Below are 54,765 nucleotides of genomic sequence, written 5' to 3'. Positions count from 1 at the left end.
GCCGGAGGTCATCAGGGGCCGCCGAGGCGGTCACCGAGCACAATTGCGGCGGTCAGCTCGTGTGGCTGGACTCGACGACCGGCATCGCCGATGGGGTGACCCGCGCGCTCGGCCGACGGGACACGGCAGCTGAGTTCGAACAGCCGACCAGCAGGATCCGCCGGTCGGCCCACTCGTGAGTCACCGGGCGGGCCGGCGGCCCCCGCACAATGAGCCGCCGCCCGCCGCCCGCCGCCCGCCGCCCGCCGCCGCTGCCCGCCGGCCGTCAGCCGGTCCCTTCGGCCGCCGCCCGCTTCCAGGCCGCGTCCCGCAGCAGGCGCAGCCCGTTCAGGCCGACGAGGACCGTGGAGCCCTCGTGACCCGCGACGCCGAGCGGCAGCGGCAGGGTGCCGAGCAGGTCCCAGGTGACGAGGCCGGCGATGAACACCCCGGCGATGACGAGGTTCTGCACGACCAGTTTCCGGGCACGGCGGGAGAGGGCGACGGTGGCGGGGACGGCGGCGAGTTCGTCGCGGACGATCACCGCGTCGGCGGTCTCCAGGGCCAGGTCCGAGCCGACGCGGCCCATGGCGACGCCGATGTGGGCGGCGGCCAGGGCGGGTGCGTCGTTGACGCCGTCCCCGACGACCAGCACCTTGCGGCCCGCGCCCTCCAGCTCCTTGACCGCGGCCATCTTGTCCTGCGGCAGCAGCCCCGCGCGCACGTCCTCGATGCCGGCCTCGGCGGCCAGACGGGCGGCGGCCCGGGGGTTGTCGCCGGTGAGCAGGACCGGGACGGTGCCGGTGAGCGCGGTCAGGGAGGCGACGGTGGCCGCGGCGTCGGCGCGCAGCCGGTCGGCGATGCCCAGCGCTCCGGCGGGGATGCCGTCGACGGCCACGAGGACGGCGGTACGGCCGGACGCCTCCAGTTCCCCGGCCAGGGTCACGACCGTCGTGTCAGCGCCGTCGAGCAGGCGGGCCGGGGCGCCCACCTCGACCGTACGGCCGCGCACGACGGCCTTGACCCCGACGCCGGGCGCGGACGTGAACTCCTGCGCGGTGGGCAGGTGGAGGCGCCGGTCGCGCGCGGCGTCCACGACCGCCCGGGCCAGCGGGTGCTCGCTGGGGTGCTCGGCCGCGGCGGCGAGCGTCAGCAACTCGTCCGCGTCGAGCCCGGATCCGGGCAGCGGTCGTACGTCGACGACGCGCGGTGTGCCCTCGGTGAGCGTGCCGGTCTTGTCCAGGGCGACGGCGTCGACCTGTCCGAGGCGTTCCATCACCACCGCCGACTTCACCAGCACGCCGTGCCGGCCGGCGTTGGCGATGGCCGACAGCAGAGGCGGCATGGTGGCCAGGACGACCGCGCACGGCGAGGCGACGATCATGAAGGTCATGGCGCGCAGCAGCGCCTCGGAGAACTCCTCGCCGAACGCGAGCGGGACACCGAACACGGCGAGCGTGGCGGCCACCATGCCCAGCGAGTAGCGCTGTTCGACCTTCTCGATGAAGAGCTGGGTGGGCGCCTTGGTCTCGGAGGCTTCCTCCACCATCCGTACGATCCGGGCGATCACGGAGTCGGAGGCGTCGCGTTCCACCCGGACGCGCAGCGCGCCGGTGCCGTTGAGGGTGCCGGCGAACACCTCGTCTCCCGGCACCTTCGCCGCGGGAAGCGGCTCTCCCGTGATGCTCGCCTGGTCGACGTCGCCGGCTCCGTCCAGCACCCGGCCGTCGGCTCCGACCCGCTCGCCCGGCCGTACGAGGATGATGTCCCCTACCACCAACTCTTCGACGGCGACGGCACGTTCGCTGCCGTCGGGTGCGATCCGGGTGGCCGTCGCGGGGGCCAGGTCGAGCAGGCCGCGCACCGAGTCGGCGGTGCGGGCGGTCGCCAGGGCCTCCAGGGCGCCCGAGGTCGCGAAGATGACGATGAGCAGGGCGCCGTCCATGACCTGCCCGATGGAGGCGGCGCCGAGCGCGGCGACGACCATCAGCAGATCGACGTCGAGGGTCTTGTCCTTGAGCGCCTTGAGCCCTTCCCAACCCGGCTCCCAGCCGCCCGTGGCGTACGACAGCGCGTACAGCGGGCCCCAGGTCCAGGCGGATGCTCCGGCGAGCTGGAGGGGCAGCGCGAGCAGGAACAGTGCCGTGGCCGCGACGGCCCAGCGGACCTCCGGCAGCGCGAGGAGCCGGGTGCGCCGCCGGGGCACGCGCGCAGCCGCGGCGTGGTCGACCGAGGGTGGGGTGAGCGTGGCAGTCATGCCCCCACCATAGAGGAACGAATGAAGACCCGTTCATGTCTTCATGTCAGGGGCCCGGGTTCGGAGGCCGCCGACCCGCCTGCACACCAGATAGATCCCGAACGAGATCGTGGTGACGTACGGGCTGATGGGGATGGAGCTGCCCAAGGCCAGCAGGATGCCGCCCTCGATGGAAGCCACCGCGAACACCACGCTCAGCACGGGAAGCAGCACGGGCGAGGCGGTGACCCGGGCCGCGGCCGCCGCGGGCGTGACCACGAGAGTGAGCACCAGCAGGGCGCCGACGATCTGCACGGACAGCGCGACCGCGAGACCCAGCACGATCATGAAGGCGAACGACAGTCCGCGCACCGGCACGCCCCGCGCCTCGGCCACCTCGGGGTCGGCGCTGGCGAACACGAGCGGTCGCCAGATGACCGCTAGCGCCACCAGGACCACGGCCGACGCGCCGAGCAGCCAGGACATCTGCGGGGTGTCGACGGCGACGATCTGCCCCGTCAGCAGGCCGAACTTGTTCGCGGCGCGGCCCTTGTACAGCGCGAGGAACAGCACACCGAGCCCGAGCCCGAACGGCATGATCACGCCGATCACGGAGTTCCGGTCCCGGGCCCGCGCACCGAGCACCCCGATCGCCCCCGCCGCGACGAGCGAACCGACGATCGATCCGGCCACGATGTTCACGCCCAGCAGCAGCGCGGCCGAGGCGCCGGCGAACGACAACTCGCTGATCCCGTGCACCGCGAACGGCAGGTCCCGCATGATCACGAACACCCCCACCAGACCGCCGACCAGGCCGAGCGCGGCGCCGGCGACGAGGGAGTTGCGGACCAGGGCGAGCAGTTCGCCGTAGTTGTCGAAGTTGAAGATCTGCTGCCAGATCCCCTCGGCGATGGTCATGGCCGTACTCCGTGCGGTGGTTCGGGGTGGTGCGGCGGCTGCGCGACCTCGTCGGGTGCGCCCACGACCACAATCCGACCCCGGACGCGGAGGACGTCGACCTGTGTGCCGTACAGCTGCGACAGCGCCTTGGAGGTGAGCACCTCGTCGGGGGTGCCGGCCCGGAAGCCGCCGCGGGCGAAGTACAGCACGCGGTCGACCAGTCCCAGCACGGGGTTGATCTCGTGGGTGACGAACACGACGGCCGTGCCGTGGGAGCGGCGCCGGGCGTCCACCAGTTCGGTCACTGCTCGCTGGTGGTGCAGGTCGAGGGAGAGCAGTGGTTCGTCGCAGAGCAGGATCCGCGGGTCGGTCGCCAGGGCCTGCCCGATGCGCACGCGTTGGCGTTCGCCGCCGGAGAGCAGGCCGACGGGCACGTCCGCGTAGGCGGCGGCCCCGACCGAGGCGAGGACCTCGTCCACGCGTCGGCGTACGGCGCGCGTGCGCAGGCGGGGGCCGAAGCCGTGGCCGTCGATACCGAAGCGGACCAGGTCCCGGGCGCGCAGCATCGCGTGCGTGGACAGGCTTCCCTGCTGCGGGACGTAGCCGATGCGCCGGCTGCCACGCCGGGGCGGGTGGCCCAGGACCGTCAACGTCCCGGCGGAGAGCCGCCGTTGGCCGAGCAGGGCGCGTACGAGGCTGGTCTTGCCCGAGCCGTTCGGGCCGAGCACGGCCAGGAACTCGCCCGGCCGTACATCGAGATCGAGGTCCTGCCACAGCACGCGGTCGCCGTAGGAGAGGGCCGCGCCGCGCAGGCTCATCACGGCCTCGGTGGACGGACTCACTTGGCCAGCGCGCTCGCGAGCGCGTCGACGTTGGCGGTCATCCAGCCGAGGTAGTCCTTGCCCTTGGGGAGGGTTTCCGTGACGGGGACGACCGGGATGTCGGCAGCCTTCGCCGCCTGCTCGGCCTTCTCGGTCTGCGGTCCGGACGTCTGCTCGTTGTAAACGAGCGCCTTGACCTTCTTGCCGGTGAACAGCGCCAGGGTCTCCTGCAGGGTCCTTGGCGAGACGTCGTCGCCTTCCTCGATGGCCTCGCTGAACGCCTCGGGCGTCGCGTTCTTCAGCCCGCTCGCCTCGATCATGTACAGCGGTACGGGCTCCGTGATGGCCACCGCCTCGCCGCCGTGGTCGGCCTCGATCCGGGCTTCCTTCTCCTCCAGCGGCTTCAGCTTCTCCTTGAAGTCCTCGGCCTTGGCGGTGAAGGTGGCGGCGTCGTCCGGGTCGGCCTCGGCCAGGGCGGCGGCGATGCGGTCGGCGAGCTTGGCGGCCGTCGGGAAGTCGTACCAGACATGTTCGTTGAGCTCCCCGCCCGCCGGAGCTGTCTTGCCGGAGACCTTGACCGCGTTGACCACGTCGGCGGACGAGTTGTCGCTGCTCTTGAGCATGCGGTCGATGAAGTCGTCGTAACCGCCGCCGTTCTCGATGACGACCTTCGCCTTGGACAGGGCCAACTGGTTCTGTGTGTTGGCCTCGTAGGAGTGCGGGTCCTGGTCCGGGTCAGCGATGACCGAGGTGACCGCGACCTTCCCGCCGCCTATCCGCTCGGCCATGTCTCCGTAGACGTTCGTCGACGCCACGACCGGAATGGCGGAGGCCGCGGCGGGGCTCTGCGCGGCGTCGGCGCCACTCCCGTTGCCCGAATTCGACGAACTGCCGCAGCCCGCAAGGAAGATCAGGCAGGTACCGGTTATGAGCGGCGCGAGACGTCGCGACGAGGACGCGGGCATGGATCCCTCCGGGGGCAAGACGAATGGTCCGCCGAGCTCGAGCGGTCCCGGCTTCGGATCCACGCTAAATGAAAATGGATGTCACAAGCGTCTCTCGGGCATTCTCTGGTTCAACCCTTACCCAGAACTCACTTTCCGTGGTCAGGTGACGGGACCTCGTCCAGCAGCTGGGGGCCGTTGTTGCGGACGCTGTTGACGGCGGGCGACACGGGCCGGGCGTCCAGATGGCCGCCAGCCGGTGGGGTGAGCAGGTCGCGCAGGTCGTCGGTGGACTGGTGATGGGGGTCGAGCCAGGCGTCGTAGTGGTCGGGGGTGAGCGCCAGGGGCATGCGGGGGTGGATGCGGCCGGCGGCGTCGGTGGCCTCGGTGGTGATGATGGTGCACGTCATCAGCCAGGCGGCGGGGTCGTCGTCGTCCTTGATCTCCGGGTCGCGCCAGTACTCGTACAGGCCGGCGAGGGCCATCACCTGCCCGTCCTCCGGGTGGATGTAGTACGGCTGCTTGCGCACCTTGCCCGACTTGTTGTCCTTGACCTGGTCCCACTCGTAGAAGCCGTCGGCCGGCAGCAGACAGCGGCGTTTGACGAAGGCGCGGCGGAAGGCGGGCTTATCGTGCACGGTCTCCACGCGCGCGTTGATCAACCTCGCGCCGATCTTCACGTCCTTCGCCCAGGAGGGCACCAGGCCCCAGCGCAGGGGCCGCAGCCGGCGCCGGGCCGGCGCGTCCTCGTCGGCGCCGCGCGGGGTGCGCTCCAGGACGGCGTACACCTCGTCGGTCGGGGCCACGTTCCAGCTCGGCGCCAGGGTTTCCTCCGGATGCCACTCGGACACCTGGAACAGCTGGGCGAGGTCCTCGGGGCTGCGGGTGGAGGTATAGCGGCCGCACATACGGCCACTGTGCCACGGCTCGGTGAGCCGGTCCTCACAAGCTGGTCAGCACCTGGGGCGACAGGTTCTTGATCATGGTGTTGGTCCAGCGCAGCTGCCGCAGGGTCTGCGGATGGCACTCGGCGACCAGGGCGAGGAGCTTGTCGTCCTTGGTGGCCTGTGCGGCCTGGGCGGCCTGGGCGAGCATCTCCCAGTACAGGGAGTTCCCGGCGGCGTCGAGATGCAGCCGACGAAGGTCGCGCAGCAGGAGGAGGCCCGGTTCCGGGCGGTGCCCCACTGCTTCGGCCGCCTTCTCCCTGAGCGTCGACAGCAGGCCGGCAGCGTCGGCGTCGGACGGGTCGCCCAGGTGCAGGCCTTGGTCTCGGCCGGCCTCGGCCAGGCGTCGGACATGGTCGCGGGACCAGTGGGCGAGGTCGGTGGCGACGTGGTGGATCTCGTGCTCCGTGCGGTGGCGGTCCGCCACGGCCGTCAGCTCCTTCGCCAGGTGCTGTTCGCCGTGGTGGAGCGCACGGAGGGTGAGTGTGATGCCGTTCACCGGGCGTTCTCCTCACGGCTGTCCCCGACGCCACAGTTGTCCCCGACGGCACGGCTGTCACCGCCAGGGCCTACCGACTCGCTGACGAGGGCCGACGGACCGCCGGTCGTTTCCGGTACGGCGTCGGCGCGGGCGGGCGCGGATGCCGTGGTCGTCGGCGCGGGAGCGGTGTCGCCGTCGGCTCGTTCGACGCGACGGAGCGCGGCCGCGGCGGTCTTGAACAGCGGCTGCTTGGAGACCGGGTCCCAGTCGGTGACGGTCGTCTCGTTCGCGGCGCGCCCCGGTGTCTCGCCGTCCGGTGCGTGCCCGGCCTTGGTGTCCCAGTAGCCGTAGTGGAAGGGGATGAACAGCATCCCCGGCCGGATGTCCGTCACCCGCAGCCGCCCGCGCACCGCGCCGCGCGGGGTGGTGACCTCCACCAGGTCGCCTTCGTCGATGCCGAGCGCGGACGCGTCGGAGGCGGACGCCTCCACCCATACGTCCGGGGCGGCTCGGTTGAGCTGGGGTGCGCGCCCGGTCTTCGTACGGGTGTGGAAGTGGTAGATGGTGCGGCCGGTGGTCAGCTGGAACGGGTGGGTGTCATCGGGCGCTTCGTGGGGCGGCAGATACTCGGCAGCCTTGATCACGGCCTTGCCGTCGGGGTTGAGCGACCGGTACTCCACGTCGTCGTTCGTCGCGCCGGTCAGCAGGTCCTTGCCGTAGGACTCGCAGACGTCGGGGTGTGCCCAGCTGATGCCGTCGGTGTAGAGGCGGTCCGTACCGTGCGGGGACTGCTCGTCGCACGGCCACTGGATGCCGGTGCCGCCGCGCAGTCGGTCGTAGCTGAGGCCGGTGTAGTCGCACGGGCGGCCGGCACTGCACCGTTTCCACGCCTCGAAAGCGGACTGCGGATCGTGCCAGGTGAGGAGCGGGCCGCCGTCCTTGTCGCGGAAGTCCATGCGGACGGCGTAGTCGAGGAAGATGTCGAGATCCGCTTTCGCCTCGCCGGGCGGGTCGACGGCCTGGTCGGACAGGTGCACGGTGCGGTCGGCGTTGGTGAACGTGCCGGTCTTCTCCCCCCACGTCGCCGCGGGCAGCACCACGTCCGCCAACTGGGCGGTCTCGGTGAGGAAAAGGTCCTGCACCACCACGAAGAGGCGGTCCTGCTCCAGGATCGAGCGGATCCGGGACAGCTCGGGAAGCGACACCGCGGGGTTGGTGCCGGTGATCCACAGCATGCGCAGCGAGCCCTGCTCGGCGTAGCGGAACATCTGCATCGCGTGGGTGGGCGGGGCGTAGTGCGGGATCGTCCTCGGTTCGACGTTCCATACGGCGGCGAGCTCTTCGACGTGTGCGTCGTTCTGCCAGTTGCGGAAGCCGGGCAGGTCGCCGTCGGCGCCGCACTCGCGGGTGTTCTGGGCGGTGGGCTGCCCGTTCATCTGCAGGACGCCGGCGCCGGGGCGTCCGAGCATCCCGCGGATCAGGTGCAGGTTGTTGATCTGTACGGCGGCCGCGGTGGCCTGGTGGGACTGGTAGACGCCCTGCAGCACCGTGGACAGCAGCCGGTCGGCCGTGCCGAGGAGTTCGGCGGCCTCACCGATGCGGGCGGCGGGTACGTCGCAGATCCCGGCGGCCCACTCGGGGGTGCAGTCCTTCACCCGGGACGCCAGCTCGTCGAAGCCGACGGTGTGGGCCTCGACGTAGCCGTGGTCGACGCGGTCGGTACGGATGATCTCGTGCAGCAGCGCGTTGAGCAGCGCCACGTTCGTGCCGGCGCGCGGCGCCAGATGCACGGTGGCCTGGCGGGCCACAGGTGTGCGGCGTGGGTCGACGCACACCAGGCGGGGCGGGTCGGCGCCCTCCAGCCGGTCCAGGATCCGCATCCACTGCACGGGCTGGGTCTCGGCGATGTTGTGCCCGAACAGGGCGATGACGTCTGCGTGGTCGATGTCGTCGTAGCTGCCGGGCTGCCCGTCGCAGCCGAAGGACTCCTTCAGCGCCTCGGCGGCGGTGGAGGTGCACAGCCGGGTGTTGCCGTCCAGATGGTTGGTGCCGATCCCGGCGCGGGCCAGCACGGCGAGCGTGTAGTACTCCTCCAGGAACAGCTGCCCGGTGGTGTAGAAGCCGATCGATCCGGGGCCGCGATCCTCCAGCAGTTCCCGGGAGCGGGCCACTATCCGGTCCATCGCCGTCGCCCAGTCGCACTCCACCAGGTGCCCGTCCCGGCGTACCAGCGGCTTCGTGAGCCGGTCGGTGGAGGCGTTGGCCCGCCAGGCGAACAGGTCCTTCGGCTCCAGGCGCCCCCGGTTGACGCGGTCCTGCGCCCGGCCGCGCACACCCACCATGCGCCCGTCCAGGACCGCGATGTCCATCGCGTCCCCGTCGGAGTGCAGCACCGACGCGGTCTGCACCCACCGCTGCACGCTGCCCGCCTCGACGCCCTCCTCCAGGCAGGTGTCCACCCGCTCGGGCCACGCCTGGTGCCGACCGTACGGTGTACGGCTGCCCCACGGCAGCGCTATCCGGTCCACCGAAGCGTCCACGGCCACCTCCCTGACGACCGGTGACGACGCGCGACGCGCCGTGGGTCACCCGGTACCCGTTGCCGCGGCTGCGTAACGACTCCCTGCGTGCTCCGCAGGTGACCCGGTGCTGCCGCTCTGCGCGTGTCAGCCTTCGACGCCGGTCGCGGTGTGGGCGGAGCCGACCGGTTTGGACTCGGGGGAACCGCGCTGGCGCAGGTAGATCGACAGGACGACCATCGAGGCGACCGCCAGCAGCTCGGACTGCCAGTTCTGGAGGGTGCGGTTCCAGAAATCGGCCGAGGTGAGGTACTGCCCCCAGCTGATGGGGGCCTGGAGGTTGCGCAACTGCTGTTCGTTGTGGGCGGCGGTACCGGCGACGGACTGGGCCAACCAGGACAGCAGGAACAGGCCGCCCATCACCAGGCCGAGGGACCGGGAGTACACCGCCTGGCGCCAGCCCCGAGCACGCGCCCAGCGGGGTGCGTCGGCGGGGGCGTGCTCGCCCACGAGCTGGTCCTCGTCGGACTCGCGGCCTGCCTTGTGCAGTTCCTTGGACTCCGGCGAGCCGCGCTGCAGCAGCCAGACGGTGACGAAGACGTAGAGGAAGAACTGCAGGTACTCGGACTGCCAGTTCTCCGTGACGTCGACGGCGAAGTCCGACGAGGTCAGGTAGGGGCCGAGGTCGATCGGCTCCATTCCGTCACTGACCAGACGGTTGTTGAAGTCGGCGTGGCCTGCGACCGCCTGTCCGGCCAGGGACAGCAGGAAGCCGATCCCGAACGCCAGGCTGAGGCTGTTCTCGCGCAGAAAACGGCGCATGCCGGTGCCCCGCCCTGTCATCGGTGCATCAGCCCCAACGTCATGAAGTAGGCCAGGCCGCCGATCACGAGTACCAGGCACAGGGTGAACATGGTCCGCATCGGTGCCTCACCCGCCCTTCACCCTGCAGTCGTACGGCTGCTCGGGGCGGGGCGTGCAGCCGGCGGCCGTCACCTTCCAGCCGGTCGGGAAATGGGCCAGGAACAGGGTGTCGTCGGTGAGGACGACCCGGGCCTGGTTGCCGTACACGTCCACTTTCCGTACCGAGTCACCGGCCGGGAGCTGTTCTTGGGTGACCGCTTGATCGCATGCCGTCTGTTCGGACTTCTCCAGCTCTTCGAGCGTGTTCGGGGCCAGCAGAGCGCAGGCCTGCCTGCCGTTCCCCTGTCGCAACGCGTCCGTGAAGCCGGTCGCGGCAGCGGAAGCGCCCTCGGTGCGCTCGCCCGGAGCACCACAGCCGGTCGTCACGGCGAGGGCGGCCACCAGGGCGCCGCCGCACCATCTGCTGATCGACATCGCGCTTCGCTTCCGCTCGCGTCGTCACTTCTGTGACGTGGAGGACCAGGATCCGCGACGCTGTGACGGGCCGCACGGTGACGGGCCCCGGGTGGGTGACGGGGCTCTGGATCGAGCGGACGGCCCGTGCGGTACGGGGGTGATGGTCGGTACGACGGTGACGCCGAGGTGGACCGGCCGCTGCGCGGGCTCTCCCGGCGCCTCGTCGTCCGCCGTCGGGGTCATGCTGCCGGGATGCCGAGTTCGGCGAACAGGGCGCGTACGCGCTGTTCGATGTCGTCACACGCCCACCCGGCCGACCTGGCGCGTCCTTGCTCTCGAGGCCGACGAGAAGGTGGCGAATCACTCGAAGGTCAAGCCTCGCAAGCGGGCTTACGCCTCATCGACGGGCGAGTTCCGCGGCGCCGAAGGAGACGTCGAAGCGGTCGCACCAGATGCTGACGCTGCTGTACCGGGCCGGATCGACGTCTGCGGGCACGGTGTAGTTCTGGCTGCCCTTGTTGCCCTTGAGCTTGCCGAGACCGACATGGTCCCCGTCGTCGAACACGTGCCAGCCGTCCCGGCCTTCCTCGACCGGTGCGTCGGTCAGCAGGACGCGCAGGTCGGGGCCGTTACTGGTGTCGAGGTTCTCCAGCCGTACGACGTGGGAGCCATCGGCCAGCCGCACGAGCTTCACCGTGCCGGACGTCGCGTGTTCGTGGCTGATCAGCTCTCCCGTGGCCACCGTCACCGGTCCGGCCGGAGCCGGCGCGGTGGAAGCCCCGGAGGACGGCGCCCCGGCAGGCGCCCTGGAGGCGTCCACGGTCACGGGCAACGCCTCCTGCACCGTCTTGTCCTGCCACAGCTTCCACGGCTGGAACCAGTACAAGCCGAAGCCGGCCCCGGCGGCCACCACCACCAGTACGCCGGCCATCCACAGCCTGATCCGAGTGCGTCGTCCCCGCCCCATACGGCCCACCTCCTGTGAGTCACTGGTCTCACCCCCATTCAACGGGTGGAGCGGCCGTCCTGGGCCGCGCAGCCGATGACGAAACCCTTACGTCCGCCGGGGACCGGACCGGGTCAGCGGTGCTCCGGGTTGTCCGCACCCGGGCGGCAGCCGGCGTCCCACTCCGAACGCTGGTTGCCGTAAGCGGGGATGCCTCCGGAGCGCTTCAGCAGGGCGGCGATGTGCATCAGGTTCCAGGTCATGAAGGAGGTGTTGCGGTTGGTGAAGTCGTTCTCCGGGCCGCCCGAACCCGGGTCCAGATACGACGGCCCGGGGCCGGCCGCGCCGATCCAGCCGGCGTCCGCCTGGGGCGGGATCGTGTAGCCGAGGTGCTGGAGGCTGTAGAGGACGTTCATCGCGCAGTGCTTCACGCCGTCCTCGTTGCCGGTGATCAGACAGCCGCCGACTCGGCCGTAGTAGGCGTACTGCCCCTGGGAGTTGAGCAGCGAGGAGCAGGCGTAGAGGCGCTCGATGACCTGCTTGGTGATGGAGCTGTTGTCGCCAAGCCAGATCGGGCCGGCGAGCACCAGGATGTCGGCGGCCATCACCTTCTCGTACAACCCCGGCCAGGCGTCGGTGGCGAAGCCGTGCTCGGTCATGTCGGGGTAGACGCCGGGTGCGATGTCGTGGTCCACGGCGCGGATCACGTCCGTGGCCACGCCGGCGGAGTCCATGATGGCCCGGCTCTTGTGGATCAGGCCCTGGGTGTGGCTCAGCTGCGGGGTCGGTTTGAGGGTGCAGTTGATGTAGAGGGCGCTCAGGTCGTCGAAGCGGTACGGGGTGCCGGTGGGGGGTGAGGTCGCCATGGGGGCAGCGTCTCGCGTGACTTCCGCTTTGTCCCGGTCCGACGCACCCTCGCATGCCTCCTTCCTCAACCGGCACCTGCGCTGAGCCGTTGGGCCGGTCGGCCGGGTCAGCGGGCGACGTATCCGCCGTCGACGGGACGGGCGACGCCGATCACGAATCCGGCTCCGGGGCTGCACAGCCAGAGCACGGCCCGGACGATCTCCTAGGCGGTGCCGAGCCGGTTGATGGGCTGGTCGGCCTCGGCATCGGCCCCGGCCTCGCTCAACGGTGTGACGAGGCCGGGGCCGATTCCTCGTGTCGCGCATGGGTGGGGGTGGCGTGCTGGGCCACGATGCGGGAGACGCGCGGGGTGCTGACGGCGAGCGCGATCAGCGGGAGCAGGGTGAGCGCGGCGATGATGGTGCCGAGAGGGGCGGGCCGGTCACCCCGAGAGCGGAGTCCAGGGCCGTTCCCGCGATCCAGGACCCGGTGGCGGCGCCGGCGTTGAAGGCCGAGGTGCTCATCGCGGAGGCGAGAGGGGGAGCGTCTCCGGCGAAACGGACGGCGAGCGCGGTGACGACGGGGTTCACCGTGAACCCGGTCAGGCCCATGAGGAAGACCAGGACGGTGACCGTCAGCGCGTTGGTGGACAGCGGGATCAGCAGGAGCAGCACCAGGGCGGTGGCGGCCGCCGCGGTGATGGTGGTGGCCATCGGGCGCCGGTCACCCAGGCGGCCGCCGGTGGTGCTGCCGGCCAGGGCGCCGATGCCGAACGAGATGAGGACGAGCGGTACGGCACTCTCCGGGATGCCGGCGGGGTCGGTCAGCAGCGGTGTGATGCAGCTGTACACCGCCGGCACGCCGCCCGTGATCAGCATGGCGGCGGTGAGCGCCAGCCACAGCCCGCCCTGACGCAACGCGCCGAGCTCGGCGCGCAGGGAGACGGCCGTGCGCTGTTCCCGGGCGGGGATGAAGCGACCGATGAAGACGGCGGCGAGAGCGGAGAGGGCGGCCGGCGCCCAGAACGGGCCGCGCCAGCCGGCGTAGTGGCCGACGAAGGAGCCGATGGGCACGCCGACGACATTGGCTCGCCCCGGCAATCCGCATCGCCGACCCGTCTCCGCGGGCAGGCCCGCGTCGCCTCGGAAATGGCGAACTCGTGGTGGGGCGCGGCAGCGGCGGCGGCTTCGTCGGCATGCCGGACCGGATCGGCCGGCTTACACCGCTTGCCGGTCATCTCGATGATGCTGATGGGGGAACGCAACAGACCGTTCAGAAGGGCGTAGACACCCCGGTGGCGTCGTGGTCCGGCGGCGTGGAGGTCCGGGTGCGGAGGCTCCGCGCCAGGGTGGGGATCATCACCGTCGCGGGGACGAGGTGCAGCCCGACGAGGGCGGTGGTGGTGGCGGTGTTTGCACCGGAGAGGAGGGGCGGGATCAACGAGATCGCGGTCAGCGACACTGCCGTCCACAGGAATCGCTTGGCGGGGCGAGCGCTCCAACGGAGAAGAGCGACGGCGATGACGATGCCCACGACCGAGAAGAAACCGGTCACCACGGCAAACCCGGGCAACGGAATCGTCTCGCCACCATTGGGGACCTCGAAATCGACGCCACCTGCCTGGGCAAGCGCCGCGGCGAGGGTGGTGGCCCCCATCGCTGCGAGCGTGGCGATGAAGCCGGTGACGGCGAGCCCGCGGAGTCGGTGGGTGTGGCTGGTCCGGCCCGATCCCGGGCCTGCGACGAGCCTGGCGTCATTCATGCTGGTCATGTCGTTCCTCCATCCTTCGGCAACTGACCCGGCGTCGCGTCCGAGGACCGGCCCGGGCTCGCTACTCCGTGCCGTCCGCCGGCAGGCGCTCCGGCAGTCCGAGCCGCGGGAACTGGTCGTCGTGGAACGTGACGATCTCGGTGATCGCCCCGCCGGTGATGCGCAGGACGTCGATCGTCAGCGGCAGGTACGCGCCCTCGCGCTGCTGCCAGAGGTAGAAGGCGACGGCGGGCTGCCGGTTCACGGAGGTGGGGACGGCACGCAGGCCCTTCATGCCCTCGAAGCCGCTCTCGACCCAGTCGTTCACCACCGCGTCGCGGCCGACGTGCAAACCCGGCGTGGGCGGCATCGAGCACCGGACGTCGTCCCGCAGCATCGCGGCGAGCGCCGGGACGTCCGTGGCCACGCTGGCGTCGGTGTAGCGGCGTACCAGCTCGCGCGTGCCGGCGTCCTCCTCGCCGCCGGTCCAGTCCTGCCGCTCGGCGGGCAGGTGCTCCCGCATGCCGGCGCGAGCCCGCTGCAGCGCGCTGTTCACGGAGTTGACGGAGACCCCGAGAATCTCCGCGACGTCCTTCGCCGGCCAGCCGAGCACGTCCCGCAGGATCAGCACGGCCCGCGGGCGCGGCGCGAGGTGCTGGACTGCCACCAGGTACGCCAGCTCGATCGTCTCCCGCGCGACGGCGACGGACTCCGGCCCGTCCGCGTCACCCGCGGGCAGCTCGTCGAGCAGCCGGTCCGGGTAGGGCTGCAGCCACAGCACCTCGCCGCCGGTCGCCGGCTCCGGGCGGCACTTGGCGAGCAGGTCCAGGCAGGCGTTGGTGGCGATCCGGTACAGCCAGGCCCGGAAGGTCGACCGCCCCTCGAAGGTCTCCCGCCGCCTCCAGGCACGCAGGAAGGTCTCCTGTACGGCGTCTTCTGCGTCCTCGAACGACCCGAGCATCCGGTAGCAGTGCACGTGCAGCTCCCGCCGGTGCCGCTCCGCCAGCCCCGAGAACGCCTGCTCGTCGACCTCACCCAGCCCGCTCACGCCCAGCTCCTCCAGCCGCGTGTCCGCACTCATCACGTCATCCTTCCGCCTCGTCGTGTCCGGTCGTAGGTGTGACGGGTGCGGGCGCGAAAACTCATCACCAGGGTCGGTCGGGCTGATCGAGTAAGCCTTTGCCGATCTCAGTGTGAGCAGCTGAGGTGGAGCGTCAGCACGGCCCGGACTCACTTCAGGTGTCGGTCCAAGAACCGGCACCCGTCGTCCAGCTCGAACCACGGCGTGCCGGTGTGCCCGCCCATATTGGCGTGCAGTGTCTTCTCCTTGCTGCCGAAGGCGTGGAACAGGTCCAGGGCCCGTTGCCGGGGGTTCCCTTCGTCGTCCCACTGCAGCAGGAACAGCAGCGGAATGGTGACGTGCCGGGCCTCCTCGCGCTGGGCGCGGGGCACGTATCCTCCGGCGAAGAAGCCCGCGGCCGCGATGCGCGGCTCGACCACCGCCAGCCGGATGCCGAGGGCGGCCCACCCCCCGGAGTACCCGACCGGGCCGCCGATCTCGGGCAGCTCGAGGAGGGCGTCCAGAGTGGCCCGCCATTCCGAGACCGCTTCTTCGACCAGCGGGCCGACGAAGGACTCCAAGATCTCGTCGACCGGCTCGCCTACCCGCATCGCCCGCCGGAGGTCGGCACGAGCCTGCTCGTCGGCGGCGGAACGGGGACGGCCACCGCACCCGGCGGCGTCGATGGTGGCCACCGCGTAGCCGCGCGCCGCGGTGTACCGGGCCCGGGCCACCAGCCGGGGATCCGCCTTGGGCAGGCCGTTGTTGTGGGCCATCAGGACCAGCGGGGCCGGTGCGGATCCAGGTGTCCACAGGGTGCCGGGGATCTCGCCGAGGGTGAACTCGCGCTCCAGGACACCGTCGTCGAGGCGCTGCTCAGAAGTGAATTGCACGGTCGTGCCTTTCGGGAGGGCTCTTGAACGGCGCTCCCGGACGACCTATCGCCTGACCGTGACCCCGGAGGGGAGCACCCACGTCGATACTGCGTTCACGGGTACCACCTCCTCGTTCTCTCGCACGGCCGCAGGGAGATTAGCAACGGTCGCCGTGGGCCGCCAACGGGTTTTGCGGAGGATTCGTGGCCTGATGCCGCCTCACCACGTAGGACACGGTCCTGGACCAAGAGGCCGTAGCACGGCCGGCCTCGCCCGGCGCCCCCGTCACCGCCTCAGCTTTCGATCGATTCGTAGTCGAACCAGTCGAAGTGCACAGTGCCTGCCGAGGCGAACATCCCGATGACCCGGCCGGTGAAGCCGCCTGCGACCTCCGTGGACAGGTACCGGCCGTCGAGCGAGGCGAGTCGGACGAATGCGCCGTCCGGTTCCTCCACGCCGATGGAGACGGTGTCGGGTCCGGTGCGGGCGTCGTTCAGTTCCTGTACGGCGGCCACCTCGATGCGGAGGACCACGGGTCCTGCGGGTGTCGGCCGGGATGCGACGACGGAGTCCAGGGGGCCGATGCGGGCCCGCACACGCACCTCGCCGGACACCGCCTCGATCTCGTAATGATGCTGCTCGTCGAGGCGGACGGCGAGGCCGCCACGTCCTTGCGCCGGGTCGATCAGGGCGCGTACCCGGCAGGACGGATGCTGCTGCCGGCGGCCGACGAAGGTGACGTCGGTTTCGTCGAGCGATCCGCCGCGTGCGCGCAGGGTCAGCCAGCCCGGCCGTTCCTTCGTCGTGCAGTCCTCCGGGAGGCGGCGACGCGGCGAGACCCAGCGTGGAGCGAGCTCGCTGAGGTCGAAGTCGTCCCGGACCGGCTCGGCGGGACCGGGCCGCAGCGGCCAAGGGGGTGCGGCCATGACGGGCATCAGCTCGCCGACGACCGGCCATCCGTCGACCCAGTCGACCGGCACCAGGAACGTCTCCCGGCCCAGTACGTGCCAGCCGGGGCTGCCGCCGCCCGGCCGTACGCCGAGCAGGACCATCCACCACGAGCCGTCGGGCGCCTCCACCAGGTCCGCGTGGCCGGTGTTCTGGATGGGGTGGTCGGTGCCACGGTGGGTCAGGATCGGGTTGGCCGGGCACGGTTCGAAGGGGCCGTCGGGCGTGCGGCCGCGGGCGATCGAGACGCCGTGGCAGCGCTCGGTGCCGCCCTCGGCGATGAGCAGGTACCAGTAGTCGCCGATGCGGTAGAGGTGCGGCGCCTCCGGAGCCTTGGCACCGGGAGTGCCGGACCACAGGCGCCGCGGCTCACCGAGTGTCTGTCCGGTGTGCGGGTCGATGCGAATCTGGCTGACTCCCGCGACCGTGCACCAGCAGTTTCCCTCGTCGTCCCAGGCGAGATCCGGGTCGATGCCGTGCACTCCGGGCAGCCGGATCGGATCGGACCAGGGGCCGGCCGGGTCGGTGGCCGTGAACAGCAGATTGCCGTCGCCGCTCACGTTGGTGACGATCAGCCAGAAACGTCCGTCGTGGTGGCGCAGGGTGGGTGCGTAGAGGCCGCCCGAGGAAGGCGAGTCGGGCGGCAGCCTCAGCTGACTCGGCCGGTCGAGCGCGTTGCCGATCTGCGTCCAGTGCACCAGGTCCCGGCTGTGGAAGAGGGGAATGCCCGGGAAGTACTCGAAGCTGGAACAGGCCAGGTAGTAGTCCTCGCCCGCCCGGCAGATGCTCGGATCCGGGTGGAAGCCGGGGAGCACAGGGTTGTTGATGGTGTTGCCCGTCCGGGGAGTGCCCGACACCCTCATCGAGTCCCTTCTCCGTGGTGGAGTGAGAAAGTTTCGTCGGCTGTGTCAGATAGTTTCCCGCGGAGGCTAGCGACAGCCATTACGTGGGTCAATGCCTCGCACCCGCCTCCGGAGGTCAACTCGCGGGCGGAGCCGTACTCTCCCGGACGGTCAGAGTCGTCGCGAGCTCCAGCCTCGCCTGGGGCGCCTCCTCGCCACGACCCAGCGTGAGCGCCAGCTCGGTCGCGGCCACTGCCATCTCCGTCAAGGGCTGGTGGACGGTGGTCAGGGGCGGGTCCACCCAGGCGACGACCGGCAGGTCGTCGAATCCGACGACGCTCAGGTCGTCGGGGATGCGCAGGCCGGCCTCGCGTGCCGCCTGGTACACGCCGAGCGCCTGCAGGTCGTTGGCGGCGAAGATCGCTGTCGGGCGTTCGGGCAGAGCCAGCAGGGCACGGGCCGCCATGCAGCCGTCCTCCCGGGTGAGCGGGGCGTGGACGACCAGCTCCGGATGGACCGGCAGGCCGGCGGCCTGCATCGCGGAACGGTAGCCGTCCAGCCGGGCGGTGCAGCAGAGCAGGTCCTCGGGCCCGCTGATCATCGCGATGCGGCGGTGCCCCAGCTCGGTGAGGTGGCGGGTCGCGGCCCGGCCGCCGGACCAGTTCGTGGCACCCACGAACGGGACGTCGTCCGGCAGCTCCGTGGTCGGGTCGAAGACGACGAACGGGATGCCCTTCGCCTTGAGTTGTTCACGCTCGGCCTCGGAGAGCTGGGCCACGGACAGCACGCAGTTCGGACGCCGGGAGACGGTGTCGTCCCAGCTGGGCGTGGCGGTGTCATGCAGACCGAACTCGGAGACCATGACTCCGACGCGATGCCGACGGGCCACACGCTCCACGCCCCGGATGATCTCCACCGCCCACATGTCCTTGAGCTCGCGGAACACCAGCTCCACGACGTTGCTCCGGCCCGCCCCGGAGGGCTTGCGGTAGCCGTACTGGTTGACCAGCGCCTCGACCCGGGCGCGGGTGTCCGCGGACACGCCCGACTTGCCGTTGATCACTTTGGACACGGTCGGGACCGAAACCCCCGCCGACTCGGCGATGTACGCGATGGTGACCGGCCGGGGCGTGTCGCTCTGCCCGCCGTCCCGGTCCCCCGGGCCTTCGGCTGCGTAGTCGGCCAACGTCGCCTTCCCGATCATCGAACCGCTCGCGCCCGGCGGTGGCCCGACGCGAAAGCGGCTTGAACAGCACCGACATGAATGTGCGCCGCCATTCTGGCACCTCTCACCGACGAGCCTGCGGCCTCACAGAACCCCCACTTTTAATTCTCCGCCGCCGCACACCGAAAGTTTCTCTCTTCGGGCGACACATGCCCGGTCCCGCGGCGGCGAGATCACCTCTGGCGGCGCGACGGACCACCGTTGCGCCGCCACAGCGGTCCGGAGCGTTCAACCGATCGGTTGAACCAAGGTTCCACCGCCGGCACGGCCCACCGCTCCGTCCGGGCGACGCGAAGTCCCGCTCCACCACGCAAGGATGGCCATCGCCCATGGCGCCAGGGTCTTGCACTCCTCCTCCCCCCGACAGAGAGGTCTCCTCAGCGTGTCCAGCTTCCTCAGCAGACGACGTGTCCTCGCCACCGGAGCAGGTGCCGCACTCGGTCTCGGCGCGATGGACGCCGGCGCGACCTCCGCCTCGGCCTCCCCGGCCACAGCCGCACGGCGCGGTGCCGGGCCCGAGGAGACGCGCACGCTCGACGAGCTGTACCAGGCTGCCCTCAAGGAGGGCGGGAAGCTCGTCGTCTACAGCGGTGGGGACACCCCGACCCAGCAGGACGGCACCAGGGCGGCCTTCAAGGCCCGCTTCCCCGACATCGACCTGACGATCGTCGTCGACTACAGCAAGTACCACGACGTCCGCCTCGACAACCAGTTCGCCACCGGCACCGTCGTCCCCGACGTCGTACAGCTGCAGACCCTTCAGGACTTCGTCCGCTGGAAGCAGCAGGGCCGGCTGCTGCACTACAAGCCCGCCGGATTCTCGAAGCTGTACGACGGGTTCAAGGACCCGCAGGGCGCCTGGGTCGCCGTGGCCGCGATCGCCTTCAGCTTCCTGTACGGCACCGCGGCCGTGGGCTCGGACGCGCCCCGCAGCCCACTCGACCTGATCGACCCGAAGTGGAAGGGAAAGATCGCCTCGTCGTACCCGCACGACGACGACGCCGTCCTTTACCTCTACGCGCTGTACGCCCGCACCTACGGCTGGGACTGGGTGGCCGGGCTCGCCGCCCAGGACGTGCGGTTCTCGCGCGGCAGCAACACCCCGGGCGAGGCCGTCTTCTCCGGGCAGAAGGCGATCGGCATCGGCACCGCGGGCTCGGCGGTCCCCTCGTCCTCCTCCCCCGCGAGGTTCGTGATCGCCGACGGGCACCCGTTCATGGCCTGGGGGCAGCGCGCGGCGATCCTCAAGCAGGCCGAGAACACCACGGCCGCCAAGCTGTACCTCAACTGGCAGCTGTCCGCCGAGACACAGAGGAACTCCTTCAACGGCTGGTCGGTGCGCACCGACATCACGCCCCCGGCCGGGCTGAAGCCGATCTGGGAGTACCCCGACGCCCACCTGGACGGCTTCCCGAAGTTCATGGCCGACCGCGCCGAGGTCGAGCGCTGGAAGCAGACCTTCGCCCTCTACTTCGGCGAGGTCAAGGGCGACCCCACACCCGGCTGGCTCGGACTGCGCCCCGGAGCCTGACCCCGCCCACCGCTCTTCACATCACTCATACAGGCGGTGGATAGACTCGGGCCCCTGTCCCGATGGATCTTTCGTCCAGGGGGTTCGTCGTGTCCGACCACCGCCCCGCCCGCACTCCCGCACCGGCCAGGGGCGAGTCATTCGCCCTGCGGCACGTCCCGCATCTGGTGTTCTTCGTCGTCGTCGGCGCTGCGTTGGTCCGGCTCGCCTCGCTGAACATCGCGCTGTGCTGGGAGATCGTGGCCGTCAGCGGGCTGCTCGCCACGACGTACGCGGCAGGGCTGGTGCTGTGGCGGAGACTGGGTCCGCCGGCCCGGCACATCTGGGTCGCGGCCCTGCTGGTGCTGTGGGCGGTGCTCGTGTTCCGCACTCCGCCGTTCCTGACCAACGCCTACGTCTGGTGTGCCGTACCGCTGGCGTGTGCGGCCCTGCGTGCACTCGGCCGGCGGACGGCCGGGGTCGCGGTGGCCGCCATCACGCTTGTGCTGGTGGGTCAACTCACCCGCACCGTCGGCGGGTTCGACCCGGAGCTGGTGCTGATCCCGGTGGCGGCCGTCTGGGGCACCGTGGCCCTGTACCGGGGGCAGCAGCGTGAGGCCGCGGAACGTCAGCGCCTGGTCGAGGAGTTGCGCGGCACGCGTGACGTGCTGGCCCGGGAACAGCGCCGGGCCGGCGTACTGGCGGAACGCGAGCGCATCGCCCGGGATCTGCACGACACGCTCGCCCAGGACCTGTCCGCCAGCGTGATGCTGCTGCAGGCCGCCCAGCGGGACTGGGAGGAGCGCCCGGACATGGCGCGTACGCGGGTGCGCGCGGTGACCGACGGCCTGGACGCCGGTCTCGCCGAGACCCGTCGGATCATCCGGGACCTCACCCCGTCCACGGTCGCCGAGGCCGGACTGGAGGGCTCCCTGCGCCTGCTGTGCGCCCGCGCGCAGGAGGACGGAACGGCACAGCGTGTGCAGTTCCGCTCGGTCGGAACCCGGCGCACCGACCTGGACGAGCAGGCCGCCGCCGCTCTGTTCCGCCTGGCGCAGAGCATGCTGGCCAACGTCCGCGAACACGCACGGGCCACCCATCTGCTGGTGACCCTGCGCCGGCACCCGGACCGCGTCGAACTCGACGTGTGCGACAACGGTGTCGGCTTCCGACCCGATCCCACCGACGGCACGCGCCTCTCCGGTCGGGGCTACGGCCTCCCGACGGCGCGGGCGCGACTTCGCGAATACGGCGGTGACCTCGATGTCGACAGCGCTCCCGGCCGGGGCACCCGGATCCGGGCCACCGTCCCCACGCGGCCACGGACCGGCTCGGTCGCGCCCCTGGCCGAGGCGGTCCGATGACGACCTCGGAGCTGCGCCGGCTGCGGCTGCTGATCGCCGACGACCACATCGTCGTACGGGCCGGGTTGCGGGCCGTACTCGACGGTGAGGCGGATCTGGAGGTGATCGCCGAGGCGGGCAGCGGTGAGGAGGCCGTACGCCTCGCTCTCGACCTGGCGCCCGACGTCGTGCTGATGGACCTCCGGTTCGCAAGCGGCGACCACGGCATCGACGGCGTCGAAGCGGTACGCCGGCTCGCCGCCGAAGCTCCGGGGACACCGGTGGTGATGCTGACCAGCTACGCCGGAGTCGCCGACGTCGTACGCGCGCTGGAGGCCGGCGCGCGCGGCTATGCGCTCAAGGCGGGGCCGCCCGACGACCTCTTCCGGGCCGTACGCGGCGCAGCGGCGGGCGGTATGGGGCTCGCACCGGCGATCGTGGGCGACCTCGTCGGTCAAGTGGTGAGCCCGGCACCGGACCTGACCGTGCGCGAGCGGCAGGTCGTCCGGCTGATGGCCGACGGGCACAGCAACCGTTCCATCGCCGAGTCGCTGTTCCTCACCGAGGCGACCGTCAAGACCCACCTGGTGCGCATCTACCGGAAACTCGGCGTCGACAACAGGGCAGCGGCGGTCTCCGAAGCGGTCCGGCGCGGTCTGCTGGAACTCACGTAGCAGTGACGAGCAGAAGCGACTGCCTGGATTGAAGTCAGCCGGGTCCTCCCCGAGTCGGCGGCTCCGGTGGTTTCCGGGCCGCCGACTCCCGTGAGGGCGGGCAAGGGCCGTCACTTCTTCGCCATGAGGTCCTTGAGCGCGATGTTGAGTTCCAGGACGTTCACCCGGGGCTCGCCGATGAAGCCGAGGGTGCGGCCCTCGGTATGCGTGTCGACGAGCTGTCGTACCTCGGCGACGGGCAGGTGGTTCCGGTAGGCGACCCGGTGCACCTGAAGGCCGGCGTACTGCGGGGAGATGTCCGGGTCCAGACCGGAGCCGGACGAGGTGACCGCGTCGGCGGGGATTTTGGAGGGCTTCACCGTGTAGCCGGGCACGGAGTTGTCCCTGATGACTTTCGCCTTCGCCTCCTTCACCCACTTGATGAGTTCGGGGTTGTCGGCGGAGCGGTTCGTGGCGCCGGAAAGGATCAGCTTGTACTGGGTGTTGACCGAGTTCTCACCGAGCCCGTTGGCGGGGCGCGGCTGGAAGTAGTCCAGGCTGTATCCCTGTTGGCCGATGAGCGAGGAGCCGACGACCTTGCCGTCCGCCTTGATCTCGGAGCCGTTCGCCTTGTTGTGGAACAGGCCCTGTGCGATGCCGATGACGATCAGTGGGTAGATGACGCCGGTCACCAGCGTCAGCACGAGGAGGGCACGCAGGCCCGCCCCGAGCAGCCGGGCGGTGTTCATGACGGAGTTGTTCATGGCGATCAGCCGATTCCGGGGATGAGGGAGATGAGCAGGTCGATGAGCTTGATGCCGATGAACGGAGCGACCAGGCCTCCGAGGCCGTAGATCGTCAGGTTCCGGCGCAGCATCCTGTCGGCGCTGACCGGCCGGTACCGCACGCCCTTCAGCGACAGCGGCACCAGCGCGATGATGATCAGCGCGTTGAAGACGACCGCGGACAGGATCGCGGAGTCGGGCGAGGACAGGTCCATGATGTTGAGCTTGTCCAGGCCCGGGTAGACGGCCGCGAACAGCGCCGGGATGATCGCGAAGTACTTGGCGACGTCGTTGGCGATGGAGAACGTCGTCAACGCACCCCGGGTGATGAGGAGTTGCTTGCCGATCTCGACGATCTCGATGAGCTTGGTCGGGTTGGAGTCGAGGTCGACCATGTTGCCGGCCTCCTTGGCGGCCGACGTGCCGGTGTTCATCGCCACGCCGACGTCCGCCTGCGCCAGCGCGGGCGCGTCGTTCGTACCGTCGCCGGTCATCGCGACCAGCTTGCCGCCGGCCTGCTCCCGCTTGATCAGCGCCATCTTGTCCTCGGGAGTGGCCTCCGCGAGGAAGTCGTCGACGCCGGCCTCCTCCGCGATCGCCTTGGCCGTCAGCGAGTTGTCACCCGTGATCATGACGGTCTTGATGCCCATGCGGCGCAGTTCCTCGAACCGCTCCCGCATGCCGCCCTTGACGACGTCCTTGAGGTGAATCACGCCGAGGATCCGGGCGCCCCGCGCGTCGTCCACCGCGACCAGCAGCGGCGTGCCGCCGGCCTCGGAGATGCGGTTGGCGATCCGGTCCGCGTCGTCGGCGACCGTGCCGCCCTGCTCCCGCACCCAGGCGATGACCGAAGCGGCCGCACCCTTGCGGACCCTGCGACCGTCCCCGTCCACGCCCGACATGCGGGTCTGGGCGGTGAAGGTGATCCATTCGGCGTGGGCCAACTCGCCCTGGTGCCGCTCCCGCAGCCCGTACTTCTCCTTCGCCAGTACGACTACGGAGCGGCCCTCGGGCGTCTCGTCGGCCAGCGAGGACAACTGGGCGGCGTCGGCGACCTCGGCCTCCGTCGTACCGCTCACCGGCAGGAACTCGGCGGCCTGTCGGTTGCCGAGGGTGATGGTGCCGGTCTTGTCGAGCAGCAGCGTGGAGACGTCGCCGGCGGCCTCGACTGCCCTGCCCGACATGGCGAGTACGTTGCGCTGGACCAGGCGGTCCATGCCCGCGATGCCGATCGCGGAGAGCAGGGCGCCGATCGTCGTGGGGATGAGGCAGACGAGGAGCGCGACCAGCACGACCATCGTCAGATGCGTACCGGCGTAGTCCGCGAACGGCGGCAGGGTCGCCACCGCCAGCAGGAACACGATCGTCAGCGAGGCGAGCAGGATGTTCAACGCGATCTCGTTCGGCGTCTTCTGCCGCGCCGCGCCTTCGACCAGATTGATCATCCGGTCGATGAAGGTCTCGCCCGGCCTCGTCGTGATCTTGATGACGATGCGGTCCGAGAGGACCTTCGTACCGCCGGTCACGGCGCTCCGGTCGCCGCCGGACTCACGGATGACCGGGGCCGACTCCCCGGTGATCGCCGACTCGTCGACGCTTGCCACGCCCTCGACGACGTCACCGTCACCGGGGATGACGTCACCGGCCTCGCAGACGACGAGGTCGCCGATCCTCAACTCGGTTCCGGATACCCGCTCTTCCGACCCGTCGATGAGCAGTCGGCGGGCCACCGTGTCCGTCTTGGCTTTACGCAGCGTGTCGGCCTGCGCCTTGCCGCGCCCCTCGGCGACCGCCTCCGCCAGATTGGCGAAGACCACCGTCAGCCACAGCCACGCGCTGATAACCCAGCCGAACCAGTCACCCGGGTCCTTGAACGAGAAGACCGTGGTCAGCACCGACCCGATCCACACCACGAACATCACGGGCGACTTCACCATCACCCGGGGATCGAGCTTGCGGAAGGCGTCCGGCAGCGACTTGACCAGCTGCTTCGGATCGAAGAGACCCGCACCGACACGGCCCTCGGGGGCCTTGTGCCCCGTGGGTGCGTCCTGGTGAGGCGCAAGGGTGGGAGTGGCCATCGAGTCCTGCTTCTTCACGTCGGTGGTCATGAGGCCAGCCCCTCGGCCAGCGGACCCAGCGCCAGTGCCGGGAAATAGGTCAGACCGGTGATGATGAGAATCGCGCCCACCAACAACCCGGTGAACAGCGGCCTTTCCGTGCGCAGGGTGCCCGCGGTGGCCGGCACCGGCGTCTGCTCGGCGAGCGAACCGGCCAGCGCCAGCACGAACACCATCGGCACGAAGCGGCCGAGCAGCATGCACAGGCCCAGCGTGGTGTTGAACCACTGGGTGTCCGCGTTCAGACCGGCGAAGGCCGAGCCGTTGTTGTTGGAGGCGGACGTGTAGGCGTAGAGGATCTCGGAGAATCCGTGCGCGCCGGAGTTGGTCATGGAGTGCGCCGGGGTCGGCAGCGCCATCGCCGCGGCCGTGAACACGAGGACGAGCGCCGGGGTGACGAGGATGTAGCAGGCCGCCAGCTTGATCTCGCGGGTGCCGATCTTCCTGCCCAGGTATTCGGGCGTACGGCCGACCATCAACCCGGCGATGAACACCGCGATGACCGCCATGATCAGCATGCCGTAGAGGCCGGAGCCCACACCGCCGGGCGCGATCTCGCCCAGCATCATGCCGAGCATGGTGATGCCGCCGCCGAGGCCGGTGAAGGAGGAGTGGAAGGAGTCCACCGCACCGGTGGAGGTGAGCGTGGTCGACGTCGCGAAGATGGACGAGGCGCCGACGCCGAAGCGTACCTCCTTGCCCTCGTACGCCCCGCCCGCGATCTCGAACGCCGGGCCGTGGTGGGCGAACTCGGTCCACATCATCAGGGCGACGAAGCCCAGCCAGATGGTGCCCATCGTCGCGAGGATCGCGTAGCCCTGCTTCACGCTGCCGACCATCAGACCGAAGGTGCGGGTCAGCGCGAACGGGACGACCAGGATCAGGAAGATCTCGAAGAGGTTCGAGAACGGGGTCGGGTTCTCGAACGGATGCGCGGAGTTGGCGTTGAAATAGCCGCCACCGTTGGTGCCGATCTCCTTGATGGCCTCCTGCGAAGCGACCGCACCGCCGTTCCACTGCTGCTGCCCGCCCATGAACTGGCCGACCTCGTGGATGCCGGAGAAGTTCTGGATCACGCCGCAGGCCACCAGCACGACCGCGGCGACGGCCGCCAGCGGCACGAGAATGCGGACGACACCCCGCACCAGGTCCGACCAGAAGTTGCCCAGCTCACCACTGCGCGAGCGCGCGAACCCGCGCACCAACGCCACCGCGACGGCCATGCCGACCGCCGCGGAGACGAAGTTCTGCACGGCCAGCCCGGCGGTCTGCACGACGTGGCCCATGGTCTGCTCGCCGTAGTACGACTGCCAGTTGGTGTTGGTCACGAAGGACACGGCGGTGTTGAACGCCTGGTCCGGATCGACCGACGCGAAGCCGAGCGAGCCGGGCAGGACACCCTGGAGCCGCTGCAGCAAGTAGAGGAAGAGGACACCGACGGCCGAGAAGGCGAGGACGCCACGCAGGTACGCGGGCCAGGTCATCTCGATGTCGGGGTTGGCACCGATGCCCTGGTAGATCCATCTCTCGACGCGCAGGTGCTTCGTCGAGGAGTAGACCTTGGCCATGAAATTACCGAGGGGAAGGTAAACGAGCGCCAGAGCGCCTATGAGGGCCAGCAGTTGGAGCACGCCGGCCAGTACGGGACCCATGTCTGCTCTCAGAACCTCTCCGGGAAGATCAGGGCGAGGACGAGATAACCCAGCAGGGCGACGGCCACGACCAGGCCGACGACGTTCTCGACGGTCACAGCTTCGTCACCCCCTTGGCGACGAGAGCCACCACCGCGAAACCCGCAATGGTGGTGAGGACGAAGGCCAGATCGGCCATCGCGTACTCCTGGAGTGAGGTTCGGCGAAATCGGACGCTTAGAGGAAAACGCCTCCTTGGCCGGATCACGTCACCCATTGACGGCTCTCTTACGGCCGCACGTACGGCTTTGACGAGACTCTTACGCCCCTGACCAGGACCGGCGAGGAGACCGCCGTGCCGGTCGGCGCCGGGCCCAGTGGCGCTGCCAGGGGCTTCGCACTGAGCTCAATTCGTCTTGTCCTCGGCACGGTCCAGGAGCCTGTCGCGTCGGATGCCCAGAGCGCTCAGCGAGTCCTTGGCGAGGTCCGCCAGGGCGGCCGGGCACAGCAGGTGGTCCAACGGCGCCTTGTGCGCGCGGTTCCGTTCGTAGAGGGCACGTCCTCCGGAGCTGCTCAGCTTGAGGCCGAGTGCGGCGGCGTCCGGGCTGCTGGGCAGTGCCGGGTGCCGGTCGTGCGCGCACGTCGCGCCTGCATAGTGCGGCAGCGTCATCTCCAGCGCCGCGATCAGTTCATCGAGTACGGAGACGTTCCGTACGAAGTCGGAGGCGGCGTACCAAGCGACCGCTATGGCGACCAGCAGGCGGCCGGGACGATCCGCCGGGCTGGCCGACCGCAGCTCCCCCGCCTGAATGAAGATCTCCTCGTCGATGTCGGTCCCCGGGTCCGGGTAGCCGTGCAACATGGCGGACAGCGTGTCGATGGTGTCCTGTACCCCCACCGGGAGGCGGGGCGGGACATCCGCGGCCGAGCCGGGCTCGATGATGTCCAGGGCGATCCGCGCGAGTCCGGCGACATTGCGTGGGCAGAGCCACTGCTCACGGGGGTGGTTTTCCTCCCATGCGCCGTTCGGGTCGGAGAGGTTGCACACCTGCCCGGCGAGGTCTTCGTCGAACTCGGCTTCATGCTCCCGGTAGGGGTGGGTCTCGTGCTCGCAGGGCCGGTCGCGCAGGGCGCCGTCGGCCGCCTCCAGGGCAGCTCTGGCCTCCGGCACGACGCCGTCGCCCGGCGCCCAGGCGAGATAGGGCGCCATCATCAGCAAACCGATCGTCCACACATAGGCCGACACCCCGCCCGGGTCGGCGGCGAGGCGCGCGGCGCAGTCCAGGACCGTCCGGTCGTACGCGTCGTTGTGTGCGTCGTCGTACTCCTCGCGGATCTCCTCCCAGGAGCGGGCAAGTTCGTCGAGCGGCATGTAGTCGGTGATCACCAGGTGACCTTAAAGGCGTGTCTTTCGGACCGGCCCGACCGGGGCAGCGGTACCTCACAGGCTGACTCGATCACCCGTGGCCGTCCCTCACGCCAGGACGCCGGTGTACGGCGGTGAAATGCCCGTTACGCTGCGGCTATGCGTGGCAGGCATGGACGCCGGTGAAGGGCTGGAGGAGCATGGACATCGAACTCCGGCACCTGCGGGCCTTCACCTCGGTGGCCCGTCATCGCTCGTTGTCCCGGGCCGCCGAGGAACTGCTGATCACGCAGCCGGCGCTGAGCCGTACGATCGCGCAGTTGGAAGGCAACCTGAGCGTCCGGCTGTTCGGCCGCTCCTCACGGCACGTCGAACTGACCGACACCGGCGCGGAGTTCCTCGTCCATGCCGAGCGCGTCCTCGCCACCCTGGACGAGGCCCTCGCGGTCGTCACTCACCGCGTCACCCTCCGGCTCGGCTTCAGCTGGCTGCTGCCCGATCCCTGGGCGCAGCGGACGGTCAGCCGCTTCGAGGAGAGCACGGGAGCGACGGTCGCCCTGACCCGAACCGACGATCCACTTCAGGCGCTGCGCCGGCGCACCGGCGACATCGCGGTGGTCCGGGGCAACGTCGACGCGCCGACGGGGGCGCGGACGGTGCATCTGTTCGACGAGCCGCGCATCGCCGTATGTTCCGAGCGCTGCGATCTGACCCGCCTCGGCCGTCTGGACTGGACGGACGTCCAGCACTGGCCCCTGGTCGTCAACATGGTCAGTGGTACGACCGGGCCCTGGTCGTGGCCCGCGGACCAGCGTCCGGACCGGATCATCGAAACGTCGAACTACGACGAATGGCTGGAGTCGGTGGCCGCCAACCGAGGTATCGGCATCGTCCCGGAGGTCGCACAGCGCCGTACCCAGCACCCCGCAGTCGTCTTCGTCCCCCTCACCAACGCACCCCCGAGCCCGGTCAGCCTCGTCCACATGTCCGACGCCCGGCGGAGACTGATCCGCCGGTTCCTGGAAGCCGCCGTACGGACTGCGGCGGAATGACGCCCGCCTCGAGCCGGTGAGCAGCATCGATGCCTGCCACGCATGCATGCGTCACCACAGGCATTTCACGCGCCGCCAGGTCGTCCCTAGCGTCGATGGTGTGAGCGAAACGATCAGCACCATTCGGCGAGGGGCGCGATGAGCGCAGGGCTGACCCGGCAGGAGTGCGCCGTCACCGTCCTGGGCAGGCCGACGGCCGTCATCGACATCGGCGGTCTGCGCATCGTCAGCGATCCGACCTTCGACGAGGCAGGCCGCCACGGGTACCTCACCAAGACCGCCGGACCTGCCGCCGAAGAGGACGCGCTGGGACCGGTCGACCTTGTCCTGGTCAGCCACGAAGCCCACCCGGACAACCTCGACGAGCGAGGCCGTGCCTTCGCGAAGACCGCACCGCTGGTCCTCACCGGGCCCCTGGCCGCCCAGCGGCTGGGCTCACGGGCCGTCGGCCTCGCCCCCTGGAGCAGCCACTCCCTGCCCCGCCCGGACGGCACCGGCGAGCTGACCGTGCTCACCGTCCCCGCCGTCCACGGCCCCGAGGACGGCGAGCGCGACACCGACGGCAACGTCAACTGCAAGGTCACCGGGTTCGTGCTGTCATGGCAGGGACTCCCCACCGTGTACGTCAGCGGCGACAACGCCTCGATCCCTACGGTCGCGGAGATCTCCCGCCGGGTGCCGGACATCGACGTGGCCGTTCTGCACGCGGGAGCGGCACGCGTACCGGCGAAGTTCGACGGTCGACCCCTGTCCCTGGACAGCTCCCGCGCCGCCGCGGCAGCAGCCGTCCTGGGCGTGGGCACCGTGGTTCCGGCCCACTACGACGGCTGGGCCCACTTCTCCGAAGGACTGCCGGAGATCCGATCGGCCTTCCACGAGGCCGGCCTCTCCTCCCTGCTGCGGGTCGCACCCCGTGGCACGTGGGTTCCTCTCCCCCGCTGAGCCACCTGCGTCAACCGGCAAGTCAGCAACAGACGAAGAAAGAAGAAAGAAGAGGCACATGCCTTCGTACGGATCGACCTCATCCGCGGACGCCGCCCCGACGACATCAAGGCGATCGCCGACGCGACCCACCGGGCGCTCGTCGACGTGCTCGACATCCCCGAGCGTGACAGGTTCCAGGTCATCACCGAGCACGACGCGGACCACGTCATCGCCCTCGACGCCGGCCTGGGCTTCGAGCGCACCGACCGACTCGTGATGATCCAGATCTTCACCCAGGCGGGGCGCAGCACCGAGGTCAAGCAACAGGTCTTCCGGACCATCGCCAAGCAGTTGGAGCCGCTCGGCATCAGCGGCGAGGACATCTTCGTCGGCATCGTCGAGAACGGTCCCCAAGACTGGTCCTTCGGCTTCGGCCGCGCCCAGTACGTCGTGGGCGACCTGGCCGTCCCCGGCCGCTGACGAGGACGGGCCCGCGCGTGATCGGGCGGCTGAACCGGCTTCGGGCGCAGGAGGAGGTTGAGGAAGAGGACCTCCGCGGCTTGTCCTGAGTCTTCGGGATGACCGGTGCTCGGTCAGTCCACCGGGTGACCGGGCGAAATGGTACGGGCGTCGTCAAGGCGCAGCAGTGGCCCGTCGTACGCCGCGCGCTCGCCCCATTCGGCCGGGTCGAGGACGAAGCCGATGTGGTCGCCACCGCCGACGCGCGTGACGATCCGGCCGACGAACCAGGCCGGCGCGTCCTCAAGGACGATGGCCCCGCCGTGCCCCTCCCGCCAGCGAACGTGCCGGAACTTGTCCTCCCGGTCGCCGGTGCGCCCGCCGAACAACTCGGCCAGGGCACGCTGTTCGCGGGTCAGCAGGTGCACGGCCAGGACGTGCGCGGACCGTGCCACCCGGAAGGTGTGGTTGGCCTCCGAGAGCCACACCACGAACCGCACCGGCCGGATGGAGCACTGCGAGGCGAACCCGACCAGGCAGCCGGCCCGTTCGCCGCCCGCAGCGGCCGTGACCACACACATGTCGGGGTTCAGCCGTCCGATGAACTCGTCCATGTCCGCCATGCCCAAGCCGCTCTCGTCGCCCGTGACTCCGCCTCTCGGCATCACCTCACCACGCGGCGCCGACCCATGCCAGCCGGCGGCTCAGCCGCCGTCCCGGCATGTCAGTAGAGCCAACACAGAGGGCCAACTCGCCCACCCGCGACCGACCAATCATTTCCGCAGGTCAGCGAACTCTTCCTCGCGGCTTCAGAGGGGTCACCGGCAGCTCGGGAGCTGCCGGCGGAGCCCCGTCTTACCCCTTCACCTCCCCGAACCTCGTCCCTTCCGTCCAGTCCTGACGGGCCTGGACGATCTCCTCCTGGGGCCCTCCGATCCAGTTCCAGAACATAGCGGACCCTGCGCGCATCAGTGCAGGTCAACGGCGTTCCGGACCGCCGACGGTTAGCAAACTGTCAGCATCGGTCTCGGAGGAGTCAGCAACCGTGAGTTCCACTGCCTGGTTCGTGGGATGGGGTCGTCTTTCAAGGAGAGCTCAAGCGGCTCGTCGAACGCGGCATCCTGGCCGAGACCAAGCAGGGATTGCTCGCCCAGTCGCCGCCGTAAAGCCACCCTGCGACGCTTGCCCGCTCACCCTCCACGAAGCGACAAATCAAGCATCAACCCTCAACCACCCTTTGAGTGCTGTCGTGGCGTCACCAAAGAGACCGAATCCATGCGGCCATGTCGGCGTGGGCTTCGGAGACTGTGCCCGCGTCGCGGGAGGTGGCGCGTCACACGGTTACCGTCGCAGGTACATGGTGTGCAGCCCGTGCATGCTTTGTGGCCCATCAGCGAAGGCAATAAGCGCCAGACTCCACAAGGGTGTTGACCTTGTAATCTTCTTCGATCACCCGTGACGTTCAAGATCTTCAGGACGCTGGAGGTAGTGACCTAGACGGGGCATCAACTCCGCACCGTGCGTAGACGAGTCACTGGCGCCTTCAAGGCGAAATGGCTCACTCCGCTACGGGGTTGCGTGCTGCCCTTTCTCTGCATGGAGGCGTTGGGCGGGGCTTTCCTTCGCTGTTGATCACTTTTGCGGTCGATAGGTAGGGTCTGCATCCTCACCTTCAAGGCGAACATGTGTTCTATTTACTAGGATGGTTGTGAAGAAGCGAACTACCCTTATATGCGCGGCCGTTGCGGCCACCGCAGTCTTTGCCGGGCCCTTCCCCCAGCACGGCTCGGCGAGTCGACAGGACACCGTGACGGAGGTCGCGCAGACGCGGGATGTCCAGCCGCAGTACGCGACCACCGCGGACACCACCATCAGGCTGAAAGCCAACGTCACCCAGGAACAGATCGACAAGGCACGTGAGCGTGTCAAAGCCGGTAGCGATCCCACGGCTCCGAAGCAGACCAGCGAACGCCCGAAGGAGCTCGTCCACAAGTACGCGGATGCTCTGACGCTTGGCGAGGCGTACAAGCTGGCAGATCAGCGCAACAAGGAAGCCCAGAAGCATCCGTACAAGGACTTCGGGCGCGACGCCGGCAAGGCGACCAGCGGCAGCGGCGACGAGATCACCATGAGCCCGGTCGCTTCCTACGACCTCAACGAGAGCACCGTTGGGTATCCGGTCGGGACCGTCCCTCCGGCTGACCTGGACGTCAAGTGCTTCAGCGGGATCGACGTCTTCGATGTGGTGATCGACAGGTTCTCTTCCTGCTCCCGCGTGCATCTCATCGTCGATTACTACAAGATCAGCTCCAACGAGCCGCCCGAGCACCTGGGCACCACCAAGGCAAAGGTTCAGTTCTTCCAGCAGCAGTACAACACTGCCCGTTCCATGCGCATCTTCGGAATGGTGCAGAAGGACTCGGTTGTCTATGACTGGGGATGGTGGGACAACATCTGGACTGCCCCCGGTATCGACCTGACCATCGTCGGGAACTGCATCGACACTACGAGCGGTTGCTCGGCAACCGGCTCTCCCGTCACCATGAGTTGGGAGAACTGGAACAGCAGCAACGCTTGGTACTACTGGAACATCAACAGCGACGAGACCAGGGGCATCGGACGGGACAAGCAGTCCCCCCACCGCTCGCACGTCGAGATCTACACCGACACCGGCGACTACCAGACGGTCAACCGGGGTTCGTTCGTCGAACGCCTCATCCGCTGTGACTCGGCGACCTACATCTACCCGGACTGGCCGAAGGGCTGCGTCTTCCTCGAAACAATTCCCCGCTTGATGTACTCGCGTGCGGCGGACTCCCCTCAGAAGGAAGTCGCCGATCACATCTACAAGGCTCAGAACACCCCGGACAGCACCTATCCGACGAGTTCGACAGCGAAGAGGATTCCCGGCAAGTACATCCAGGGAAGCTACCTCGCGCCCGGGCTGCACCGTCTGCACGCGAACTTCCACCAGGAGAAGATGGATGCGAACACGGCGCACAAGGATGCCGCTTGCACCTCGACCGGCGAATACTCTCTCACCGGTCTTCCGCTCTCCCTTCGCCCGGACACAGCCAATGGAGAAGAATGTGACGAGTACCCGTTCCGTGTAAGTCTCGAAGGCGCTGCAAGCCCGGACTGGGACTTCTCCGTCCAGGCGGTCAACGGCACGCAGAACGGGTCCGCCGGGCAAATGCTCATGATCTACATGCGCAACCACCGCATCCTCGCGTGGGATGACCTTCTCCCTGCCGACTACAACGACCGGTACTACGTACAGATCGTCGACTTCTGATCGTCGGTCCCAGCTGCGAGAATCACGGCGCCACCTCGATCAGCGGGGTGGCGCTGTTGCCGTCAATGGAGCATTCACCATGGACACACAGACGCTTACCGCATACTTCGGAGGCTGGTCCTACACCTTCACGCCGCTCGATCCCCACGACGCTCTCCGGGTCATCGGCGCCAGCAGTGTGCAGCAGGCCGCTGACCCTCTCGCCGCTCTCCGCAAAGCGGATGACGAAGGCGTCGAAAACGACGGCATCCTTCTTCTTGCCAGCCGCATCACTCCAGCATGGACACTAGTAGTCGAGACATTCGGCCTTACCGGGTTCATCTGCGCAGAACGACGCATCCTCGAAGAGCTCCACCTTCCCGGCCGGCGTGCGGTGACCTTCATGGAAACCGCAGGCGTCCTGAAGATGCTGTGCTTCGATGACAACTGGGAGTGGTGCGGCCTGGATATGCTCACCGGAGAAAGATGGGGCACCATGGGCGAGCAGCTCGCAGAAGCTCTCAACGCATCGGGTTTCCCCGCGGACGGCCCGTTCGAGGACATCACCCACAAGCCGTTCCCGAACTCCGAGCTCGCCCCCCGCGCCATCTACGCGGCGACAGGCATTGCGCTTCCTGATCTCGATCTGGGAGGAGTCTGGCTGTCGGGTATCAGCCGTGGGGACCATTGAGCGTCCGCTTCTGGTGGTTCGGTGAGGGCGACGCAGACCCAAGAGCAGAGGCCCTACGGGCAGCGCTGGACTGGATCCGGGTGTCAAATCATGTGACACCAACTGCACTCTCTGCGCAGTTCCTACTCGACCCTCAGGACCGCCGGGGAGCTGAGCCTCGGGGGCGGTAGTGACGCGCCTGGAGGAGCGAGAGCAGTTGATCACCACGCAGGTCGAGGAGGCGAGAACGGAGATCGCACAGCTGGACGAACGCGGCCGGGCTGCCGAAGAGATCCGGATCACCCGCAAGACGCTGCTGGAGCTGCCCGATCCGGCACCGCCCGCGCCGTCGGCCCCGAAGCTGCCGGTGACCGCCCCGCCTACCTGATCCTGTTCGACATCCTGGAGACCGGGGGCACCGAGCTTCTGCCCCGGCCGTACCGGGAACGCCGCACGGTCCTGGAGGACCATCGCCCGCGACGTGCTCGCCGCCCCCTTCACCCTGTGCCCTGCGACCACGGATCAGCAGGTCGCGCTGGACTGGCTGGACCCGGCCTGGGGCAACGCGAGCATTGAGGGCGTCGTCATCAAAGGCAGCGAGCAGCCCTACCTGCCGGGCAAGCGGGCCTGGATCAAGGTCCGTGCCCGCACGACCGCTGAAGCACTCATCGGCGGGGTCACGGGGACGCTCGCCTCTCCGGCCACACTCCTGCTGGCCCGCTACGACGCCGTCGGATGCCCCCTCTTGCCGAGATCAGTACGCGCATACACCACGAAGCAGTGCGCGATGTGACCATCTATCGCCGGGTGTGGTCGGCCGGATCACATGTGACTCGACCCTTCAGGTGGCCAGACCGTCGGCGCCGTGGCAGCGTCGGCGGTCGCCCGCCGGGCTTCAGCCAGGAGATCTACCGGCGCCGCAATACCGTCGAGCGGTGCTTCAACCTGCTCAATTGCTTCCGTGGCGTCGCTACCCGGTGCGACAAGACCGCCACCAGCTATGAAGCACCGGTCTACCTCGCCTCATGCCTGCTCTGGGCAAGATCCCTTTGAAGACGGACCCTGGCACTCCAGCCGTAGATCGTGATCTTGTTGCTGGAGTTCGGTGGAGAGGGGGCAGCGGTCAGTCGTCGACGAGATCGAGCTGGGCAGCACAGGCGTCCGCTATTCGAGTCCTTCGAGACGGCGGGCATCTTTGATCTCGCTGATCCTGGCAGCCGTCATCGGGGTCCACTCCCTCTCCCTCCTCTGTCCAGCGGCACGGAGGGCTTCTCCAACCTCGCTGAGCTTCACGGAGGACAACACGCCCGCCCGCTCGATCAGGTCGTCCCGGGCCACGGTGGTCAGCCATGTGCACGGAGTAAAGCCTGGACGGGGGAACGCGAACCGCAGCACGCCTTCGAAGGGCAGTCCTTCCGGGGCTCCTACGGCCACTTCAACGCCCAGGCCGCTGATGTCGACGCCCGCTGGCGCAACGACCTGCATCGCCTGAAACCCGGATGACTCCTCGTCCGAGAGCAGCACGACCGGGCGTCGCTCATCGAAGTCGACCCACCAGACTTCACCGCGTTGCATGTGTCCTCCTGGCACGAGACGGCGGGCGAACGCTGCGTGCCCCGTGCGGGACACGGAAGGGATGCGGCCCCGTCTTCGCTCGTCGTGACCGAGGGGCGGTGAAGACGGGCGCGGCCACCGTTGATCATCGGTGTGTGAAGACTGAAGATCATGCGGTGGCCGCGAGTCACAGCGTAGACCCTGCCCGCTGGCAGGAGGCGTTCGAGGTCCTGATGTCCCGGACAGCGGGCCGGTTCGCGCGGGTTGAACCCCCGCGTCGGGTGCGGGACTTGGTGCTGGGGCTGCTGTCGGACCTGCCGCGCAAGAACCGCTGGAGCATCGCCGAGTGGGCCGGGCAGGCCAGTCCGCATGGAAAGCAGCACCTGCTCGGCCGGGCTAAGTGGGATGCCGACACCGTGCGCGATGACGTGCTGGAACATCTGCACGACGACGATGCGGTGCTGGTCGTCGATGAGACCGGGGACGTGAAGAAGGGCACGCACACCGTGGGTGTCCAGCGCCCACCGGCATGGCCGGGAGGATCGAAAACGCTCAGGTCGCTGTCTACCTCGTCTATGCAGGCCGCCGCGGACACGCGGCGATCGACCGCGAGCTGTACGTCCCGCGCTCGTGGACGTGCGACCCGGACCGCTGCCGGCGGCGGGACTGGGCGAGGACACCGTCTTCGCGACCAAGCCGGAGCCGGCCGCCCGCATGATCGGCCGGTTCCTTGACGCCGGGCACCGTGTGGGCTGGGTCGCGGGCGATGAGGTCTACGGCGGCAACCCCAAGCCGCGGGCCGCGCTGGAAGAGCGCCAGGTCGGCTACGTGCTCGCCGTTGCTTGCTCGGCGACCCAGCCACCCTCCCCCGCGCGATCGATGGGCGGGCGCGGAGCCTCGACACGGCACGTCACCCACCCATCGCCACTAAATCCGCCATTCCCGCAGGTCAACGCACCCTTCCTCGCGGCTTCAAAGGCGTCGGCGGTAGTTCGGGGGCAGGTAGCGGATCCCCGTCATACCCCTTCACCACCCCGAATCTCGACCCTTCCATCCAGTCCTGACGGGCCTGGACGATCTCCTCCTGGGACCGTCCGATCCAGTTCCAGAACATGATCAGCTCCTCCTCGAACGGCTCACCCCCGAGGAGCATCAACCCCGCGTCCGACTCCGCACGCAACGGCAGTTCGGTGCGGCCGCAGCCGAGGTAGAGCATCGATCCGGGCAGCACCGGCACACCGTCCACATGGGCCTCGCCGGACATGGACAGGACGGCGTACTCGAAGTCGGGTTCGAGGGGGAGGCGTACGTCGGCTCCGCGTGCGAGGGCCAGGTCGGCGCCGACGATCGGCGTGTACGCCGTCCCAGGTGAGGTCGCGCCGTCGAGGTCGCCCAGGATCAGCGTGGCCCGTACGCCCGGTGCCGTGACGACCGGCAGTTCGGCGTGGTGCTCGAACCTCGGGTCGGTGTGGCGGTGGCTGTCCGGGAGGGCGACCCACAGCTGGGCCCCGTGCAGGAAGCGGGCGTGGGACTTCGGGCTCTCCTCGGAGTGGCTGATGGCTCGCCCGGAGGTCATCAGGCCCAACTCGCGCGGGCGGATCGTCTGGAGGCTGCCCGTCGAGTCACGGTGCAGCACCTCGCCCTCGTGCAGCCAGCTCACCGTCTGCAGACCCATGTGCGGGTGCGGCGGCACCTGCATGCCGGGCTCGTCGGCGATGTCGTCGGGGCCGTAGTGATCGACGAAACACCAGGCTCCGACCATGCGCCGGCCCAAGTTGGGCAGCAGGCGACGGACTTCGCTGGACTCGCCGAGCTTGACGTGGCGAGGGCTGAGAAGTTCGCGGACGGGCTCCGCCACGACGAAACCCCGGCCGCCGCAGATGGCGGGCACCGCCTCGCGATCAAGATTGCTCATGGCGCCCAAACTAGCCCCGCCGGGGTCGCTGCGTCAGTCCGTCATCCGGGCCTGTCTCGATGCGACTCAGAAAATAGTAGCCATGGATATAGTAGCCATGTACTGTATTCGCCATGAGCAAGGGTTCCGAGAACGTCTCGCCCGGTTTCCTGGTGTGGCGCCTGTCCACGAAGTGGCGGGTCGCGGTCGACCGGGCCGTGACCCCGCTGGGGCTCACCCATGCGCAGTACGCACTGGTGGCCTCGCTGTACGGCATGCAGCGCCGCGGCGAGCGCCCGAGTCAGCGCCGCCTCGCCGACCACACCGGACTCGAACCGCTGTACGTCTCCAAGCTGGCCCGATCCCTGGAGACCGCCGGCCTCCTCGAACGCACCCGGGATCCCCGCGACCCGCGCGCGGTGCAGCTGGCGCTGACCGAGCAGGGGCGGGAGCGGACCCTGCAGGCGATCAAGGTCGTCCAGGGGCTCCTGCAGCAGCTGCTGGCGCCGCTCGGCGGCCTGGACAGCGCCCGCACCCGGGAGTTCACGCGCGACCTCGCGACCCTGCTCGACGCACCTCTCGACCCTCTCGCCACCGACCGCGAGCCCGACAAGGAGCAGTCATGACCACCACCACTCCCCTGCTCAATCCCCGAGTCATAGCCCTGGCCCACTACGCGAGCCGAGCCCTTCTCGAGAACGTGCTGACGCGCCACGGCGCGACCTTCCAGCAGTCCGTCACCCTCCGGTTCGTCGCCGTCGCCGACGAACCGGTCGAGAGGGAGCGCCTCGTCGACGGTGTGGTCAGTGCGCTCAAGATCGACGCCACGGAGGCGCACTCCGTGGTCGACGAACTGATCACCGCAGGACTGCTGGCCCCTCAGGAGCCGTCCCGGGTACGGATCACGGACGCCGGACAGGAGCTCTACGACAGGACTTCCGCCGCGACCGCCCCCATCACCACCCGGATCTACGCCGGCATCCCGACGGAGGACCTGGCCGCCGCCGGGCGAGTACTGACCCTCATCACCGAGCGCGCCAACGCCGAGCTCGCAGCCACGACCGAGTAGCGGCAACCAGCAGTGGGGAGCCGGTCGAGCACAACGCCGGCTCCGAGCAAGGCCTGAGGCCCGGTTCCCCCCGAAACCGGGCCCCAAGTCTCTTCACCGCCCTCGTAGTTGAACGGCCCCCGACTTGAGCATCCCCCTAGTTGAACATCCTCCTACTTGAGGTCGGCGGGCGTCCGCTTCCCCCGCCGATGGGCGATCTCGCCCAGGGCGACGTCCACGAGAATGAACGCGGCCAGCGAGATGCCGAGGAGCGGTACGAAATAGCCGAGTACGGCGACGACCGCCACCAGCGGGACCAGGATCTGCGGGGGCACCTGCTGCCAGGCGCCGCGCGGCAGGGGACGGCCGAAGGCGGAGCCCCGGCCGCGCTGCCACCACATGCGGTAGCCCCACACGATCAGCAGGATCAGCGAGAGCGCGAGCAGCATCAGGGCGATCTGGTTGACCAGGCCGAAGAGGACGCCCGTGTGCAGGTCGATGCCCCAGCGGGTCAGCTTGGCCAGCACCGGGTAGTCGGCGAACCGCAGCACATCGGTGACCTCACCGGTCGCCGGGTCGATCGCGACCGAGTCCTGCTTCGTCGGCCAGCTGCGCTGCACCTGCTTCACGACGTACCCGGACGAGTCGTCGGCGGGCGGCACGATCTCCACGGGATCGCCCAAGCCCTCGGACCGCGCGGCCGCCAGAACCTTGTCGAGGCCGACGCCGTGCTCGCCGCTGCCCCCGGTGCCCACGGCGGCGCCGTGGCCTCCGTGGTCGCCGCCCGCCGAGGCCGACACGGACGGGGTGGCCTGACCGAGGGAGGTGCGCAGCTCGTCGATGTTGGCGCCGGCGTACGCCGACCAGGTCAGGCCGGTCGCCGAGAGGAAGAAGAACCCGGCCGCGGCCCAGACGCCGACGGTGCCGTGCAGACCGAGCGTGCGGCGGCGCCCGTTGGTCCCGCGGACCTTGCGCAGGGCGCGGCGGCGGGAGAACCACAGCACCAGTCCGCCGCCCGCGATGACCCACAGCCAGCTGGCCGCCAACTCGCTGTAGAGGCGGCCGGTTTCGCCGAGGTGCAGGTCGCGGTGGAACTCGTCGATCCAGGTGCGCAGCGGCAGCGCGCCGGTCGAGCCGTACTGTTCGAGGGCGCCGCGCACCTCGGCGGTGTACGGGTCTACGAACACGGCCAGCGTGTGGTCGGCGCCGACGCCCTTGACGCCGGACAGCAGCACCCTGGTGGACGCGTCATCCTCCGGAGAGGGCCGTATCGCCGAGACCGCGCCCTCGGGGTGGGCCTTGCGTGCGGCGGCGACCTGCTGGGACATCGGCAGCTTCTCGTCACCGACCGGGACAGTCATCTCATGGGCGTACACGAGCTTCTCGGCCTGGAACGCCCCGGCATACAGAAAGCCGGTGGCCGCGGCGACGAGCAGGAACGGTGCGACGAGCACCCCGGCGTAGAAGTGCAGACGCAGGATCAGCGGGCGCAGCGGTGCCCATCTGCGGGGCGGTGATGCCGGGGCGTCGGGTTGCGACGCCTCTTCCGTGGTGGTCGAGGGAGCGGTGGACATCGACGGCATCTCCGGGGGATGTACGGGCAGTGGGGACGTTTCTCTTGCTGCTGCAGCGGTCCAGTAGTCGGATGAGAGGTCCGCCGAGTTCCAGGCCGGTCAAGTGGCGTACGTCACAGGGGAGTCGATGGGTACCCCGGCTGCCATGGCATGCTGGCGCGATGGCAACTCCGAGCGATCGCGCCCCCCTGGCCGAGCAGGTCGAGCAACTCCTCATCAGTGGCGGCCCGTTGACCATCGTGGCGGCCGGCGACCCGGTGCTGCGGCGCCCCACCGAGCGCTTCGAGGGGCAGCTGGACCCCGCGCTGCTGACCCGCTTTGTCGAGGCTCTCCGCATCACGATGCACGCGGCGCCGGGCGTCGGCCTCGCCGCACCACAGGTCGGCGTGCCGCTGCGGATCGCGGTGATCGAGGACCCGGCTCCCGTGCCGGAGGACGTACGACTGGCGCGCGGACGCGTGCCGCAGCCGTTCCGGGTGCTGGTGAACCCGTCGTACGAGCCCGTCGGGACCGCCCGCGCCGCGTTCTTCGAGGGCTGTCTGAGCGTCCCGGGCTATCAGGCGGTGGTGGCGCGGCCCGCCGAGGTCCGGCTGACGTGCGAGGACGAGCACGGGCAGGCGGTCGACGAGGTGTTCACGGGGTGGCCCGCCCGTATCGTGCAGCACGAGACGGACCACCTGGACGGCATGCTCTACCTGGACCGGGCGGAGCTGCGCTCGCTCTCCTCGAACCAGGCGGTGGCCGAGCGCTGGGCCCAGCCGACCCCCGGTCAGGCCGCGGCAGCACTCGGCTTCGAACTTCCGGGCTGAGTACGTCAGTTGTCGCGATACGACTCCAGCAACCGCAGCCACACCTCACTGATCGTCGGATACGACGGAACCGCGTGCCACAGCCGGCTGATCGGCACCTGGCCGGCGACCGCGATCGTCGCCGAGTGGATGAGTTCGCCGACGCCGGGGCCGACGAAGGTGACGCCGAGGAGGATCTCGCGTTCCAGGTCGACGACCATGCGGGCGCGGCCGCGGTAGCCGTCGCCGTACAGCGACGCCCCCGACACCGAGGCGAGGTCGTAGTCGACGGCGCGGACGCGGTGGCCGGCCTGTTCCGCTTCCGCCAGGGAGAGACCCACGGCGGCGGCCTCGGGGTCGGTGAAGACGACCTGGGGGACGGCGGCGTGGTCGGCGGTGGCGGCGTGGGCGCCCCAGGCGTCGGATTCGAGGACGGGGACGCCGGAGGCGCGGGCGGCGATGGCGGCGCCCGCAATGCGGGCCTGGTACTTGCCCTGGTGGGTGAGGAGGGCGCGGTGGTTGACGTCGCCGACCGCGTACAGCCACTCGTTGCCGGTGACGCGCAGGCTGTCGTCGACCTCCAGCCAGGAACCGGGTTCCAGGCCGACCGCGTCCAGGCCGATGTCGTCGCTGCGCGGGGCGCGCCCGGTCGCGAAGAGGATCTCGTCGGCCTCTATACGGTCCCCGCGGTCGGTGCGGACCACGACCGTGCCGTTCTCGCGGGTCACGGACTCGACCGAGGTCCCGGTGCGGACGTCGGCGCCGGCCTCGGTGAGCGCGTCGGCGACCAGTTCGCCGGCGAAGGGCTCCATGCGGTTGAGCAGCCCCTTGCCGCGGACGAGGAGCGTGACCCGGGAGCCGAGGGCCTGGTAGGCCGTGGCCATCTCGGTGGCGACCACTCCCCCGCCGACCACGATCAGCCGGCCGGGCACGGCCTGCGCGCCGGTGGCCTCGCGGCTGGTCCACGGCTTGACGTCGGCAAGGCCGGGCAGGTCGGGCAGGACGGCCCGGCTGCCGGTGCACACGGCGACGGCGTGCCGGGCGGTCAGCACCTGCCGTACGCCGTCGGGGCCGGTCACCTCCAGGGTGCGGGGGCCGGTGAGGCGGCCGTGGCCTCGGTAGAGGTCGGCGCCGATGCCGTTCAGCCACTGGACCTGGCCGTCGTCGTGCCAGTTCGAGGTGTACTCGTTGCGCCGGGCGAGGACGGCCGCCGCGTCGAGTGGGCCCTGGACCGACTGGCTGAGGCCGGGCAGCCGACGGGCGTCGGCCTGGGCGATGGCCGGGCGCAGGAGCGCCTTGCTGGGCATGCACGCCCAGTACGAGCACTCGCCGCCGACCAGCTCGCTCTCCACGACCGCGGTGGACAGGCCGGCCGCACGGGTGCGGTCGGCCACGTTCTCCCCCACGGGCCCGGCCCCGAGCACCACGACGTCGTACGCGTTGGAATCCGTTTCCGTCATGGGGTCAGTCTTACGGGTGGTGTGCGGCGTGGCCACACGGGTACGCGCGCGGAAATACGAAGGAATACGCGGCCGCACGGCCATGTTGTCGACGACGGCTTCGCCCCGATACCAGGAAGAGGGATTACGCCATGAGCAGCACCGTGGAGCTCACCAAGGAGAACTTCGACCAGACGGTCACGGACAACGAGTTCGTCCTGATCGACTTCTGGGCGTCCTGGTGCGGGCCGTGCCGTCAGTTCGCCCCGGTCTACGAGAAGGCGGCCGAGGACAACCCGGACCTTGTGTTCGGCAAGGTCGACACCGAGGCGCAGCCAGAGCTGGCCGAGGCCTTCGGTATTCAGTCGATCCCGACGCTGATGATCGTCCGTGACCGTGTCGCCGTGTTCGCGCAGCCGGGTGCCCTGCCCGAGGCCGCCCTGGCGGACGTCATCGGGCAGGCCCGGAAGCTCGACATGGACGAGGTCCGCCAGGCCGTGGCCGCTCAGCAGGCGCAGGCCGAGCAGAACGGCCAGTAGGACCCGGTCCGGCGAACGGCCGTAGGGCCGCGCTCCAGAGCTCTGGAACTCCGGAGCTCTAGAAGGGGTACGCCGCCACGTCGCCGCGCACCGTCGTCCAGCGGACCTCGGTGAACGCCTCCAGGTTGGCCTCGCCGCCGAACCGGGCGCCGGTGCCGGAGGCGGCGATGCCGCCGAAGGGCGCGACGGCCTCGTCGTTCACGGTCTGGTCGTTGATGTGCACGATGCCGGTCGGGATGCGCTCGGCCAGGTCGAGGCCGCGGGCGGCGTCCCGGGTGACGATGCCGAGGGAGAGGCCGTAGGAGCTCGCGGCGGCCAGGGCGGCGGCCTCGTCGGCGCTGGTGAAGGCGCGTACGGGCGCGACCGGGCCGAAGACCTCCTCGGTGTACGCGGGGGTCTGGTCGTCGACGCCTGCAAGGACGGTCGGCCGGTAGAAGAGCTCCTCGTGGGTGCCGCCCGCGGCCAGCTTGGCGCCCCGGGAGGCGCTGGCCTCCACCAGGCCGTGCACCTTGCCCAGCTGGCCGGCGTCGATGAGCGGGCCGAGGTGGACCTGGGCGCGGTGCGGGTCGCCGACCGCGAGGGAGTCGGCCTTGGCGGCGAGCCGCTCGACGTACTCCTCGTACAGGGACTGGTGGACGAGGTGCCGTCCGGTGGTCATGCAGATCTGGCCCTGGTGGAAGAAGGAGCCCCAGGCGGCGGTGGAGATCACCGCGTCGAGGTCGGCGTCCTCCAGGACGATCAGGGCGGAGTTGCCGCCCAACTCCAGGTGCGCGCGCTTGAGATGGCGCCCGGCGGCCTCGCCGACGGCCCGGCCCGCGGCCGTGGACCCGGTGAAGGAGATGACGGGCACGCGCGGGTCGGCGACCAGCGCCTGGCCCACCTCCGGGCCGCCCGGCAGGACGTGCAGCAGTCCCTCGGGCAGACCGGCCTCCGCGAAGACGGCGGCCAGCGCCAGTCCGCCGCACACCGCCGTGCGCGGGTCCGGCTTCAGCACGACCGCGTTGCCGAGGGCGAGCGCCGGGGCGACGGAGCGGATGGAGAGGATCAGCGGGGCGTTGAACGGGGAGATCACGCCGACGACCCCGACGGGGACGCGGCGCGTGTACGACAGCCGGGGCGCCTCGCTGGGGAGTACCTGCCCGGCGGGGCGGGAGGCGAGCGCGGCGGCCTCGTAGCACTCCTGGGCGGCCACGTGCAGCTCGAACTCGGCCTTGCCGGGGATCGAGCCCGACTCGCGGACGATCCACTCCCGCAGTTCTTCGGCGTGCGCGGCGAACAGGTCACCGGCCTTGCGCAGCACCGCTGCGCGCACGAAGTGCGGGGCGCGGGCCCACTCGGTCTGGGCGGCGCGGGCGGCCCCGGCGGCCGTACCGACGTCCTCCGCGCCGGCCAGGGTGACGGTGCCGAGCGTGTCGCCGGTGGCGGGCTCGGTGACGGCGTACTCGTCTCCCGACAGGGAGTTGGGCTGCCAGGCCTTGGGGTCGAGCAACGGCATAGCGACTCTCCGTTCGATCACCGGCGGGACTCACACGGGGAGCGGTAGTCCCGAGTAGTTCGCCGCCAGTTCGGCGGCCGCGTGACGGGATGCGGTGATCCGGCGCAGACGTGCCAGCTGCATCCGGTGGTCGAACGCATCCCCGTCTGGTTGAACGTGCAACATCCTAGTCATGTCGTCCGAGAAACGGGTGGCCTGCCACACACGTTGAAGACACAACTCCGAGTACCTGTCGAGCAGCTGTGCGCTCCCTGTGCGGTAGTGCTCGGCGAGGGCACGGGCCAGGACCCGTACGTCCGACACCGCGAGGTTGAGGCCCTTCGCGCCGGTCGGCGGGACGATGTGGGCGGCGTCCCCGGCGAGCAGGAGCCGGCCGTGGCGCATGGGTTCGTGGACGTAACTGCGCATCGGTGTCACGGACTTGGAGGTAATGGGCCCGCGGTTGAGGGTCCAGTCCGCGTCGATGGCGAAGCGGGCCGCGAGTTCGCCCCAGATGCGGTCGTCCGGCCAGTCGTCGGGGTCGGTGTCGACCGGGACCTGGAGGTAGAGCCGGGAGACCGACGGTGAGCGCATACTGTGCAGCGCGAAGCCGCCTTCGCCGCGCGCGTAGATCAACTCGTCGCCGGACGGCGGTACTTCGGCCAGGATGCCGAGCCAGGAGTACGGGTAGTCGTGCGCGTACGAGCGGCCGGTGCCGGCCGGGAAGGCGTCGCGGGAGATGCCGTGGAAGCCGTCGCAGCCGGCGACCCAGTCGCAGGTCAGCGTCTGCTCGCGGCCCTCGTGCAGGAACCGCACGACGGGCGTCTCGGTCTCCGGCTTCTCGACCGCGAGCGCCTCGGCCCCGAACAACAGCGGTGGTCCGTCGGCGAGTTGGAGGGCGACGAGGTCCTTCACGATCTCGGTCTGGGCGTAGATCGTCACGGTACGGCCGCCGGTGAGGGCCGGGAAGTCGATGTGGTGGCGTTCGCGGTCGAAGCGCAGCTCGATGCCCTGGTGCACCAGGCCCTCCGCGTCCAGCCGCTCGGCGGCGCCGGCCTCGTGCAGCGCGTGGACCGTGCCCTGCTCCAGCATCCCGGCGCGCTGGCGCTGCTCGACGTACTCCCGCGTCCGGCTCTCCAGGACCACGCAGTCGATGCCCGCACGGTGCAGCAAGCGGGCGAGCAGCAGACCGGCGGGGCCGCCGCCGACGATGCCGACCCTCGTGCGCATGCCACGCCTCCCTGGCCTGGGTGGTGCGCCGGCCGGGCTCGCGATGCCTCAGCTGGAGTCGCGGTGCACGACCGTCGCTCCCAGCACCTTGTGCGTCTCGGGCGCGGCGCCGGGGCTCTGCACCGCGCGGTCGACCAGTTCCGCGAGGTCGCGGCCGGACGGCAGCTCTATGTGGACCGTGCTCAGCCTAGGCCGCAGCAGCCGTCCGAGCATCAGGTCGTCGGCGCCGATGACGGCCGTGTCGGCGGGGATGTCGATGCCCTCGTCCTGCAGGGCTCGCATCATCAGCATCGCGTACTCGTCGTTGTAGGCGAACACGGCGTCCAGGCCCATCTCGCGCCAGCGGGCTGCGAGCCGTGCGGCGGACTTCTCCTCGTAGGCGAGGGGCAGGGCGGTCACGGTGGCGTCCGTGCCGTGCAGGGCGCGGCGCACGCCTTCGAGGCGGGGCGTGGAGAAGGACTCCAGGCCGTCCTCCTCGGGCACGACGACGCCGATAAGGCGCCGGCCGCGGGCGTACAGGTGGCCGCCCGCGCAGTACCCGACGGCCTCGTGGTCCATGAGCAGGGCGTGCGCGCCGTCGACGGACTCGGGGCCGAGCGTGACCACGGCCCGGGCACCGGACCGCTTGAGCACCGTCACCCCCTTCGGGTCGAGCCCGGAGCCCGGCACCAGGACGGCGACCGGGCGCAGTTCGGCCCACGCGCGGGCGGCCTCGTCGCCGTGCAGTCCTATGCCGCCGTGCTGCACGACGGTGTAGTCGAGACGACCGAGCGCGGCCTGGAGGTCGCTGAGGAACCGGCTGTAGAGCGGGCCCACGGGAAAGCTCGGGGCGGGCATCAGGACCATGCGGCTGTGCCCGGCGCGCAGGCTGCGCGCGGCCGCGTGCGGGACGTACCCCAGTTCCTTCGCGGCCTCGTGGACGCGGCGGCGGGTGGGCTCGCTGATCCGGACGGCGCTGGTGTTGTTGAGGACGTAGGAGACGGTCGCGCGCGAGACGCCGGCCAGGCGGGCCACATCGGCGCTCGTGGGTACCGAGCGCGGTGCGGGGGAGGCGGGCGCGGGCGTTTTCGGTATCTGCACCATGACGTACCGCATCCTTGCAGAACCTGTGAGCGATGCTCAGGTCAGGGCCGTCGCCCGTTCACGCCCCTGTGCGCGTCACCCGGTCGACCAGATCGAGCCAGCCCTTCTCCAGCCGCTCCATGGGCATTCCGCACTGCCTGGTCAGGTGGTTGATCAGGGCGGGGTCGAGAGACGCCAGGAGCGTCTGGGCGAGGAGGTCGCAGTCGGCGTCCGGCAGGATCTGCCGCAGCAGCATCGTGACGTGGGTGTACAGCGCCCGGACCGAGGGGTGGGAGAACCGGCGGGTCGGCTCGGGCTGGGCGGCGAGTCGCAGGTCCAGTTGCTCGGCCGTGCGGTACAGCACCGCCACGCCGAACGCCCGCAGCCGCTCGACCGGCGGCGCTCCGGGGCCCAGCGGCGGCGGCCCGCCGAGGAAGTCTGCCTGCAGGGTGCGCGCGGAGTGGTCGAGCAGGGCCGTCAGCAGGCCCGTGCGGTCGCCGAAGCGGCGGAAGACCGTCCCCTTGCCCACCCCGGCCTCCGCGGCCACCGCCTCCATGGTGACCCCGGCCACGCCGTGCTCCGCGATCAGCCGGGTGGCGGCCTCCAGCAGCCGGGCGCGGTTGCGGGCCGCGTCGGCGCGCAGGCAGGGCTCGTCGGCGGCGGAGCCGACCGTCAGCAACGGGGGCGAGTCAATGGGCTCCTCGGGACTCGGGAGGGGCGGCAGATCGGCGGACATGAAGCCAGCGTAAAGCATCGGGAATGAAACTGGACCGCGGTCCGCTTATGGTGCTAGAAATTAACCGGACCCCGGTCCGGATCGTCACGGCAGTGTTTCAGCATCTTGGAGTTCGCATGTCTGTTCGCATCCTCGCGCTCGTCGGCAGCCTTCGTGCCGGTTCGCACAACCGTCAGCTGGCCGAGGCAGCCGTCAAGCTCGCTCCCGAGGGCGCCGAGGTCGTGCTCTTCGAGGGCCTGGCCGACATCCCCTTCTACAACGAGGACATCGACGTCGAGGGCAGCGTCCCGGCCGCCGCCGCCAAGCTGCGTGAGGCCGCCCAGGCCTCCGACGCGTTCCTGCTCTTCTCCCCCGAGTACAACGGCACCATCCCGGCCGTGCTGAAGAACGCCATCGACTGGCTGTCCCGCCCGTACGGCGCCGGCGCCTTCGGCGGCAAGCCGGTCGCCGTGGTCGGCACCGCCTTCGGCCAGTACGGCGGCGTGTGGGCGCAGGACGAGACCCGCAAGGCCGTCGGCATCGCGGGCGGCAAGGTGCTGGAGGACGTCAAGCTGTCCATCCCCGGCTCGGTGACCCGCTTCGCCGAGACGCACCCGGCCGACGACGCCGAGGTCGCCGCCCAGCTGACCGAGGTCATCGCGCGCGTCCACGGTCACGCGGGCGAGCCGGTCGCCGCCTGATCAGCAGCGGCACAAGCCCTGCAGGGGGCCGGAGCAGACCCGCTCCGGCCCCTTTCGCATGCACTACGCCACCGCTGTCTGCGCAAGTTCCCGCAGTTCCCGCAGGGCCGCCGCCACCGCCGGGCGTTCGCGGCACCCTCGGCGCGTGCAGGTGAGCACCTTGCGGTGCGGGTCGCCCGTGCAGCGGACGCGGGTGATCGGCAGGTGTGGGGGCAGCTGGGCCAGCCGTGGCACGAGGGCGACGCCGAGCCGGTGGGCGACCAGGTGGGCGATGACGTTCCAGTCCAGGGCGTGATGGATCACGTCGGGAGTGAAGCCGGCCGCTCCGCACGCCGACATCACACGCGGGCGGCAGGGACTCTCCGGCACCGGCGCGATCCAGGCCTCGTGCGCCGCCTCCGCAAGGTCGGCGCGCTCACGTCCGGCCAGCGGATGGTCGTCGGGGATCAAGAGGTCGTACGGGTCGTCCAGCAGCGGCTGCTGGTCGAAGCGTGCGTCGCTCAGCGGCGGGTTGTGCGGGGTCACCTCCACGACGGCCAGGTCGGCCTCGCCCTCGAAGAGCAGGTCGAAGCTCTCCGGCACTCCCGTCTCCCGGATCCGTACGGTCAGCCGCGGATGCCGCTCCCGCAGGCGTACGGCCATCGGCGCGAGCAGCACCGGCACGGACATGGGAAAGCCGGCGACGCGCAACTGCCCGGCGGGGGCGCTGTACTCGGCGCGCAGATCGAGCTCGGCCTCCTCCCAGCGCGCCGCGATCGCGTCGGCGTGCGCGAGCAGGCTCTCGGCGGCCGCGGTCAGGCGCACCCCGCGACCCTGCGGTTCGAGCAGGTCGACGCCCAGGTCGCGGGCCAGTTGGCGGATCTGCTGGGAGGCTGCTGAGGGCGTGAAGTGCAGGGCGCGGGCGGCCGCGGTGACCGTGCCGTAGTGGGCGACCGCCCTGAGGACGTGCAGTCGGCGCAGGTCAATCATGTAGCCCACGCTTCAAGGTGAGGTCCGGAAAGTCAACCTGGACGTGTACGAAAGCGCACCGCACCCTTGGTTGTGTCGCGACGGTCAACCAGTCGAACGCCAACCAGCCATGAGGTATGAGGAGTCGCCATGACCAGCACGACCAGGACCGTCTGCCCGCACTGCGGATGGCCCGACGGCGCCGACCCTTTCCAGGTGCTCTCCCGGCACAGCACCACGGCCGGCCACACGGTGTGGACGCGCTGCGGCTGCGGCTCGCTGCAGATGCGGGTGGTAGACGGCCGCGGGATGCGTGTGGTCTCCCGCAGCCGTCCGCCCGTGGCTCAGCCGAGTTCGGCCAGCCGCTGAACCGCCGGAGCCACGAAGCTCTCCATCCAGCCCGACGTCTCACCCAGACGCGGCGAGAGGATCACGGTGTCGATCCCGAGCTTGGTGTAGCCCGAGATGTCCCGGGTGAACGCGTCGAGATCGCCCTCGGTGGCCGGGTCCCCGCTGTAGGCAACGGTCTTGCGGATGGTGTCGTAGTCGCGGCCCTCGGTGTCGCAGTGGCCGCGCAGCACGTCGAGCTTGTGCCTGACCTCCTCCGGCGAGGTGGTGAACAGGTTGCACGCGTCGCCGTACCGGGCCACCAGTCGGAGCGTCTTCTTCTCCCCGCCCCCGCCGATCATGATCTCGGGGTGCGGGGTGCTGACCGGCGCCGGAACGCAGAGGGTCTCGGCCAGCCGGTAGTGCTTGCCCTCGAAGGGGCCGTTCGCCGTCGGGTCCCACATCTGGAGGCAGATCCGCAGGGTCTCCTCCAGCCGCTCGAAGCGCTCGGCGACCGGCGGGAAGGGCACGCCGAGCCCTTCGTGTTCGCGGCCGTACCAGGCGGCGCCGATACCGAGGGTGGCCCGCCCGCCGGACAGCACGTCGAGCGTGGTGGCGATCTTTGCGAGCAGACCGGGGTGACGGTACGTCACACCGGTCACCAGGGCGCCGAGGCGGACCGTGGACGTGTGGGCGGCGAGGAAGCCGAGGGTCGTGTAGGCCTCCAGCATGGAGTCCTCGGCGCGGCCGTTGAACTCCATCTGGAAGTAGTGGTCCATCACCGACAGCCAGCTCACGCCGGCCGCCTCGGCGGCGGCACCCGCGGCGGCGAGTTCGGCGCCGAGCGCGGGACCTCCCCCGGAATGGTCGAACCGGTTGATGTGCACACCGACCCGCATGGCCTGTCTCCGTTCACCCGGACCGTTCACCGACCCCGACGACGCTAGTTCTTCGAGCGCTCTCGAAGTCAAGCGTGACCGGCCAGTTGGTCACCCAGGGGGGTGCACCGCCCACCTCGGGTGGCACGGTCGGCTCCTCGCTGGGCGCCGGCCCGCTGGTCACACGCGCTGCGTCGCCGCCTGCTCCTGCTTCTTCGAAGCCCGCAGGCTCGTCACCGTCGTCACCGCCAGGACGAGCACGATGAAGCCGAGCGAGAAGGGGATGCTGATCTCGGGGACGTGGACGCCGGACTCGTGCAGCGCGTGCAGTACGAGCTTCACCCCGATGAAGCCGAGGATGATCGACAGGCCGTAGCTGAGGTGGACCAGCTTCTTCAGCAGGCCGCCGATCAGGAAGTAGAGCTGCCTGAGGCCCATCAGCGCGAAGGCGTTCGCCGTGAAGACGATGTACGGGTCCTGGGTCAGCCCGTAGATGGCCGGGATGGAGTCGAGCGCGAACAGCACGTCCGTGGAGCCGATCGCCAGCATCACGACCAGCATCGGGGTCATGATCCGCTTGCCGTTCTCCGTGATGAACAGCTTGGTGCCGTGGTAGCGGTCGGCCACGCCGAAGCGCTCCTCCGCCATCTTCAGCAGCTTGTTCTCCTGGTACTCCTCCTCGTGCTCCTCCTTGCGGGCGTCCTGGACCAGCTTCCAGGCGGTCCAGATCAGGAAGGCGCCGAAGAGGTAGAACACCCACGAGAACGCGGAGATGATCGCCGCGCCGGCCGCGATGAAGCCCGCGCGCAGCACCAGGGCCATGATCACGCCGACCATCAGGACGCGCTGCTGGTACTGCGAGGGCACCGCGAACTTCGCCATGATCAGGACGAAGACGAAGAGGTTGTCGACGCTCAGCGACTTCTCGGTGATGTACCCGGCGAAGAACTCGCCCGTCGGCTTGCCGCCGCCGAAGTAGAACAGACCGAGCCCGAACAGACAGGCCAGCACGACCCAGACGATCGTCCACGTCCCCGCTTCCCTGAGGGACACGTCATGGGGTTTGCGACCGATGAAGAAGTCCACGGCGACGAGTGCGCACAGGGCCACGACGGTCAGCAGCCAGACGGAGAGGGAGACGTTCACGGGCATTGCTCCTGGTGCATGTGGGGCCTTGACAGCGTTGTCGGCGCTGGTGATGACTTCCACCCATGGCAGGTGAACAGCCGGTCATGTCCTGGCAATCTCCGGGCCACGGAGGTGCCACCCGCCGTACGGCGGGAAGGTTCCGCCGATCGGCGGCCCTCCGGTCGGGGCCGGTGCACAGATCATGACCGCAGAGCCGCCGGGCACTCAGATGCCCCCGTGTGAGGAGCAGCCATGACCCAGGTCCCACCCCCGTTCGACCCCGAGCTCGCCGCCGCCCTGGAGCTCATCAAGGACGTGATCTCGCCCGGCATGACGGTGGACCAGATAGCCGAGATCCGTCAGGGTCCCGGGATCCAGATGCTCGCCGAGCTGGACCTGACCGTCGACGGCTTCTTCGAGGTCGAGGACCGGGCGGTGCCGGGCCCCGAGGGCGCCCCCGAGATCTCCCTGCTGATCTGCCGGCCGACCGCCCCGTCCCAGGCGGGTCCGCGACCCGTGATCTACCACGTCCACGGCGGCGGCATGGTCCTCGGCAACAACCGCGTCGGCGTCGACGCCGCCCTGGCATGGGCGAAGGAGCTGGACGCGGTCGTGGTGTCCGTGGAGTACCGGCTCGCGCCCGAGCACCCGTACCCGGCGCAGATCGAGGACGTGTACGCCGGGCTGGAGTGGACGGCGAAGCATGCCGCCGAGCTGGGTGGTGACCCGCAGCGGATCGTCGTCGCCGGTGCGAGCGCCGGCGGCGGGCTGTCCGCGGCGCTGGCTCTGCTGGCGCGGGACCGCAAGGGGCCGGAGCTGATCGGGCAGCTGCTGATGTGTCCGATGCTGGACGACCGCAATGACACGCCGTCCGCCCATCAGATGGCGGGCCTCGGCGTCTGGGACCGTACGGCCAATGAGACCGGGTGGACGGCGCTGCTCGGTGAGCGCCGCGGTGGTCCCGACGTGCCCGCGTATGCGGCGCCTGCCCGTGCCGAGGATCTGTCGGGGCTGCCTCCCGCCTTCCTGGACGTCGGCTCCGCGGAGACCTTCCGGGACGAGGTCGTCGCCTATGCGTCGCGGATCTGGCAGGCGGGTGGGGTGGCCGAGTTGCATGTGTGGCCCGGTGGGTTCCATGGGTTCGACGGGTTCGCGCCTCAGGCTGCGTTGTCGCAGGCGTGCCGGGCCGCGCATCTGGCGTGGCTGAAGAGGCTGTTGAGTCAGTGAAATCCGCCCATTCGTCTGCCGGGTTCTGAGATTCTGCGGGTGCGGGTTGTCCGTGGCTTGTCGCGCCCACGCGGCGGAGCCGCATATCGACACAGCCCCGCGCCCCTCAGGTACGTCTCCCTCCCCGGCCTTCTCATACTCCCCGCCTCTTGACCTCATACCGCACCATGGGCCCATGAAGGAGCTGGCTGGACGTCTGACCGCGCTGGACCCGGACGCGGGCGCCGCCGTTCGGGTCATCGCCTACTTCGATCGGCTCGCCGAGTCGCGGGCCGGGCTGGAGGCGCTCGTGCGCGGGGCCGCCGTGCTGGCCGGGGTGCCGGCACGGCTGGTGGACGTGGAGCGGCGGGTGCGTGTGCGGGTCGAGGCCGACGGGACGCGCCGGGAGAGCGAGGTGCCGCCGGATGCCGGCTGGCCGTCCGCCGCGCTGACGCCGGGCGGCGCTCCGGCGCTGTGGCTGGAGCGGGCCGAGGCGGCCGAGCCCAGTGTCGTCGACGCGGTGATCCTGGAGCGGGCCGCCGGTGCCGTACGGCTCGTGCTCGACCGGACGCGTGGGCGGGCGCCGACCGATGATCCGGCGCTGGTCGAGACAGTCCTCGACGCCACGGCTCCGGAGGCGGCGCGGCTGCACGCGGCCCGCCGGCTGGGGCTGGACCCTGCCGCACCGGCCCGTGTCCTCGCCCCGCTGGACGGCCGGCCCCGCGTCGTCCCCGCGCACCCGGACGCCGAGCCGCCCGCCGGCCGCGTGGGCGTGGGCCCCGCCGTCCCGGTGCTCGACCTGCCGCGCTCCTGGTCGCAGGCCCGCATCGCGCTCCGGTTCACGGCCGAGGGCACCGCGCAGGACCCCGGTCCGGGCGTCGTCCACGCCGACGACCTCGGCGGCATCGCCCTCCTCGCCGACCTCGTCGTACCGGGCGCCGAGGCGCCGACCGACGTCCAGGCCCTGGAGGCGGCAGCGGCGGCCGCGCCCTGGCTGCTCGCCACCTTGCACGCGGTCGCCTCGACGGTGAGCCTGCGGGCGGCGGCGACCGAGATCAACGTCCACCACTCCACGCTCCAGGAACGGCTTGCCCACGCCGAGCACCTGCTGGGCTGGCCGCTGCGCACACCGCAGGGCAGGTTCAGGCTGGGCGTGGCGCTGACGATGCGGCATCTGGCGCGGCCCTAGGGCGTGGAAGTCGTGGCCGCCGCGGTCAGTGGAACTCGTGGACGACCTCGATCGTGCCGACGATGTGGGCGTTGAACTCGTCGAGTTCCTCGGCGGGCACCCACAGTTCGAGGATCGTCTCGCCGCCCGCCTGTTGCACGGGGTACCGGCTCAGGAACTCCGAGTCGACCTCGAACCGGGTCACGAATCCGGCGCCGTCGTGCTTGACGTTCCAGTCCCGGGCGATCCTCACCGCGTAGTCCTCGTTGAGCACCGGGTAGAAGATCGGCTGCTCGGGCAGCCTGGGCGGCCAGGCGCGCCAGTTCAGCTCGCGGACGACGTCCAGCTCCTTGGGGCCGGTGGGTCGCCACAGGGTGGTGGTCGGGCGCTGGTTGATCATGGACGTGACGGTATCCGACCCGTCGGCGCGGCGGCCAAGGAGTTTCCGGCACTGCTTGCAGGCGCCTTCTACACGCACTCGCTGGAAATTTCACGGATGCCCTATCCTGGGTGTTCTTCACCCCGGAACGGAGGACACCGGCGCCATGACCGCCACGGACCCCGCGCTCACCGCTCTCGCCCAGGGCTGGTGCGCCCTCTCCCTGCTGCACGGGAGGATCGAGGCGCACATCGAGCGCGCCCTGCAGGCCGGGCACGACCTCAGCGTGCG

General features: G+C 70.0%; 54 protein-coding genes and 4 pseudogenes. 20 read left to right on the top strand and 38 right to left on the bottom strand.

What is annotated here, in order from left to right:
• Positions 1-265: 265 nt before the first annotated feature.
• From ACZ7L6_RS30890 to ACZ7L6_RS30805, 18 genes and pseudogenes are all read right to left on the bottom strand, one after another.
• Positions 266-2,236 (bottom strand): heavy metal translocating P-type ATPase, encoded by a 1,971-nt coding sequence (locus ACZ7L6_RS30890; RefSeq protein WP_471929542.1) that lies wholly within the window; start codon positions 2,234-2,236, stop codon positions 266-268.
• A 33-nt stretch (positions 2,237-2,269) separates the two neighbouring features.
• Positions 2,270-3,133, bottom strand: coding sequence for a metal ABC transporter permease (locus ACZ7L6_RS30885; protein WP_471929540.1), 864 nt, complete (start codon positions 3,131-3,133; stop codon positions 2,270-2,272).
• Positions 3,130-3,933 (bottom strand): metal ABC transporter ATP-binding protein, encoded by an 804-nt coding sequence (locus tag ACZ7L6_RS30880; protein WP_471929859.1) that lies wholly within the window; start codon positions 3,931-3,933, stop codon positions 3,130-3,132. Before ACZ7L6_RS30880 ends, ACZ7L6_RS30885 begins: the two co-directional genes overlap by 4 nt.
• A gap of 20 nt (positions 3,934-3,953) precedes the next feature.
• Positions 3,954-4,901, bottom strand: coding sequence for a metal ABC transporter solute-binding protein, Zn/Mn family (locus tag ACZ7L6_RS30875; RefSeq protein ID WP_471929538.1), 948 nt, complete (start codon positions 4,899-4,901; stop codon positions 3,954-3,956).
• Between the two features lie 128 nt (positions 4,902-5,029).
• A complete protein-coding gene (locus tag ACZ7L6_RS30870) occupies positions 5,030-5,788 on the bottom strand; it encodes an SOS response-associated peptidase (protein WP_471929536.1) in 759 nt (252 codons plus the stop codon).
• Positions 5,789-5,822: 34 nt separating this feature from the next.
• Positions 5,823-6,323, bottom strand: coding sequence for a hypothetical protein (locus ACZ7L6_RS30865; RefSeq protein WP_471929534.1), 501 nt, complete (start codon positions 6,321-6,323; stop codon positions 5,823-5,825).
• Complete coding sequence (locus ACZ7L6_RS30860) at positions 6,320-8,845, bottom strand: molybdopterin oxidoreductase family protein (protein ID WP_471929532.1); 2,526 nt, start codon at positions 8,843-8,845, stop codon at positions 6,320-6,322. Before ACZ7L6_RS30860 ends, ACZ7L6_RS30865 begins: the two co-directional genes overlap by 4 nt.
• 126 nt (positions 8,846-8,971) lie before the next feature.
• A complete protein-coding gene (locus ACZ7L6_RS30855) occupies positions 8,972-9,646 on the bottom strand; it encodes a DUF6766 family protein (RefSeq protein WP_471929530.1) in 675 nt (224 codons plus the stop codon).
• A 108-nt stretch (positions 9,647-9,754) separates the two neighbouring features.
• Positions 9,755-10,162: a hypothetical protein gene (locus ACZ7L6_RS30850; protein ID WP_471929528.1), complete on the bottom strand. Its 408-nt coding sequence runs from the start codon at positions 10,160-10,162 to the stop codon at positions 9,755-9,757.
• A 379-nt stretch (positions 10,163-10,541) separates the two neighbouring features.
• Entirely contained in the window at positions 10,542-11,111 is a 570-nt protein-coding gene (locus ACZ7L6_RS30845; protein WP_471929526.1) for a DM13 domain-containing protein, read from the bottom strand.
• A gap of 113 nt (positions 11,112-11,224) precedes the next feature.
• A complete protein-coding gene (locus ACZ7L6_RS30840) occupies positions 11,225-11,956 on the bottom strand; it encodes a flavodoxin family protein (RefSeq protein ID WP_471929524.1) in 732 nt (243 codons plus the stop codon).
• 107 nt (positions 11,957-12,063) lie between these two features.
• Positions 12,064-12,192: pseudogene (locus ACZ7L6_RS30835) on the bottom strand (SDR family oxidoreductase); the annotation flags it as partial.
• Between the two features lie 133 nt (positions 12,193-12,325).
• A complete protein-coding gene (locus tag ACZ7L6_RS30830; RefSeq protein WP_471929522.1) occupies positions 12,326-13,009 on the bottom strand; it encodes an MFS transporter in 684 nt (227 codons plus the stop codon).
• A 199-nt stretch (positions 13,010-13,208) separates the two neighbouring features.
• A complete protein-coding gene (locus ACZ7L6_RS30825; protein ID WP_471929520.1) occupies positions 13,209-13,706 on the bottom strand; it encodes a DUF6069 family protein in 498 nt (165 codons plus the stop codon).
• 61 nt (positions 13,707-13,767) lie between these two features.
• Positions 13,768-14,766 carry an RNA polymerase subunit sigma-70 gene (locus ACZ7L6_RS30820; RefSeq protein WP_471929518.1) on the bottom strand — a complete coding sequence of 333 codons (999 nt, stop codon included), beginning with the start codon at positions 14,764-14,766 and terminating at the stop codon, positions 13,768-13,770.
• Positions 14,767-14,915: 149 nt separating this feature from the next.
• Positions 14,916-15,638, bottom strand: a complete 723-nt coding sequence (locus ACZ7L6_RS30815; protein ID WP_471929516.1) for a dienelactone hydrolase family protein — start codon at positions 15,636-15,638, stop codon at positions 14,916-14,918.
• A 275-nt stretch (positions 15,639-15,913) separates the two neighbouring features.
• Positions 15,914-17,431, bottom strand: coding sequence for a glycoside hydrolase family 43 protein (locus ACZ7L6_RS30810; RefSeq protein ID WP_471929514.1), 1,518 nt, complete (start codon positions 17,429-17,431; stop codon positions 15,914-15,916).
• Positions 17,432-17,546: 115 nt separating this feature from the next.
• Positions 17,547-18,614: a LacI family DNA-binding transcriptional regulator gene (locus ACZ7L6_RS30805; protein WP_471929512.1), complete on the bottom strand. Its 1,068-nt coding sequence runs from the start codon at positions 18,612-18,614 to the stop codon at positions 17,547-17,549.
• Between the two features lie 403 nt (positions 18,615-19,017).
• On the opposite strand from ACZ7L6_RS30805, the gene ACZ7L6_RS30800 reads away from it, so the two are divergent.
• The 3 genes from ACZ7L6_RS30800 (at position 19,018) to ACZ7L6_RS30790 (ending at position 22,162) form a co-directional block, all read left to right on the top strand.
• Complete coding sequence (locus ACZ7L6_RS30800) at positions 19,018-20,166, top strand: ABC transporter substrate-binding protein (protein ID WP_471929510.1); 1,149 nt, start codon at positions 19,018-19,020, stop codon at positions 20,164-20,166.
• Positions 20,167-20,255: 89 nt separating this feature from the next.
• Positions 20,256-21,509: a sensor histidine kinase gene (locus ACZ7L6_RS30795; RefSeq protein WP_471929508.1), complete on the top strand. Its 1,254-nt coding sequence runs from the start codon at positions 20,256-20,258 to the stop codon at positions 21,507-21,509.
• Entirely contained in the window at positions 21,506-22,162 is a 657-nt protein-coding gene (locus ACZ7L6_RS30790) for a response regulator transcription factor (RefSeq protein WP_471929506.1), read from the top strand. Before ACZ7L6_RS30795 ends, ACZ7L6_RS30790 begins: the two co-directional genes overlap by 4 nt.
• Positions 22,163-22,272: 110 nt before the next feature.
• On the opposite strand, the gene ACZ7L6_RS30785 is transcribed toward ACZ7L6_RS30790, so the two are convergent.
• The 6 genes from ACZ7L6_RS30785 to ACZ7L6_RS30760 form a co-directional block, all read right to left on the bottom strand.
• Complete coding sequence (locus ACZ7L6_RS30785) at positions 22,273-22,905, bottom strand: potassium-transporting ATPase subunit C (RefSeq protein ID WP_471929504.1); 633 nt, start codon at positions 22,903-22,905, stop codon at positions 22,273-22,275.
• 5 nt (positions 22,906-22,910) lie between these two features.
• Positions 22,911-25,037 (bottom strand): potassium-transporting ATPase subunit KdpB, encoded by a 2,127-nt coding sequence (kdpB, locus tag ACZ7L6_RS30780; RefSeq protein ID WP_471929502.1) that lies wholly within the window; start codon positions 25,035-25,037, stop codon positions 22,911-22,913.
• Positions 25,034-26,698: a potassium-transporting ATPase subunit KdpA gene (kdpA, locus tag ACZ7L6_RS30775; protein WP_471929500.1), complete on the bottom strand. Its 1,665-nt coding sequence runs from the start codon at positions 26,696-26,698 to the stop codon at positions 25,034-25,036. Before kdpA ends, kdpB begins: the two co-directional genes overlap by 4 nt.
• Before the next feature lie 8 nt (positions 26,699-26,706).
• Entirely contained in the window at positions 26,707-26,796 is a 90-nt protein-coding gene (gene kdpF, locus ACZ7L6_RS30770) for a K(+)-transporting ATPase subunit F (RefSeq protein ID WP_037770757.1), read from the bottom strand.
• Positions 26,793-26,954, bottom strand: coding sequence for a hypothetical protein (locus tag ACZ7L6_RS30765; protein WP_471929498.1), 162 nt, complete (start codon positions 26,952-26,954; stop codon positions 26,793-26,795). Before ACZ7L6_RS30765 ends, kdpF begins: the two co-directional genes overlap by 4 nt.
• Before the next feature lie 129 nt (positions 26,955-27,083).
• Positions 27,084-28,064: a hypothetical protein gene (locus ACZ7L6_RS30760; protein WP_471929496.1), complete on the bottom strand. Its 981-nt coding sequence runs from the start codon at positions 28,062-28,064 to the stop codon at positions 27,084-27,086.
• Between the two features lie 179 nt (positions 28,065-28,243).
• Here ACZ7L6_RS30760 and ACZ7L6_RS30755 point away from each other — a divergent pair, with 179 nt between their 5' ends.
• The 3 genes from ACZ7L6_RS30755 (at position 28,244) to ACZ7L6_RS30745 (ending at position 30,499) form a co-directional block, all read left to right on the top strand.
• Entirely contained in the window at positions 28,244-29,095 is an 852-nt protein-coding gene (locus ACZ7L6_RS30755) for a LysR family transcriptional regulator (protein WP_471929494.1), read from the top strand.
• A gap of 138 nt (positions 29,096-29,233) precedes the next feature.
• Positions 29,234-30,037 carry an MBL fold metallo-hydrolase gene (locus ACZ7L6_RS30750; protein WP_471929492.1) on the top strand — a complete coding sequence of 268 codons (804 nt, stop codon included), beginning with the start codon at positions 29,234-29,236 and terminating at the stop codon, positions 30,035-30,037.
• 72 nt (positions 30,038-30,109) lie between these two features.
• Positions 30,110-30,499: a tautomerase family protein gene (locus ACZ7L6_RS30745; protein WP_471929857.1), complete on the top strand. Its 390-nt coding sequence runs from the start codon at positions 30,110-30,112 to the stop codon at positions 30,497-30,499.
• A 113-nt stretch (positions 30,500-30,612) separates the two neighbouring features.
• Here the strand turns inward: ACZ7L6_RS30745 and ACZ7L6_RS30740 are convergent, their stop codons facing one another.
• A complete protein-coding gene (locus ACZ7L6_RS30740; protein ID WP_471929855.1) occupies positions 30,613-31,101 on the bottom strand; it encodes a flavin reductase family protein in 489 nt (162 codons plus the stop codon).
• Between the two features lie 163 nt (positions 31,102-31,264).
• A pseudogene (locus tag ACZ7L6_RS30735) lies at positions 31,265-31,429 on the bottom strand (pirin family protein); the annotation flags it as partial.
• Positions 31,430-32,285: 856 nt separating this feature from the next.
• On the opposite strand from ACZ7L6_RS30735, the gene ACZ7L6_RS30730 reads away from it, so the two are divergent.
• The 4 genes from ACZ7L6_RS30730 to ACZ7L6_RS30715 all read left to right on the top strand — a co-directional run bounded on the left by ACZ7L6_RS30730 (position 32,286) and on the right by ACZ7L6_RS30715 (position 35,215).
• Positions 32,286-33,773, top strand: coding sequence for a NucA/NucB deoxyribonuclease domain-containing protein (locus tag ACZ7L6_RS30730; RefSeq protein WP_471929490.1), 1,488 nt, complete (start codon positions 32,286-32,288; stop codon positions 33,771-33,773).
• A gap of 79 nt (positions 33,774-33,852) precedes the next feature.
• A complete protein-coding gene (locus ACZ7L6_RS30725) occupies positions 33,853-34,443 on the top strand; it encodes a hypothetical protein (protein ID WP_471929488.1) in 591 nt (196 codons plus the stop codon).
• A 196-nt stretch (positions 34,444-34,639) separates the two neighbouring features.
• Positions 34,640-34,810, top strand: coding sequence for a hypothetical protein (locus ACZ7L6_RS30720; RefSeq protein ID WP_471929486.1), 171 nt, complete (start codon positions 34,640-34,642; stop codon positions 34,808-34,810).
• Positions 34,811-34,903: 93 nt separating this feature from the next.
• Positions 34,904-35,215, top strand: coding sequence for a hypothetical protein (locus ACZ7L6_RS30715; RefSeq protein WP_471929484.1), 312 nt, complete (start codon positions 34,904-34,906; stop codon positions 35,213-35,215).
• Between the two features lie 371 nt (positions 35,216-35,586).
• Here the strand turns inward: ACZ7L6_RS30715 and ACZ7L6_RS30710 are convergent, their stop codons facing one another.
• Entirely contained in the window at positions 35,587-35,997 is a 411-nt protein-coding gene (locus ACZ7L6_RS30710; protein ID WP_471929482.1) for a type II toxin-antitoxin system PemK/MazF family toxin, read from the bottom strand.
• A gap of 212 nt (positions 35,998-36,209) precedes the next feature.
• On the opposite strand from ACZ7L6_RS30710, the pseudogene ACZ7L6_RS30705 reads away from it, so the two are divergent.
• A pseudogene (locus tag ACZ7L6_RS30705) lies at positions 36,210-36,825 on the top strand (IS701 family transposase); the annotation flags it as partial.
• Positions 36,826-36,925: 100 nt separating this feature from the next.
• On the opposite strand, the gene ACZ7L6_RS30700 reads toward ACZ7L6_RS30705, so the two are convergent.
• On the bottom strand, positions 36,926-37,891 hold the full coding sequence (locus tag ACZ7L6_RS30700) for a pirin family protein (protein ID WP_471929480.1): 966 nt from the start codon (positions 37,889-37,891) through the stop codon (positions 36,926-36,928).
• A gap of 113 nt (positions 37,892-38,004) precedes the next feature.
• On the opposite strand from ACZ7L6_RS30700, the gene ACZ7L6_RS30695 reads away from it, so the two are divergent.
• Complete coding sequence (locus ACZ7L6_RS30695; protein WP_471929478.1) at positions 38,005-38,496, top strand: MarR family winged helix-turn-helix transcriptional regulator; 492 nt, start codon at positions 38,005-38,007, stop codon at positions 38,494-38,496.
• Positions 38,493-38,939, top strand: coding sequence for a MarR family transcriptional regulator (locus tag ACZ7L6_RS30690; protein ID WP_471929476.1), 447 nt, complete (start codon positions 38,493-38,495; stop codon positions 38,937-38,939). The genes ACZ7L6_RS30695 and ACZ7L6_RS30690 overlap by 4 nt, the downstream gene beginning before the upstream one ends.
• 152 nt (positions 38,940-39,091) lie before the next feature.
• Here ACZ7L6_RS30690 and ACZ7L6_RS30685 read toward each other — a convergent pair whose 3' ends face one another.
• Positions 39,092-40,492, bottom strand: coding sequence for a PepSY-associated TM helix domain-containing protein (locus ACZ7L6_RS30685; RefSeq protein WP_471929474.1), 1,401 nt, complete (start codon positions 40,490-40,492; stop codon positions 39,092-39,094).
• Positions 40,493-40,653: 161 nt separating this feature from the next.
• Between ACZ7L6_RS30685 and ACZ7L6_RS30680 the strand changes: the two genes are divergently transcribed.
• Positions 40,654-41,301 (top strand): peptide deformylase, encoded by a 648-nt coding sequence (locus tag ACZ7L6_RS30680; RefSeq protein ID WP_471929472.1) that lies wholly within the window; start codon positions 40,654-40,656, stop codon positions 41,299-41,301.
• Between the two features lie 5 nt (positions 41,302-41,306).
• Here ACZ7L6_RS30680 and ACZ7L6_RS30675 read toward each other — a convergent pair whose 3' ends face one another.
• Entirely contained in the window at positions 41,307-42,740 is a 1,434-nt protein-coding gene (locus ACZ7L6_RS30675; protein ID WP_471929470.1) for a dihydrolipoyl dehydrogenase family protein, read from the bottom strand.
• A gap of 131 nt (positions 42,741-42,871) precedes the next feature.
• On the opposite strand from ACZ7L6_RS30675, the gene trxA reads away from it, so the two are divergent.
• Positions 42,872-43,258 (top strand): thioredoxin, encoded by a 387-nt coding sequence (trxA, locus tag ACZ7L6_RS30670; protein ID WP_471929468.1) that lies wholly within the window; start codon positions 42,872-42,874, stop codon positions 43,256-43,258.
• 58 nt (positions 43,259-43,316) lie between these two features.
• On the opposite strand, the gene ACZ7L6_RS30665 is transcribed toward trxA, so the two are convergent.
• Genes ACZ7L6_RS30665 through ACZ7L6_RS30650 form a run of 4 tightly spaced genes read right to left on the bottom strand, consistent with a single transcriptional unit; the run spans position 43,317 to position 47,778 of the window.
• Positions 43,317-44,753: an aldehyde dehydrogenase family protein gene (locus ACZ7L6_RS30665; RefSeq protein ID WP_471929466.1), complete on the bottom strand. Its 1,437-nt coding sequence runs from the start codon at positions 44,751-44,753 to the stop codon at positions 43,317-43,319.
• 30 nt (positions 44,754-44,783) lie between these two features.
• Positions 44,784-45,962 carry a 4-hydroxybenzoate 3-monooxygenase gene (locus tag ACZ7L6_RS30660; protein ID WP_471929464.1) on the bottom strand — a complete coding sequence of 393 codons (1,179 nt, stop codon included), beginning with the start codon at positions 45,960-45,962 and terminating at the stop codon, positions 44,784-44,786.
• 48 nt (positions 45,963-46,010) lie between these two features.
• Entirely contained in the window at positions 46,011-47,057 is a 1,047-nt protein-coding gene (locus ACZ7L6_RS30655) for a LacI family DNA-binding transcriptional regulator (RefSeq protein ID WP_471929462.1), read from the bottom strand.
• A gap of 46 nt (positions 47,058-47,103) precedes the next feature.
• Positions 47,104-47,778 (bottom strand): TetR/AcrR family transcriptional regulator, encoded by a 675-nt coding sequence (locus tag ACZ7L6_RS30650; RefSeq protein ID WP_471929460.1) that lies wholly within the window; start codon positions 47,776-47,778, stop codon positions 47,104-47,106.
• 98 nt (positions 47,779-47,876) lie between these two features.
• Between ACZ7L6_RS30650 and ACZ7L6_RS30645 the strand changes: the two genes are divergently transcribed.
• Entirely contained in the window at positions 47,877-48,440 is a 564-nt protein-coding gene (locus ACZ7L6_RS30645) for an NAD(P)H-dependent oxidoreductase (RefSeq protein WP_433052606.1), read from the top strand.
• A 63-nt stretch (positions 48,441-48,503) separates the two neighbouring features.
• Here ACZ7L6_RS30645 and ACZ7L6_RS30640 read toward each other — a convergent pair whose 3' ends face one another.
• Positions 48,504-49,409, bottom strand: a complete 906-nt coding sequence (locus ACZ7L6_RS30640; RefSeq protein WP_471929853.1) for a LysR family transcriptional regulator — start codon at positions 49,407-49,409, stop codon at positions 48,504-48,506.
• Between the two features lie 129 nt (positions 49,410-49,538).
• Here ACZ7L6_RS30640 and ACZ7L6_RS30635 point away from each other — a divergent pair, with 129 nt between their 5' ends.
• Complete coding sequence (locus tag ACZ7L6_RS30635; protein WP_471929458.1) at positions 49,539-49,757, top strand: hypothetical protein; 219 nt, start codon at positions 49,539-49,541, stop codon at positions 49,755-49,757.
• On the opposite strand, the gene ACZ7L6_RS30630 is transcribed toward ACZ7L6_RS30635, so the two are convergent.
• Together ACZ7L6_RS30630 and ACZ7L6_RS30625 are read right to left on the bottom strand one after the other, a co-directional pair.
• Positions 49,733-50,614: an LLM class F420-dependent oxidoreductase gene (locus ACZ7L6_RS30630; protein WP_471929456.1), complete on the bottom strand. Its 882-nt coding sequence runs from the start codon at positions 50,612-50,614 to the stop codon at positions 49,733-49,735. The genes ACZ7L6_RS30635 and ACZ7L6_RS30630 overlap by 25 nt on opposite strands.
• Before the next feature lie 159 nt (positions 50,615-50,773).
• Positions 50,774-51,739 carry a TerC/Alx family metal homeostasis membrane protein gene (locus ACZ7L6_RS30625; RefSeq protein WP_471929454.1) on the bottom strand — a complete coding sequence of 322 codons (966 nt, stop codon included), beginning with the start codon at positions 51,737-51,739 and terminating at the stop codon, positions 50,774-50,776.
• Positions 51,740-51,973: 234 nt separating this feature from the next.
• Here ACZ7L6_RS30625 and ACZ7L6_RS30620 point away from each other — a divergent pair, with 234 nt between their 5' ends.
• Both ACZ7L6_RS30620 and ACZ7L6_RS30615 read left to right on the top strand, forming a co-directional pair.
• Entirely contained in the window at positions 51,974-52,948 is a 975-nt protein-coding gene (locus tag ACZ7L6_RS30620) for an alpha/beta hydrolase (protein ID WP_471929452.1), read from the top strand.
• 175 nt (positions 52,949-53,123) lie between these two features.
• A complete protein-coding gene (locus ACZ7L6_RS30615; RefSeq protein WP_471929450.1) occupies positions 53,124-54,116 on the top strand; it encodes a helix-turn-helix domain-containing protein in 993 nt (330 codons plus the stop codon).
• A gap of 25 nt (positions 54,117-54,141) precedes the next feature.
• Here the strand turns inward: ACZ7L6_RS30615 and ACZ7L6_RS30610 are convergent, their stop codons facing one another.
• Positions 54,142-54,495 (bottom strand): hypothetical protein, encoded by a 354-nt coding sequence (locus ACZ7L6_RS30610; RefSeq protein ID WP_471929448.1) that lies wholly within the window; start codon positions 54,493-54,495, stop codon positions 54,142-54,144.
• Positions 54,496-54,640: 145 nt separating this feature from the next.
• Between ACZ7L6_RS30610 and ACZ7L6_RS30605 the strand changes: the two are divergent.
• Positions 54,641-54,765 (top strand): annotated as a pseudogene (locus ACZ7L6_RS30605) (MarR family transcriptional regulator); the annotation flags it as partial.

This window comes from Streptomyces sp. NPDC107522 (assembly GCF_055657525.1).
Note: the sequence above shows the minus strand (reverse complement) of the source record. Positions and strands in the feature narration are given on the sequence as shown.

What these genes read in the sequence shown, in the direction of transcription:
- ACZ7L6_RS30655 (WP_471929462.1), bottom strand. Translation starts at nt 47,057, where the DNA reads ATGCGGTACGTCATGGTGCAGATACCGAAAACGCCCGCGCCCGCCTCC.
- ACZ7L6_RS30650 (WP_471929460.1), bottom strand. Translation starts at nt 47,778, where the DNA reads ATGCTTTACGCTGGCTTCATGTCCGCCGATCTGCCGCCCCTCCCGAGT.
- ACZ7L6_RS30885 (WP_471929540.1), bottom strand. Translation starts at nt 3,133, where the DNA reads ATGACCATCGCCGAGGGGATCTGGCAGCAGATCTTCAACTTCGACAAC.
- ACZ7L6_RS30880 (WP_471929859.1), bottom strand. Translation starts at nt 3,933, where the DNA reads ATGAGCCTGCGCGGCGCGGCCCTCTCCTACGGCGACCGCGTGCTGTGG.
- ACZ7L6_RS30675 (WP_471929470.1), bottom strand. Translation starts at nt 42,740, where the DNA reads ATGACGGAAACGGATTCCAACGCGTACGACGTCGTGGTGCTCGGGGCC.
- ACZ7L6_RS30785 (WP_471929504.1), bottom strand. Translation starts at nt 22,905, where the DNA reads ATGAACAACTCCGTCATGAACACCGCCCGGCTGCTCGGGGCGGGCCTG.
- ACZ7L6_RS30890 (WP_471929542.1), bottom strand. Translation starts at nt 2,236, where the DNA reads ATGACTGCCACGCTCACCCCACCCTCGGTCGACCACGCCGCGGCTGCG.
- ACZ7L6_RS30620 (WP_471929452.1), top strand. Translation starts at nt 51,974, where the DNA reads ATGACCCAGGTCCCACCCCCGTTCGACCCCGAGCTCGCCGCCGCCCTG.
- ACZ7L6_RS30680 (WP_471929472.1), top strand. Translation starts at nt 40,654, where the DNA reads ATGGCAACTCCGAGCGATCGCGCCCCCCTGGCCGAGCAGGTCGAGCAA.
- ACZ7L6_RS30755 (WP_471929494.1), top strand. Translation starts at nt 28,244, where the DNA reads ATGGACATCGAACTCCGGCACCTGCGGGCCTTCACCTCGGTGGCCCGT.
- ACZ7L6_RS30615 (WP_471929450.1), top strand. Translation starts at nt 53,124, where the DNA reads ATGAAGGAGCTGGCTGGACGTCTGACCGCGCTGGACCCGGACGCGGGC.
- ACZ7L6_RS30870 (WP_471929536.1), bottom strand. Translation starts at nt 5,788, where the DNA reads ATGTGCGGCCGCTATACCTCCACCCGCAGCCCCGAGGACCTCGCCCAG.
- kdpB (WP_471929502.1), bottom strand. Translation starts at nt 25,037, where the DNA reads ATGACCACCGACGTGAAGAAGCAGGACTCGATGGCCACTCCCACCCTT.
- ACZ7L6_RS30660 (WP_471929464.1), bottom strand. Translation starts at nt 45,962, where the DNA reads ATGCGCACGAGGGTCGGCATCGTCGGCGGCGGCCCCGCCGGTCTGCTG.
- ACZ7L6_RS30840 (WP_471929524.1), bottom strand. Translation starts at nt 11,956, where the DNA reads ATGGCGACCTCACCCCCCACCGGCACCCCGTACCGCTTCGACGACCTG.
- ACZ7L6_RS30695 (WP_471929478.1), top strand. Translation starts at nt 38,005, where the DNA reads ATGAGCAAGGGTTCCGAGAACGTCTCGCCCGGTTTCCTGGTGTGGCGC.
- ACZ7L6_RS30685 (WP_471929474.1), bottom strand. Translation starts at nt 40,492, where the DNA reads ATGTCCACCGCTCCCTCGACCACCACGGAAGAGGCGTCGCAACCCGAC.
- ACZ7L6_RS30805 (WP_471929512.1), bottom strand. Translation starts at nt 18,614, where the DNA reads ATGATCGGGAAGGCGACGTTGGCCGACTACGCAGCCGAAGGCCCGGGG.
- ACZ7L6_RS30855 (WP_471929530.1), bottom strand. Translation starts at nt 9,646, where the DNA reads ATGCGCCGTTTTCTGCGCGAGAACAGCCTCAGCCTGGCGTTCGGGATC.
- ACZ7L6_RS30825 (WP_471929520.1), bottom strand. Translation starts at nt 13,706, where the DNA reads ATGACCAGCATGAATGACGCCAGGCTCGTCGCAGGCCCGGGATCGGGC.
- ACZ7L6_RS30700 (WP_471929480.1), bottom strand. Translation starts at nt 37,891, where the DNA reads ATGAGCAATCTTGATCGCGAGGCGGTGCCCGCCATCTGCGGCGGCCGG.
- ACZ7L6_RS30645 (WP_433052606.1), top strand. Translation starts at nt 47,877, where the DNA reads ATGTCTGTTCGCATCCTCGCGCTCGTCGGCAGCCTTCGTGCCGGTTCG.
- trxA (WP_471929468.1), top strand. Translation starts at nt 42,872, where the DNA reads ATGAGCAGCACCGTGGAGCTCACCAAGGAGAACTTCGACCAGACGGTC.
- ACZ7L6_RS30635 (WP_471929458.1), top strand. Translation starts at nt 49,539, where the DNA reads ATGACCAGCACGACCAGGACCGTCTGCCCGCACTGCGGATGGCCCGAC.
- ACZ7L6_RS30810 (WP_471929514.1), bottom strand. Translation starts at nt 17,431, where the DNA reads ATGAGGGTGTCGGGCACTCCCCGGACGGGCAACACCATCAACAACCCT.
- ACZ7L6_RS30710 (WP_471929482.1), bottom strand. Translation starts at nt 35,997, where the DNA reads ATGCAACGCGGTGAAGTCTGGTGGGTCGACTTCGATGAGCGACGCCCG.
- ACZ7L6_RS30845 (WP_471929526.1), bottom strand. Translation starts at nt 11,111, where the DNA reads ATGGGGCGGGGACGACGCACTCGGATCAGGCTGTGGATGGCCGGCGTA.
- ACZ7L6_RS30665 (WP_471929466.1), bottom strand. Translation starts at nt 44,753, where the DNA reads ATGCCGTTGCTCGACCCCAAGGCCTGGCAGCCCAACTCCCTGTCGGGA.
- ACZ7L6_RS30610 (WP_471929448.1), bottom strand. Translation starts at nt 54,495, where the DNA reads ATGATCAACCAGCGCCCGACCACCACCCTGTGGCGACCCACCGGCCCC.
- ACZ7L6_RS30750 (WP_471929492.1), top strand. Translation starts at nt 29,234, where the DNA reads ATGAGCGCAGGGCTGACCCGGCAGGAGTGCGCCGTCACCGTCCTGGGC.
- ACZ7L6_RS30630 (WP_471929456.1), bottom strand. Translation starts at nt 50,614, where the DNA reads ATGCGGGTCGGTGTGCACATCAACCGGTTCGACCATTCCGGGGGAGGT.
- ACZ7L6_RS30875 (WP_471929538.1), bottom strand. Translation starts at nt 4,901, where the DNA reads ATGCCCGCGTCCTCGTCGCGACGTCTCGCGCCGCTCATAACCGGTACC.
- ACZ7L6_RS30690 (WP_471929476.1), top strand. Translation starts at nt 38,493, where the DNA reads ATGACCACCACCACTCCCCTGCTCAATCCCCGAGTCATAGCCCTGGCC.
- ACZ7L6_RS30740 (WP_471929855.1), bottom strand. Translation starts at nt 31,101, where the DNA reads ATGGCGGACATGGACGAGTTCATCGGACGGCTGAACCCCGACATGTGT.
- kdpA (WP_471929500.1), bottom strand. Translation starts at nt 26,698, where the DNA reads ATGGGTCCCGTACTGGCCGGCGTGCTCCAACTGCTGGCCCTCATAGGC.
- ACZ7L6_RS30790 (WP_471929506.1), top strand. Translation starts at nt 21,506, where the DNA reads ATGACGACCTCGGAGCTGCGCCGGCTGCGGCTGCTGATCGCCGACGAC.
- ACZ7L6_RS30820 (WP_471929518.1), bottom strand. Translation starts at nt 14,766, where the DNA reads ATGAGTGCGGACACGCGGCTGGAGGAGCTGGGCGTGAGCGGGCTGGGT.
- ACZ7L6_RS30725 (WP_471929488.1), top strand. Translation starts at nt 33,853, where the DNA reads ATGGACACACAGACGCTTACCGCATACTTCGGAGGCTGGTCCTACACC.
- ACZ7L6_RS30850 (WP_471929528.1), bottom strand. Translation starts at nt 10,162, where the DNA reads ATGTCGATCAGCAGATGGTGCGGCGGCGCCCTGGTGGCCGCCCTCGCC.
- ACZ7L6_RS30765 (WP_471929498.1), bottom strand. Translation starts at nt 26,954, where the DNA reads ATGGGTGACGTGATCCGGCCAAGGAGGCGTTTTCCTCTAAGCGTCCGA.
- ACZ7L6_RS30640 (WP_471929853.1), bottom strand. Translation starts at nt 49,409, where the DNA reads ATGATTGACCTGCGCCGACTGCACGTCCTCAGGGCGGTCGCCCACTAC.